Here is a 57,448-nt window from a genome sequence, read left to right as displayed (position 1 = left end):
CGACATGCTGATCCTGATACTGGCTGCGATCCTGACCGTGTATCTGGTGCTGGGCATGCTGTATGAAAGCCTGATCCATCCGGTGACGATCCTCTCCACGCTGCCCGCGGCCGGTGTGGGTGCGCTGCTGGCCCTGTTCGGCACCGGTACCGAACTGTCGGTCATTTCGATGATCGCGCTGGTGCTGCTGATCGGCATCGTCAAGAAGAATGCGATCATGATGATCGACTTCGCCCTGGTGGCGCAGCGCGAGCATGGGCTGGCGCCGCGTGAGGCGGCGCGTGAGGCCAGCATCGTGCGGTTCCGCCCGATCATGATGACCACGATGGTGGCGATCCTGGCGGCGGTCCCGCTGGCGATCGGCCTGGGTGAGGGTTCCGAGCTGCGTCGGCCGCTGGGCATCGCGATGATCGGCGGCCTGTTGTTCTCGCAGAGCCTGACCCTGCTGAGCACCCCGGCGCTGTACGTGATCTTCTCGTGCCTGGCCGAACGCTGGCGCGCCCGCCGTGCGCGCCGCCGCGAGGCGAAACTGCTGAAGCGCGCGCAGCGCGCGTGATGGGAGATGCCGGCCAGCGGCCGGCACTACCGCGGAACGCCATCCACGCATGGCGTGGATCTACCGGTAGAGCCGGCCGCCGTTCTGACGCGCCGTCCGGTAGAGCCGGCCGCTGGCCGGCTGCCCGAAGCTCCGGGTTTGACGCGCCGTAACGAAAGGAGAACAATTCCCATCCAGCCATGGTCCTGCGCCGCCTCCCCCAAGCGGCGCCCCGCTGCCGGTTCCCGGCATGCCTGCGTGATCCCAGCCATCGACCCTTCCCTTCCGCCACCGCGGACGGTCGTGTGCTGTCCGCGAAGGATCCCTCACCGATGCTGTCCACCCCTTCCCCGCGCCTGGCCGTGCTGGTCATCGCCCTGTCCGCCGCATGCGCCGCCCATGCCGGGGCCCCGGCCGACACCCGCAGTGCCACCGACCTGGATGCAATCAAGGTCACCGCCGAACGCACCCATACCGAAGCCGGCGCCCTCGGTGACCGCGCCCTGCGCGACACTCCGTTTGCCATCACCGCCGTCGGCCGTGAACAGATCGAGCAGCGCCAGGTCGTTTCGCTGGGCGAAGCGTTCCTGTTCGATCCGTCGGTCACCACCCAGGTCAGCGCCTACGCAAGCGGCTGGAGCTCGCCGATCCGCAACCGTGGCATCGACCTGAGCTACGACAGTTACCGGGTCAATGGCCTGCAGGTCTCCTCCTGGGGCACCGAATGGCCGCTGGAAGTGATGGAGCAGGTGGATCTGCTGAAGGGCCCCGGCGGCTTCCTGTACGGCTTCGGCGCGCCGGGCGGCATCGTCAACTACATCACCAAGAAGCCGACCGATACGCCCACACTGTCCGCACAGCTGGGCTGGCGCGAGCAGGGCATCGTCAGCGGCGGCGTCGACATCGGCGGCCGCTTCGGCAACGAACAGATGTTCGGCTATCGCTTCAACGCATACCAGGAGAAGGGCGAAACCTTCAACGGTGGCCACGTCGACCGCAAGGTCGGTGCGCTGTCGCTGGACGCGCGTCTGAGCGATGCGCTCACCTGGACCTTCGATGGCGTGTTCCAGTCGCGCGACCTGAGTGAGGAGTCGCCGCAGTACTACTTCATCGGCCTGACCTCGCTGCCGCGCCCGATTGCCGGTGATGTCGACAACAGCGTTCCGGGCACCTACTACGACACCCGTTCCAGCCTGCTGTCGACCGCACTGAACTGGCAGATCAACAGTGACTGGAAGGCCAGCCTGAGCTACGGCCTGACCACCTCATGGAACGACGTCAACAAGATCTTCGCCTACATCGACGATGTGAACGGCGATTACGACGTGAACGTCTACGAGCTGGGCGGCAAGAGCGAGTGGAAGCTGGCCCAGGCACTGGTGCAGGGCAGCTTCCAGACTGGACCGCTGCGGCACCAGCTGGTGGCCGGGGTCAGCCACCAGACCGGGCTGGGCTGGGACCGCCCCTACGAGTGGAACACCATCGGCCGCGCCAACCTGTACCAGCGCTCGGCCATCGTCCACGACGCAGTGGGATCGCGCGTCCTGGCCCGCGGCGACGAGACCGTACAGCAGGCGGTGTTCGCCAGCGATACCGTTGACCTCGGCGGCGGCTGGTCGGTGCTGGCTGGCTGGCGCTACAACGATTTCGAGACCAAGGGCAGCTACCACACCTACCCGGTCACCCCGACCTACGCGGTGATGTACAAGCCCAGCGAAGCGGTGACCCTGTATGCCAGCTACATCGAATCGCTGGAAGCCGGTGGCCGCGTGGGCAGCACGTACATCAATGCCGGCACCGTGCTCGACCCGACCATCAGCAAGCAGTATGAGATCGGCGCAAAGGTGGAAGCGCCGCGCTGGAACGCGAACGTGGCCGCATTCCGCCTGGAACGCGGTGCCAACATCGACCTGCTCACCGACGCCGGCAAGTACCTGGTGCAGGATGGCATCACCCTGTACGAAGGCGTGGAAGCCAGCGCCGACCTGCACCTGGGCGATGCCCTGACCGTCGGCGGCGGCGTGACCTGGCTGGACCCGACCTACGACAAGCTGTCCCCGGACAGCGCGTCGCAGGAAGGCAACCGTACCGCTGGCGCGGCCCGCTGGAGCGGCGTGCTGCACGCCAACTACCAGCTGCCGTGGGTGGACGGGCTGGAAGCCTACGCCGCCGTGCGCTACTACGGCGATGTCTGGTACGACGCCGACAACACGCTGAAGCTCCCCGACTACACCTTGGTCAATGCCGGCATCGGCTACCACCTGGTCGCTTCGGGCCACCCGGTCATCCTGCGCGCCAGCGTGGAGAACCTGGGCAACCGCAGATACTGGTCCAACGCAGGCGTCGGCCTGCCGCGCACCTTCGCGCTGAGCGTGCGCTGGGAGATGTAACCCGGCTGCGGTGGGTGCGGTCCACCTCGGTGGGTGCGGACCGTTGGTCCGCACATCGCCTGCTGAAGGTGGGTGGGTGCGGACCGTTGGTCCGCACATCCAGTGCCCCATTTCACGCAAGGCCCGCAATAATGGGGGGCATCCCGCCCCCCGAGCCTGCATGTCCGCCCACGAATCCCGCCTCAGCCGCCTGTGGGCCCACGAGAAGGCCAGCTATGGCCTGCGCGTCTTCATCGCCCTGACCACTGCACTGGGTGTGTGCTGGCACTTGGATGCGCTGCCGGCCCTGCCCGGCGTGTTCCTGGGCATCATCGCAAGCGCCATCGCCGAGACCGATGACAACTGGTGGGGCCGGACCAAGGCGGTGCTGCTGTCGCTGCTGTGCTTCTGCATCGCCGCCGCCTCGGTCATCTGGCTGTTCCCGCTGCCATGGGTGTTCATCGGCGCGCTGGCGCTGTCCACGTTCTGCCTGACCCTGCTGGGTGCGCTGGGCGAGCGCTACGCCTCCATCGCCCAGGCCACGGTGACGCTGGCCATCTACACCATGATCGGGATGGAACAGCATGGCGGCGCCGGCGACCTCGCACGCGCTCTCGATGCGGTCAGCCACCTGCTGGCCGGTGCGGTCTGGTACGGCCTGCTGTCGATCCTGTGGACGGCCCTGTTCGCCAACCGTCCGGTACGCGAGCGGGTTGCGCGCCTTTACGTGGAACTGGGCCGCTACCTGCAGCTCAAGGCCACCCTGTTTGAACCGGTGCGTGAAGCCGACCTGCAGCGCCGCCAGCTGGATCTGGCCGAACAGAACCGGCGCGTGGTCGGTGCCCTCAACGAAGCCAAGGCCGCGATCCTGGCCCGCTTCGGCCGCTCCGGGCGGCCGGGCGTCAATTCCGGACTGTACCTGCGCCTGTACTACATGGCGCAGGATTTCCACGAGCGCGCCAGCTCCTCGCACTACCCCTACGGCGCGCTGGTCGACGCGTTCTTCCACAGTGACGTGCTGTACCGCTGCCAACGCCTGCTCGATCTGCAGGGCCAGGCCTGTGCGCGTCTGGGTGAGGCGATCCGCCTGCGCCGCCCCTTCGTGTACGGCGAAAGCAACCAGCAGGCCGGACGCGATCTGGCCGACGCACTGGCCTACCTGCGTGAACAGCAGCGCCCGCAGTGGCAGCGCCTGCTCGGTTCGCTGGATCTGCTGGTGCACAACCTGCGCAGCATCGAACGCCGCCTGCTCGACGCAGAGCGCTCGGATGCCAGCCTGGACAACGTCGATACGCGCCTGCGCGACAGCAACCCGCACACCCTGCGCGAAATGGGCGTGCGCATCCGCCAGCAGCTCACGCCCGGCTCGGTGCTGTTCCGCCATGGCCTGCGCATGGCCGTGGCACTGGTCGCCGGTTTCATGGCCATCCGCCTGTTCAACGCACAGAACGGCTCGTGGGTGCTGCTGACCATCGTGTTCGTGTGCCGCCCCAATTTCGGCGCCACCCGCCAACGCCTGGCCCAGCGCATCGCCGGCACGCTGGCCGGCCTGGTGTTCACCTGGGCGCTGCTGCAGCTGTTCCCACAGCTGCACGTACAATTGCTGATCGCCCTGCTGTCGGCGCTGGTGTTCTTCTACAACCGTACTGATCGCTACCTGGTCGCCTCAGCGGCCATCACGGTGATGGCGCTGACCTGCTTCAACCTGATCGGCGACGGCTTCGTGCTGATCGTCCCGCGCATGGTCGATACGGTGCTGGGCTGTGCGATTGCCGCCGCCGCCGCATTCCTGATCCTGCCGGACTGGCAGGGCCGGCAGCTGCACCTCGTGCTGGCACGCGTGCTGGATACCGCCGCACGTTACCTCGATTCGGTACTGGGCCAGTACCGCAGCGGCATGCGTGACGACCTCGCCTACCGCATCGCCCGCCGCGACATGCACAACGCCGATGCCGCGCTGTCCACGGCGCTGTCGAACATGCTGCGCGAGCCCGGCCATGTGCGCCGCAATCTGGATGCGGGCTTCCATTTCCTGGCATTGTCCAACACCCTGCTCGGCCATCTGTCGGCGCTGGGCGCGCACCGCGACCAGGTGGACAGCTACGCCGGTGATCCGCTGGCATTGGCGGCCGGTGAACGCGTGCGCAAGGCGCTGCAGCAGCTGGCCACGGCCCTGGCCGCACGCCAGCCGGTCGCGGAAGATGACAACGACGCTGATCGTGCGGTGGCCGCCGAGCTGGAACAGATCGAAGATGCCATGCCGCCGAAGCTGCAGCTGATCCGCACGCAGATGGCGCTGGTGCTGCGGTTGCTGCCGAAGGTGCGCGCGGCGGCGAATGAGGCGGTGCGTACGCTCACCTGACAACGTGCCGCCGGGCATGGCCCGGCGCTACCGGTGCTGCATCCACGCATGGGGCGGATCTACTGCGCCGTGCGCAACAGCGCGTTTCGCCTGGCGCTGCACCCCGATCACGCGGCTGCGCGGATACTGGGTGTTCCCCTGCTCACGGACTCCTCCATGAAGATCGAACTCGCCGGCCACACCGCGCTGGTCACTGCTTCCACCGCCGGCATCGGGCTGGCCATCGCGCAGGGCCTGGCCGAAGCCGGTGCGCGGGTAATCCTCAACGGCCGCAGCACCGGGAGTATCGAACGCGCACGCCAGCGCCTGCTGGCTGCAGTTCCGGGTGCCGACGTGACCGGCGTCGCCGCCGACCTCTCCGATGCAGCCGGCGTCGATACCCTGCTGGCCGGCCTGCCCCAGGTCGACATCCTGGTCAACAACGCCGGCATCTTCGGCCCCGAGGACTTCTTCGAGACTGAAGACGCGACCTGGGAGCGCTACTGGCAGACCAACGTGATGTCCGGCGTACGCCTGTCGCGTGCGCTGCTGCCGGCGATGGTGGCAGCCGGTTGGGGCCGCGTGTTGTTCATTTCCTCCGAATCGGCACGCAACATTCCGGCCGACATGATCCATTACGGCGTCAGCAAGACCGCGCAGCTGTCGCTGTCGCGCGGCTTGGCCAAGCGCGTGGCCGGCAGCGGTGTCACCGTCAATGCGGTGCTGCCTGGCCCGACCCTGTCCGACGGCTTCGCGGCGATGTTCGAAGAGGAACGCCAGCGCAGCGGCAAGCCGCTGGAGCAGATCGGCCGCGAGTTCGTGATGGCACACCGGCCGTCTTCTGTGATCCAGCGCACCGCCACGGTCGAGGAAGTGGCCAACATGGTGGTCTATCTGGCCTCGCCGCAGGCCTCGGCGACCTCCGGCGCGGCACTGCGCGTGGATGGCGGCGTGGTGGACGATATCGTCTGAAGTTCTGCAGGTGTGCGGACCAACGGTCCGCACCCATAGCCGCAGGTCCAGGTAGATCCACGCCACGCGTGGATGCACCTGGCCGCCGTCCCGACACACGGGCAGGAATGCTAGGCTGCGGCGGTCAAGGAGGCTCCATGTCCAGTCACAACCAGTTCGCCCTGCTGCGCCAGCGCCGTTTCCTGCCGTTCTTCATCGTGCAGTCGCTGGGCGCCTTCAACGACAACGTGTACCGGCAGGCGATCATCGGCCTGCTGTTCTACCTGGGGGTGTCAGAGGCCGAACGCTCGCTGTACACCAACCTGGCACCGGCCATCTTCATCCTGCCCTACTTCCTGTTCTCCGCGCTGGCCGGGCAGATTGCCGACAAGCTGGAGAAATCGCGGCTGATCGTGATCACCACCACCATGGAGATCGTGATCATGTCGCTGGCCGGCATCGGCTTCTTCACCCAGCACATGGGCGTGCTGCTGGTGGCGCTGTTCTGCACCGGCCTGCAGTCGACCCTGTTCGGGCCGGTGAAGTATTCGGTGCTGCCCTCGGTGCTGCGCCCCGAGGAACTGACCGGCGGCAACGGCCTGGTGGAAATGGGCACTTCGCTGTCCATCCTCACCGGCATGATCTTCGGTGGCCTCATCTTCACCCTGGCCGGCAGCCACGGCCCCACCGTGGCCGCAACCGCCGTGGTGATCCTGGCGGTCTGCGGCAACGTGGCCGCGCGCATGATCCCGCGCGTTGATGCCGGCGCACCGGACCTGAAGATCAACTGGAACCCGCTGCCCGAATCGCTGGCCGTGCTGCGCATGGCGCGCAAGCAGAAAGCCGTGCGCAACGCCATCCTCGGCGTGTCCTGGTTCTGGTTCGTCGGCACCATCCTCACCTCGCAGCTGCCCAGCTACGCGGTGGTCAACCTCGGCGGCGAACCGACGCTGTACATCTTTGCCCTGGCCCTGTTCTCGGTCGGCACCGGCGTCGGCTCGCTGCTGTGCGAGAAGCTGTCGGCGCGCACCGTGGAAATCGGCCTGGTGCCGCTGGGTGCGTTCGGCATGACCGCCTTCCTGCTTGATCTGTACTTTGCCCGTGCCGGCGTGGCCACCGCGCAGGGACTGTCGCTGCCGCAGTTCGTGCACGCGCCGGGAAGCATCCGCATCATCATCGATCTTGTCGGTATCGGCCTGTTCACCGGCTTCTTCGTGGTGCCTCTGTTCGCGCTCATCCAGAGCCGTACACCGAGGGCTGAAATGTCCCGCGTGTTCGCCGCGCTGAACATCCAGAACTCCGGTTTCATCGTGGCTGCGGCGTTGATCGGCCTGGCCGCCAGCAAGCTGGGCGTCACCATTCCGCAGCTGTTCCTGGCCCTGGCCATCGCCAATGCCATCGTGGCGATCTACATCTTCACCATCGTCCCCGAATTCCTGATGCGGTTCCTCAGCTGGGTGATGGTGCGCACCCTGTACCGGCTGCGCCCGCACGGCATCGAGGCCAACGTGCCCGATGAAGGCGCCGCACTGCTGGTCTGCAACCACGTCAGCTACATGGACGCGCTGATCCTGTCGGCGACGATCCCGCGCCCGGTGCGCTTCGTCATGTACTACAAAATCTTCAACATCCCGGTGATGCGCTGGATCTTCCGCACCGCCAAGGCGATCCCCATCGCCGGTGCGCGCGAGGACCCGGCGCTGATGCAGCGCGCGTTCGATGAGATAGATGCGGCGCTGGCCGAGGGTGAACTGGTCTGCATCTTCCCGGAAGGCGCGCTGACCAAGGATGGCGCGATGGCACCGTTCAAGTCCGGCGTCGAAAAGATCCTGGAACGACGGCCGGTGCCGGTGGTGCCGATGGCGCTGCGCGGCATGTGGTCGAGCATGTGGAGCCGGCGCGACAGCCGCCTGGGTCGCATGCGCGTGCCGCGGCGTTTCCGCGCGACGGTGCAGGTGGTGGCGGCGCCGGCGGTGGATGGTCATCACACCGACGCCCCGGCGCTGGAGGCCCAGGTGCGGCTCCTGCGCGGCGAACATCCGTGACACGCTTGCGCCGCTTCGGTGGCTGGACATAGACTCGATGCTCGCCGCAGACGCGGCAGCGCATCGACGACACGGAAGATCACAATGCAGTTCAGAACGGAGTTCACCCGGGACATCGAGCGGCACTTGGCCGTTCCGGGCGGCAGTCTCGGCGGATGTATCGGCCTGCTGCGGCAGGCGGACCTGATCCAATGGCTGCGCGGTTGTATCCTTGAGGAACTGTCCGACTGCGGCCAACCCAGCCAGGAGGCGTTCGCCGTCACCTTGGCGCAGGGGCCGAGCTGGCAGCTGAAGGTGGTCCAGCAGTCGATCAACACGCGCTTCCTGTATACGCAGCCGTTCGAGCTGATCGTGATGCCGTTGAACGGCACGCTGCAGGTGAACACCTATCAGCTCGATGCGCCTGCAACAGTCGCCGAAGGCAGCCGGATCCACCTTCTCGACAGCAGCGTGCTTGAAGTCGGCAGCGCGTTGCTATGCGGTAGCACGGGCACTGTGCATGACCTGCGCATCCAGCGCCCCACCCTTGTGGCCAAGCTGATCGGGGCGGTGCGCCAGCCGTTGCAATGGATGATCGATCGCGAGCGCGGCGAGGTCATCCAGGCCATTTCCTCCAGCCCGATCCATTCCGAACTGGAAATCATGGCGCGCACGCTGGGCGCCCTGCGCGATGGTGGCAGCGATACGCTGTCCCGTCTCGCCGCCCATGAAAGCCACTTCGTGCGCTGGGCCGCGATCCAGGCCATGGGCCGCATCGACCCGACGCAGGCGCTGCAGCTGCTGGAAGGCGCGCGCAATGATGCACACGCGCAGATCCGCCAGAGTGCGGCCAACGTACTGGCCCGTTACACAGGAGCCCGCAACTGATGGCGATCACGCCGACACTCTCCGGGCACACCCAGCCGCTGGACCTGGACGGATTCATGGCCCTGGCGCGCGCGCAGGTGGACGTGAACGAGCCGGAAAGCGCGCTGCAGCTCGCCGATGCGCTGGCCGGCCTGGCCCAGCACCCGCACCTGATCCGCGATGCGATCCAGAAGCAGGCCGACGCCTTCCTGCAGGGCAACCGGCAGGTCAGCTACACCCCGCAGTCGATCATCCTGGCCGGCAGCGAAAGCTTCTACGTGCGTGCCAACATTTGGACGCCGCCCCGCTTGTCCGGCGCCATCCGCGAACAGGAAGAACGGATCTTCTCCTACAACCTGGCGCACGACCACAATTTCGCCTTCCTCACCGCCGGTTGCTTCGGTTCCGGCTACAGGACCGAGATCTTCGAGTACGACCCCAGCCAGGTGGTGGGCTATGTCGGCGAACCGGTCGAACTGACCGCGCTGGAAGAAACCACCCTGCCGCAGGGCAAGGTGATGTTCTACCGCGAGCGGCGTGACATCCACATCCAGCACGCGCCGACCGAGCTGTCGATCTCACTGAACCTGATGCTGCTGTCACCGCGCAGCCAGGACACCGAGCAGTACTTCTTCGATACCCACAAGGGCGTGATCTCCGGCATTCCCGAAGCGGCTTACGTGTACCGCAAGGCTTCACTGGCTGCGCTGCTCGGCATGATCGGTGACGGGGACGCGCTGCCCACCCTGCACGCACTGCTGGACGGGCAGCCGAACCGGCGTATCAGGGTCTCGGCGATGCAGGCCATCCACTCCCTGCAGACACGCCTGGAGCAGCACAGCTATATCAGCCGGCGCTTCGTCGACGATGCCGACCCGCTGATGGCGATGGCTGCGCGCAGCCTGCACGACGGCGGCCGACTGGACGCCGGCCTGGACCTGGCCAGCGCCGCCGATCTGTACAAGCGCGACTGACCGGTACGAACACAGGTGCCGATGCCTCTCGGCGGCACCTGCTTCCATCACGAGAGGCTTTTCATCCAAAAGGACTGCGAGCATGAACAACGAAGTGATGCTGGAAATTGAAGACCTGCCCACCAATGTTGCCCCGACCGGCGTTTCCGACGGCGTGATCGGTCTGTTCCAGATCCTGCTGCTGTGGCCGCAGGAAGCAAACTGATCCAACGCCGTGGCGTCCCTGGGGCGCCACGGCACCGCAACTGCACTGGACGAACGGTCGCTCCGATGTCAAGATGACGGCCGCCCCTCGTCAAGGAATGATTCATGAGCACCCCGCAGCCGCCGCAGCTCGCAGCCGGCGCCCCGCAGACCTATCTGGTTCCGTCCATCATCGGCACGGTTGCATCGTTCATCGTCTGCTGCCTTTCATGTTTCAGCCTGCCTGGCATCGCCACCGGTATCGTCGCCATCGTCTACGGCAACAAGGTCAGCAAGCTGCTGGCAGCCGGTGATGTGGTGGGCGCCGTCACTGCCTCGCGCACCGCGAAGATCTGGATGTGGGTCACCTTCGGCATCATCGCGCTGGGCGTGGTGGTCTTCGTCGTTTCGCTGCTCACCATGGGCGGCATCGACGGCTACATGGCGCGCATGCAGGAAATCCGCGGGCAGCTGGGCCAGTGATGAGCCAGGTCCAGCTCCCGCGCTGGACTTGGTTCGCGGCGCCACCGGCCCTGGCGGCCGCCTCCGCCGCCGCTTGGCTGCTGTACCGCGTCGATCCCAGCAGCGCCGCCAGCCCTTTCCCACCCTGCGCATTCCGTGCGCTCACCGGCCTTTACTGCGTGGGCTGTGGTGGCACCCGTTGCGCGCATGCGTTGCTGCATGGCGACGTTACCACGGCACTGGCGATGAATCCCCTGCTGGTCATCAGCCAGCCCTTCCTGCTGCTGATGCTTCTGAACATCGCCGGCATCCGCCCGCGCGTGCTGGATCCGCTGATGCGGGTGCTGGCCAACCCCACGTTCTGGCTCTGGCTGCTGCCCGGCTACGCGCTGCTGCGCAATCTGCCGTGGGCACCGTTCACGGCGCTGGCGCCGGTCTAGGTTTCCAGCCAACGGCGCAGCCCCCTCGTGGTCGGTGGCGGTATCTGAAGGTCGCCCGGCCACCGACAGTTTCCGTGCGCGTCCACCACGGAAACGAAAGAGAAGATCAAAAACGAGAGCGGATCGCTTCGCTGCGCTTGCTCGGAGCCGAGCATGGCTCGGCTCTACAAGACATCCGTCCCCAGGAAATTGTCGGGGGCACCTGTTGCTGTTGCTCCGGACGTTGCCTCTGCAGGTGCAAGGCTGCAAGCCCTGCAAAAAACACCTACGTCACCCAGCCTGCAATCACCAGCAGCGCCAGCACCGCCAGCCACAGCAGCAGCATCCGCCACACCAGGCTCATCGCATCGCGCAGGTCCGGCAGCCGCTGCCACACCGGCAACAGGCCCACTTCGGTGTAGTCATGCGCTTCTTCGCGCAGCTCGGCATTCACACTCGCCCGCGCCACCGCGCCCAGGAACCCGATGTTGCCTGCCAGGCGCTCACCGTGGGCCTGCCGCCAGGCCTTCCATGCCGTGTCGAAGTTGCCGACCAGCGCCATCGAGAACGCCATCAGCTGTGCCACCGGCCATTCGATCCAGGCCAGCAGGCGCTGTGCCAGCGCCAGCGGCTCCACCGGCACCCGCGCACGCATCGGGCTTTCGGCCATCAGCGCCAGCAGGCGGTAGCCCAGCGCACCCACCGGCCCCAGCAGCAGGAACCAGAACAGCACCGCAAACCAGCGCCGCAGCGCATTCAACACGGTGGCCTCGACCAGCGAGGGCACGTCTTCGCGCAGGCTGCCACCGGCCGCCTGCAGGTTGCGCACCGCCGCTTGGCGGCTTGCCGCATCGTCGGCGTCGATGATGGCCTCGATATCCCGGTCCAGGTCTCGCGGGCCCCAGCACCAGGCCAGCACCGCCACGCCCAGCAGCAGGCCGGGCAGCCCGAACAGCACCCCGTGCAGCAACCAGGCCAGCAGGGCCATCAGCAGCAGCGGTGGCATGATCGCCAGCGCCACGCCGGCCGCCCCCTGCCACGCCCGCCCGCCATGCGCGTCCAACCAGCCCAGCCAGCGCCGGAAGCCGTCGAAGCGGCGCAGCGACGCGGCAGCAGCCGGGGCAACGTGGCCCAGAGCCAGCGCCACCAACACGGCGACCAGGGTGGTGAACATGGCAGGTCTCCCTACGAACAAGCGTTCTGCGCCGCTACCTTACCTGTCGCAGCGGCGCGTTCAGCGGTGAACGTTACTGTAACCCGGCGCGTGTTCAGGTGGCGGCAATGCTGCCACCGGCACGCCCCGGCAAGGCAGCGGCGATCACCCCTGCTGCTGCCGGTACCAGTGCTCGATCAACCCGCGCGAGATTGAAATCGGCGGCGACAGGCGGATGCCTTCGCCATCGTCCTCTACGTCCCGTGCCAGCGCGGCCCCCACCTCTTCAGCAGTGAACCAGCGAGCATCTTCCAGCTCGCCATCGACGGTCGGCACGTCGTCCTGCGCCTGCGCGCGGAAGCCCACCATCAGCGCGCCGGGGAACGGCCACGGCTGCGAACCGAGGTACTGGCAGGCGGTCACCCGCACCTTGCTCTCTTCGTGGACTTCGCGCACCACGGTCTGCTCGAAGGTTTCGCCGGGCTCGACGAAGCCGGCCAGCACCGAATAGCGGCGCGGGGCCCAGTTGGACTGGCGGCCCAGCAGCAACCGGCCCTGGTTTTCCACCGCCACGATCACCGCCGGGTCGACCCGCGGGTAATGCTCGGTGGAACACTGCGGGCAGCGACCGACGAAACCGCCGCGGGCGAACACCACCGCGCCACCGCATACCCCGCAGAAGCGCGTGCGCGAATGCCAGTAGGACATGCCGCGGGCGTAGCTGAAGGCGGTGGCGTCTGCCACGCTCCACAGCAGCGCCGCCTGGCGCAGGTCGAGCCGGCGCGGTGCGGTCTGGGTGATGTTGGCCGCTTCGACGGAGAACCAGGCCTGCCCGCCGCGCAGGCCAAGGAAGATGGCCGCACCGGGGCCACCGCCGATGTCGGCGCCGGTCAGCGCGATCGGCTGGTCGTCTTCAGCGGTGAAGGCGGTGCCGTCCCGGTCCAGGACAAGAATGCGCGCATCCGGCCACAGGCGTGCGAGTGCTTCGGCATCGTCGCGCAGGGCATCGGCGCGCTCCAGCGGCTCGGCCACGAAGGCGAAACCGGAAAGCGGCGAAGGAGAAGTAAGCATCCGGCAAGCCTGCCGCCAATTGCCGCAGGTGGCAAGTTCGACAGTGTGCGCAGTGTGCTGGTGCTGTCCGCCGGACAGGCACATCCACGCATGGCGTGGATCTACATGCTGAAGCTGCTGCCGCACCCGCAGGTGGTCTTCGCGTTCGGATTGCGGATCACGAACTGCGCACCGGTCAGGCTCTCGGTGTAGTCGACCTCGGCGCCCATCAGGTACTGCAGGCTCAGCGGATCGACCAGCAGGGTAACCCCGCTGGTCTGCACCGCCAGGTCATCCTCGGCGCGGTTCTCGTCGAACTCGAAGCCGTACTGGAAGCCGGAACAGCCACCGCCCTCGATGTACACGCGCAATGCCAGATCGGGGTTGCCCTCGTCCTGGATCAGTTCCTTCACCTTGGCCGCAGCCGATTCGGTGAAGTTCAGCGGCCGCTCCAGCGACTGGTAGTCGGGAGCGGCGGCCGGCGTGGCGCCGGGCAGGGAAACTAGCGTGCTCATGGCCCCAGCATGGGGGCGCCGGGGACGGCTTTCAAGCCATCGCCTCGGCCAGCTTGCGACGCGCGGCGGTACCGCCCTTGCCCTCGGCTGCTTCACCTTCCGGTGCGGGCAGGGCCGCAACCGGACTGCTGGCATGGATCAGCCGGCCATTCAGCTGGGCGCCCGCATTCATTTCCACCACCTGGTAATGGACATTGCCGTTGACCCGCGCACTCGGGGTCAGCTCGACCTTCTCGCTGGCATGCACGTCACCGTCCAAGCGGCCGCTGATGACCACCACCTGGGCACGGATCTCGCCTTCGATGACGCCATGCTCGGCGACCGTCAGGGTCGCGCCACTGGCGCCTTCGGCGGCGATCACCTTGCCGTGGATGCGGCCTTCCACATAAAGCCCGCCACTGAATTCCACATCGCCGCGGATCACCACCTGGCTGCCGATCAGGGCATCCACCACCAGTTGGCTTTCACGGTTGGATTTGCTGCTTCCGAACATCTGCCTACTCCCCTTTGCTGGCCGGCGCGCCGGCCTGTTTCCAGTCAAATACCTGCGTGGTGCCCCCTGCACCACTGCCCAGTGTCACCCGCACCCGTTGCGGGGTGAAGTCTGCCGGCAGCATCACGCTGCCAGTGAGCTGCTGGAAGTACCGGAAGGAGTAATCCTGTCCCGGCACCTTGCTGCGCTGGTGCAGCTCATCCCAGCTGATCGTGGCCAGTTTGCCGTTCTTCACGCCTTCGACGGTAAAGCGCATCTGCCCTTGGCTGATGGCCCCGCGGTTGAGGTTCTGGGTCAGCACCACGGCGTACTGCCAGGTGCCGGCCGATTCGGGGCTGAACTCGATCGAGTGGGTGTTCAGGCCCTTGCGCTGGCTGGTCGAACCGACCAGGCGCTCGTAGAAGGCCACGTCGGCACGCAGGCCGGCGATCTCTTCGTCGCGCTCGGCCAGCGAGGACTGCACCTCGGTGTTGGCCGCGCGGCTGATGCGGTCGGAGGCTTCCAGCGTGGCCTGCTTCTGGCGCAGCTCAGTCAGCTGCGCCTGCAGGGTGTCGGCGTGCTTTTCGGCCGCCTGCAGGCGCTGGCCCTGCGCGTCGCGCGGCGCGCCCAGCCAGCAGCCTCCCAGCACCGCCAGCACCAGGCTGAGCAGCCAGATGCCGGCAATGACCAGCAGGCGACGGCGGTCGACCGGCGGCGGGTTCGCGCCGGGCAGGCGGACCTGCACGCGCATGGGTGGGCGGTTGTTCATGGGAAGTCTCCGTGGACTCGCAATGGCGACACCAGCACGGCCCCTGTAGCAAGCGACGGGCTAGTGTATGACAGGAACGGTGGCATTCCCCGACGGCGGCCGGCACCCGGCGGTGGTGTTCAGCGACGTCATCGCCGATAGTGTGGCACCCCGCACAGTTCCGTCGCCGGAGCCCGCCATGACCGAAGCCCACCTGTTCGTGATCGGCATCCTGCTGGCCTGGCTGGCCGGCATCCGCGTGTACCTCACCGTGTTCGGCGTCGGTCTGGCCGGCCTGCTCGGCTGGGTCGACCTGCCGCCGGCCCTGCAGGCCACCGAATCCTGGTGGGTGCTGGGCACCTCGGCGGTGCTGGCCGTTGCCGAATTCTTCGCCGACAAGATTCCCGGCGTCGATTCCATCTGGGACCTCGTCCAGACCCTGGCCCGGGTACCGGCCGGTGCGTTCCTTGCCGCCGCCACGCTGTCGCCGGATGGCCAGCTGGGCACCGGCAGCCTGCTGGCCGGCGCCGGCGTCGCCCTGGCCAGCCACGGCCTGAAGGCCGGCACCCGCGCCCTTCTCAACACCTCGCCCGAACCGGCCAGCAACTGGGTCGCCTCTGCAGCGGAAGACACCGTGGTGATCGGCGGCCTGGCCCTGGCACTGGCCCATCCGTGGATCGCGTTGGGGGTGGTGCTGGCCTGCAGCCTGGCCGGCGCCCTGCTGGTATGGCTGGTCTGGCGCACCCTGTGGAAGGGCGTGCGCTGGCTGGCCCGCGCCGGCAGCGCTGCCACACCCGGCCAACCGCGTACCGGCTGAACGCCGGGCTTGGCGCATAATGGTCGTGGACACCAGGAGCACCGATGGCCGCAAACGAATTCCCCGCGGGCGCCCGCCCGGGACGCGCTGAAACCCCTCCGGCCGACCACTGGCAGCGCTGGGCCAGCGCGCCGGGCGCCACCGATCACCCGCCCTTGCCCGTCGTATCGGCCATGGCGTCCAGCAGCCTGACGCCGCCGCTGCCGCTGCCGCTGCCGCTGCCGCTGCCGCCTGCAGCGGACGATGCGGGCAACAGCAGCGACGCGCCAGCCGCCGCCGACTCTTCCTACCGCGTGCTGATCGTCGAAGACGACCGTGCACAGGCCCTGTTCGCGCAGAGCGTGCTGCACGGTGCGGGCATGCAGGCCGTGGTGCTGTCCGATGCCGATGGCGTGCAACAGGCCATCCGCGAGCAGCGCCCCGACCTGATCCTGATGGACCTGCACCTGCCGGGTCTGGATGGCATGCGCCTGACCGCGATGATCCGCCAGCAGCCCGGCATGCAGCTGCTGCCGATCGTCTTCCTCAGTGGCGACCCGGACCCGGAGCGCCAGTTCGAGGTGCTCGACAGCGGCGCCGACGATTACCTGAGCAAGCCGATCCGCCCGCGCCACCTGATCGCGGCCGTGGCCAACCGCATCCGCCGCGCCCGCGCGCAGGCCGCCACCCTGCCCGGCGCCAACGGTGTACCGGCCAGCAGCAACCCGGAAACCGGACTGCCCACCCGCCACCATGTGCTGCAGCAGCTCAACACCGCGCTGGCGCACCGCGACCGCGGCGGTGTGTTCTTCGTGGAGATCTCCAGCGCGCTGGGCCTGCGCGAGCGCTACGGCTATGCCGCCTTCGAGCGGCTGATGGTGCAGGCCGGCCAGCGCCTGGCCGAAGCCGGCCATCCGCACCTGCTGGCGCGCCTGAACGACAACAGCTTCCTGCTGCTGGCCCGCGATGCCGACGAGCAGGGCCTGGACGCCATCGCGGCGTCCCTGCGCGAACAGCTGTCCGCACGCGCCTTCATCATCCGCGACGACGAATCAGTGCATCTGCGCGGGGTGGTCGGCTATGCGCCGCTGTCACCGGGCTTCGACGATGCCAGCAGCGCGCTGGAGGCCATCGAGCGCACCACCCTGCAGGCGCGCCTGCTCAGTGCAGGCGTGGCCAGCCACGTACACCGCCAGGCAGCTACCGAGCAGGAACACCTGGCGCTGCTGGAAGGCCAGCTGGAACTGGCCTACCAGCCGATCGTCGCCGTGGCCGGCGGCGACACCGCGCAGTACCAGTTGCTGCTGCGCCTTCGCCAGGCCGATGGCACCGTGCTCACCGCCGGCCAGGTCATCCCGGCCGCCGAGGCGGCCGGGCGCATCGCCGACCTCGACCAGCAGGTGCTGGAACATGCGATGGGCCTGCTCGACCTGTACCGCCACGCGACCCAGCCGCTGAACCTGTTCGTCTCGCAGTCGCTGCGCACGCTGCAGCGCGATGCGTTCGCCGATTGGCTGCTGGAATCGCTGCAGCAGCGCGACCTGCCCGGCAGCGCGCTGGTGATCGACGTGCGCCTGCCCGACGCGCTCATCCACACCGTGCCGCTGCAGCAGTTCTGCCAGCGCATGGCTGCGGCCGGCGTGCGCTTCTGCCTCAGCCAGTTCGAACCCAGCAGCGAAGCCGATGCCCTGCTCACCCACCTGCCGCTGTCGTTCGTGCGCACGGCGGCACGCTTCTCCAGCAGCCATTCCAACCCCGGTACGCGCGAGGAACTGCGACGGGTGATCGAACGGGCACATGCCGCAGGCCTGCAGATCATCGGCCAGCAGATCGAAGACCCGCAGGCGGCGGCCGCGATGTGGGTCGGCGGCGTGGACTTCATCCAGGGGAACATGGTGCAGTCGGCCGGCAGTGACCTGAACTTCGACTTCCACAACACGGTGCTCTGAGTGCCGCTGACGGTCGCGCTGCTGGCGGCGGTGGTGCTGGCCGCCGGCGTGGCGCTGGCCCTCGGCCTGCGCCTGCGCCAACGCGGCCAGGCGCTGGCGGCACTGCAGCGCGAACGCACCCTTCTGGCCAACGAGCGCGACCAGCTGCGCCGCACCACCGAACGCCAGGGCCAGCTGGAACAGCAGTTGCTGCAGGCCAAGCAGGCCGCCGAGGCGGCCGCGCTGGCCAAGGGTGAATTCCTGGCCACCATGAGCCACGAGATCCGCACCCCGCTCAACGGCATCCTGCCGATGCTGGAGCTGATCGCACGCGGGCCGCTGGGCGATGACCAGCGGCAGATGCTGGCCACCGCCTCGGCCAGTTCGCAGCAGCTGCTGCGCATCGTCGACGACATCCTCGACTACTCGCGGCTGGAAGCACAGGCACTGGAACTGGAAATCACCAGCTTCAACCTGCGCGAGCTGCTGGACGGCGTGGTGCAGCTGCTGCAGCGCGCGGCCGAAGCCAAGGGCCTGCATCTGGCCCTGCAGCTGGACCCGGCCGTGCGCCTGCCGGTGCGCGGCGACCCGGTGCGCCTGCGCCAGGTGCTGACCAACCTGCTGGCCAATGCCATCAAGTTCACCGCGCGCGGCCAGGTGCAGCTGCGCCTGCAGCGCCTTGGCGAAAGCCCGGCCCAGCACCAGCTGCGCTTTGAAGTCATCGACACCGGTATCGGCATCGACGCCCCGCTGCAGTCACGGCTGTTCCAGTCCTTCAGCCAGGCCGATGCATCGACCACCCGCCTGTACGGTGGCACCGGGCTGGGCTTGGCCATCTGCAAGCGCATCATCGACCTGATGAAAGGCCAGATCGGCGTGCAGTCAAGGCCCGGCCAGGGAGCCACGTTCTGGTTCGAGATTCCGCTGCTGAAGATTCCCGGCGACCTGCAGGCGCAACCTCGCGATCCCGCGCCACTGCTGCTGCACAGCACCGATGTGGCGCTGCAGGCACGCGTGGAGCGCGTTGCCGCCCACCATGGGCTGCCGGTGCAGGTGGTGCCCGAGCGCGATGCCCTGCTGGAGCGCCTGCGTGCGGTGCCACGCCCGGGCCAGCCGATGCCGGCCTGGCTGCTGGTGGATGCGCGCCACCGCCGTGGCGGTGAAGCCACGCTGCAGCGGACGCTGGCCGAGCGCGGCGCGGAAGACACGCTGCAGGTGCTTTGGCTGCAGGATGCCCCCTCCCCCGTGCAGCCGCACCAGCAACGTCTGCCCGCCGATTTCAGCGACGCCACCCTGCATGCCCTGCTGGCCACGCCGGCCCTCAGCGCGCGGCCGGCCGCGCTGCTGGCTGCGACCGAAGCGGGCCAAGCCCCCCCAGCACTGCCGCCGTTGCGGCTGCGCGTGCTGCTGGTGGAAGACAACGCGACCAACCGCATGGTGGCCGAACAGCTGCTGCGGGTGTTCCAGTGCCAGGTACAGCTGGCCGACGACGGCGAGCAGGCCCTGCGGGCACTGCGACAGGGCGGCATCGAGGTAGTACTGATGGATTGCCAGATGCCCGTGCTTGATGGCTATGCCGCCACCCGCCAATGGCGCAGCGAGGAGGCCACCACGGGCCGCGCACGCCTGCCGATCATCGCCATGACCGCCAACGCCATGGCCGGTGACCGCGAGCGCTGCCTGCAGGCGGGAATGGATGATTACCTGTCCAAACCGATCAACCGCGAAACCCTGCATGCGCTGCTGCAGCGCTGGGGCGCAGCGCCCGCAGCCGTAGCGTCGAGCTTTCTCGACTGTTCTCGGTATGAGGACAGTCGAGAAAGCTCGACGCTACCTCCTGCGCCCGACACGGACACTTCGCCACAGCCGGTGCTCGACCGCAGCGTACTTGAAGAACTGCAGGGCGTGATCGGTCCGGCCGCACTGCAGATCGTGGCCGTGTTCCTGGAAGATGCACCCACCCTGGTGCAGGCCCTGCAGCAGGCCGCGCAGGGCAACGACATCGAGCGCCTGCAGGCGCTGTCGCACAGTCTCAAATCGTCCAGCGCCAACGTCGGCGCCCTGTCGCTGTCGGCCGTGGCCCGACGCATCGAGCATGAAGCCCGCGCCGGCAGTCTGCAGCGCCCCGCCGTGGCGGTCGCGCTGCTGGTGGCCGAGTTCGCCCGCGCACGCGTGGCCTTGACCGGCTACCTGGCGCAGGAACGGTAGCGTCGAGCTTGCTCGACTACCGCTTTTGTAGAGTCGAGCCATGCTCGACTGCTGTGGGAAAGGCAGTCGAGCATGGCTCGACTCTACATGCGAACACGTGCGGCGCAGCGCGGTTGAATCAGTCTTCCAGCTTGCTCAGCACGTACTTCGGCTCACCGATGCGCTCGACCAGATCCAGCTGGGTTTCCAGCCAGTCGATGTGCTCTTCCTCGGCATCCAGGATGCTGGTGAACAACGAGCGGCTCACGTAGTCACCCACCGAATCGGCGTACGCCACGGCGTTGCGCAGCACCACCACGCCATCCTGCTCCAGCGACAGATCACACTGCAGCATCTCCGGCGGGTTCTCGCCGATGCGCAGCTTGCCCAGCGCCTGGAAGTTCGGCAGGCCTTCAAGGAACAGGATGCGGTCGGACAGCGCGTCGGCGCGCTTCATCGCATGGATCGATTCCTTGTACTCGTACTCGGCCAGTTCCTTGATGCCCCAGTTCTTGAACATCTTGGCGTGCAGGAAGTACTGGTTGATCGCGGTCAGCTCGTTGAAGAGGACCTTGTTGAGGAATTCGATGACCTTGGCGTCGCCTTTCATGGCTGGCTCCCGTGCGTGTTGACGGGCGCACTCTACCGGCTTTGGCCGGCCCGTGAAGGAACGCGAATCGTGTTCATTGGCCTGTACGGCCGCCCCGGTTGCGGCAGGTTCCGCGTGGGCGTGCCTCAGGCCGCCTGCAGGCCAAGCACCGGCAGCGGCAGGTCGTGGGTGGCCATGGCCTTGGCCAGCAGATCGCCGGCCATGTCCAGGCAGGAACCGCAGGTAGCGCCGCAACCGGTGCGCATGGTCAGCTCGCCCACCGTGGTGACGCCAGTGCTGGCCGCCTCGCGGATCTGGTGGTCGGTGACTCCGTTGCAGATGCAGACGTACACAGGCGGGAACCAAGCTGACAGGCCAGAAGCGGCCTGATGCCCATTCCAATCGAAACGAGAATGGTTGTCAATCAGAGACCTGAACCATTCTCGCTAGCGTTCATCCCCTCAGCTGGAGGGCGTGTCGCCCTGCGCCTTGCGCGGCCAATAGCCGCGGCTACGCGGACGCTTGCGCGGGCGGTCGTGGCCGGCCGTATGGCCGGGCATCCAAGCTTCGGCTGCGCTCTTGGGCATGGCCGTCACACCCTGCCCGGCCACCCCGCGTGCCAGCGGTGCCAGATGGCGCAACGCGCGCGCATAGACCCCGCGCTTGAACATCACCACATGTTCGACCGGATACCAGAAATCAACCCAGCGCCAGTTGTCGAACTCGGGCGAGTCGGTATGGTCCAGCCGCACATGCGATTCATCGCCGGTGAGACGTAGCAGGAACCAGACCTGCTTCTGGCCGATGCAGACCTGCCGCTCGTTACGGCGGATGGCGCGGGCCGGCAGCTTGTAGCGCAGCCAGCCCGGTGTCGCCCCGAGCACTTCTACGTGCTCGGGCAGCAGGCCGGTCTCTTCCTGCAGTTCACGATACATGGCCTCGACCGGGGTCTCGTCGGTGTTCATCCCACCCTGCGGGAACTGCCAGCCATCCCGGCGCACGCGTCGTGCCCAGAACACCTGCCCGTCCTGCCGCTTCAGCACGATGCCGACGTTCGGTCGATAGCCGTCCGGATCGATCACGATGCGGACTCCCAAGAAAATCTACTGGTCAGGACTATCCCATGCCGTCTGTCGGCCCACAAGCTCGGCACAAAAGTGTTGACAGCCCCGATACATATGAGCAGAATAGCGGGCTCACCAAGGCTATGTAGCTCAGCCGGTTAGAGCACAGCACTCATAATGCTGGGGTCGGTGGTTCGAGTCCACCCATAGCCACCATGTTGAAGTTGTTTTTCAGCGTGAAAAGTGAGAAAATAGTTACACGTTACATTGCCCCGTCGCCAAGCGGTAAGGCACCTGACTCTGACTCAGGCATTCGGTGGTTCGAATCCATCCGGGGCAGCCAAATTAAAAACAAAAAAGCCAGATCGAAAGATCTGGCTTTTTTGTTTTTGATCTGGTCGCACCAACGGTAGTGCCGGCCGCTGGCCGGCAACCCGTAGACGCATGATCCCAGAACGACAAAAGCCCGGCCGAAGCCGGGCTTTTGCGTTTCCAACCAGCGGGCTCCCGAAGGAGCCCAACCAGGCGTGGTAAATCAGCGCTTGGAGAACTGGGTGGCGCGACGGGCCTTGTGCAGACCGACCTTCTTACGCTCGACTTCACGGGCGTCACGGGTCATGAAGCCAGCCTTGCGCAGCTCGGACTTCAGGGTTTCGTCGTACTCGACCAGTGCACGGGCGATGCCCAGACGGATCGCACCGGCCTGGCCGGTGGTGCCGCCGCCAGCGGCGGTGACCAGGATGTCGAAGCTTTCGGTGTTCTTGGTCAGCTCGAGCGGCTGGCGCACGATCATGCGCGCAGTCTCACGACCGAAGAACTCGTCCAGCGGACGGCCATTGACGGTGATGTTGCCCGAACCAGTTCAGGCCCGGCCAGATGCCGGTCAGCGAGGACACCACCGGCAGTGCTTCGTCAGGGGCAAAGCAGCGCAGGTGCAACATCAGGTTGTGCTGGTAGGAGCGCAGCTGGGCGACCACGGCGAAACGCTGGGTCGGCATGTGCTGCGGGCTCGCGCCGTCGGCACCGTTTTCCTCGGTGGGGAACTCGCCCCACGCGAAACGGCCCTGGGCCTTGCCTTCGACGCCACGGCTGAAGCCCTGCGAGGACACATCAGCGGTGTCCCATTCGTCGGAGCCATAGCCAAGGTAGTCGACGCCGCAGAGATCCACGGCCTGCTCGAAACCAAACTCGTCACGCAGCGCCAGCGCGGTGGCATGCCACTCGGCGGCAGGCACCTCCAGCGTCACTTCGCCGCGGGGTTCGACCACGATGACCTTCGCACCAGCGAAACGTGCGGACAGTCGGTCGATGAAGGATGCTTGCTCTGCCATGGGGGCTTGGCGCGCTCTTGTAGTGTGGAAGGGTCAGCGGGCGATGGTCTGTGTACGCCAGATCTTCTTCTGCAGCTGCAGGATCCCGTACACCAGCGCCTCGGCGGTCGGCGGGCAGCCGGGGACGTAGACGTCCACGGGCACCACGCGATCACAGCCGCGCACGACAGAATAGGAGTAATGGTAGTAGCCGCCGCCGTTGGCGCAGCTGCCCATCGAGATGACCCACTTCGGATCCGGCATCTGGTCGTAGACCTTGCGAAGCGCCGGGGCCATCTTGTTGACCAGGGTGCCGGCCACGATCATCACGTCGGACTGACGCGGTGACGGGCGGAACACCACACCGTAGCGGTCAAGGTCCAGGCGCGCGGCGCCAGCGTGCATCATCTCCACCGCACAGCAGGCCAGGCCGAAGGTCATCGGCCACATGGAACCGGTGCGCGCCCAGTTCAGCAGTGCGTCGACGCTGGTGGTGACAAAACCCTTTTCCAGCAGCGGGTTGTCGCCTTCCGGCCGCAGGATGTCATCAACCCGCCCTTCCGGGACCGGGTTGTTCATGAGGCCATCGAGAGTCTGAATCACTCCCATTCCAGCGCTCCCTTCTTCCAGACGTAAATGAAACCGAGGAACAGCATGCCGACGAACAGGCCCATGGTGACGAGCGAACGGGCGCCCAGTTCCATGAAGACCTGGGTCCACGGCACGATGAAGATGATTTCCAGGTCGAAGACGATGAACTGGATCGCGATCAGGTAGTAGCGCACGTCGAACTTCATGCGCGCGTCTTCGAAGGCCTCGAAGCCGCACTCGTACGGCGAGAGCTTTTCCAGATCGGGGCGGCGGGGACCGAGGAATCGACCAACCAGCATCAGCGTGATGCCGATACCGGTGGCAACGATCAGAAACAGCAGAGACGGCAAATATTCGGCCAGCACAGCGATTCTCTCTTGCCTCTGCCGCTGCGCCTGCAGGCGCTTTGGCATGGGGGAGTGGACGGGAATCCATCTGGCGCCTTGCGCGCCAAGCGAACCCGCTTTACTTACAAATGGTGCCCAAGAGGGGACTCGAACCCCTACGACCTAAGTCGCTACCACCTCAAGGTAGTGCGTCTACCAATTCCGCCACCTGGGCAAACGATCACATCAGTCATACCACCCGATGCGCCGCATATTGTAACCGTCTTCAGTCTTTCTGGGAGCCTTCCGACGGCTTTTCTTCACCAGAAACCGAAGATTCCGCCTGAGCCGGCACAGTCGCAGCCGGAACCGGGGCTGCCGGGACCGCATCGGCCTTCGGAACGGCCGGGAGTTCACCTGCCGGAGCGGCCGGAACGCTGGCCGCCGGGGCGGACATCAGGCCCAGGTCCTGGTCGGCCGCCGGGCGGCTGCCGTGGCCGGCATACCAGGCCATGAAGAGGCTGATGCCGAAGAACACGACGGCCAACCACTTGGTCGACTTGGACAGGAAGTTGGACGCGCCACGCGCGCCGAACACGGTGCCCGAGGCGCCAGCGCCGAAGCCCGAACCAGCCGCCGCACCCGAACCACGCTGCATCAGGATGAGCGCGATCATGGACACGGCCACGAGCACGTAGACGACATTGAGGATCAACATCAGCATTGGGAATCCGCCCTCGGACAATACTTCTAGGATTGGTTCGCGACCGCCGCCTGCGCGATGGCCAGGAAGTCCGCGGCCACCAGGGAGGCGCCACCGACCAGCCCACCATCGACATCCGGCTGCGCGAACAGTTCCCCGGCATTGTCGGGCTTCACGCTGCCGCCGTAAAGAATGGGCAGTGAATCAGCGATTCTAGCATCGATGCGCGCCACTTCGCCACGGATGAACGCGTGGACCTGCTGGGCCTGTTCCTTGCTGGCGGTCCTGCCGGTGCCGATGGCCCAGACCGGCTCGTAGGCGACCACGGCATTGGTGAAGCCGGCGGCACCGACCAGGGCCAGCACCGGGGCCAGCTGGCTGGCGATGACCGCCTCGGTCTGCCCCGCCTCGCGCTGCTCAAGGGTCTCGCCCACGCACAGCACCGGCACCAGGCCGGCGTGCATGGCCGCAGCGAACTTGCGGGCGACCAGTTCACTGCTTTCATTATGGTACTGGCGGCGCTCGGAGTGGCCGACCAGGCCGTAACGGGCACCGACCTCGTGCAGCATGGCCGCACAGACCTCGCCGGTGTAGGCGCCCTTCTCGTTGCTGCTGACGTCCTGGGCGCCGAACAGCAACCCGGTCTCGCCGAAATCTTCGACCAGCTCGCCCAGGTACGGCAGCGGCGGCAGGATCACCAGGTCCACCCCGTCCAGCGGCAGGCCGGCGGCCACCTGCCCCAACAGGTCAGTGGCGAATTGACGGCTGCCATGCAGCTTCCAGTTTCCGGCGACGATCTTGCGGCGCATGAGCGGGTGGCTCCTGTGTGAAATCAGCCGCCCATGATACCCGTTACGGCAAAAACCCGTTTCCTTGTAAGCGGTTACATGGATTTTCAGCCAACGGCGCAGCCCCTCGTGGCGGGGTTTGGGGTTGGTCGCGGAGAGCCCGGTGGGATTTGTGGGATTGGCCGGGCGGGTGGGACTGGCGAGGGACGCCGTGAACCCGTCCATGGGGGCTTGGCCGCGGCATCCATGCCGCGGATACCCTCGCCAGCCCCACCCGCCCGGCCCCTGACACATTCCGACGGTTCCGCCCGCCACGGAAAGAAAAAAGAAGATCAAAAGCAAGAGCAGAAACAGAGCCCCTCCCCCGCTTCGAGACCTGACAGATCCCATCCACACATGGCATGGATAGATCGTGTCGACCAAAGTCGACACCTACCAACAGCCGCGGGAAATTGTCGGGGGTGGGGCGGCGTAGGCTGGCAGGACCGTTGGCGCCATGGATGGCGCCATCGAGCCCCCAGGGATGGGTTTACGGCGTGTCCTGCCAGCCCACACCGCCCCGCCCAACACGCAGAAACCCACAGCCGCTTTGGCTTTGGCCTCTGCGGGTGCAGGGCGCAGCCCTGCCGAACACCCTCCGCTGCGCTCGCCGGGCACGGCCCGGCGCTACCCGTAATGAGAAAGCCGCCTTTCGGCGGCTTTCTCATTACTTCAGCTTGATCTCGCGCAGGCGTTCCTCGAGGAAGCCATGGGCGGTGATCGGCTCCGGGTACCGGCTCGGGTTGTCCGGGGTGATGCACGAGGGCAGCACGTCGATCAGGAAATCCGGGTTCGGGTGCAGGAAGAACGGCACCGAGTAGCGCGGCTGGCGGGCCAGTTCGCCCGGGGGGTTGACCACGCGGTGGATGGTCGACGGATACACGTGGTTGGTCAGGCGCTGCAGCATGTCGCCGATGTTGACCACGATGGTGTCGGCGTCGGAGGTGAACGGCACCCACTGGCCATCATGCGACTGCACTTCCAGGCCTGCGGCGCTGGCGCCGACCAGCAGGGTGATGAAATTGATGTCGCCATGGGCACCGGCACGCACGTTCGGAATGTCGTCGGTGGTGATCGGCGGGTAGTGGATCGGGCGCAGGATCGAATTGCCGAAGTTGGTCTTGTCGGCGAAGAAGTCTTCCGGCAGGCCGATATGCAGGGCCAGCGCCGACAGCACGCGCGAACCCAGGTTGTCCAGCGCCTGGTAAAGGCCGTAGCCGCGCTCGCGGAAACCTTCGACCTCGGTCGGCCACAGGTTCGGTGCCATCACGTCACGGTACTTGGAGTCATCGGCGATCTCACGGCCGATGTGCCAGAACTCCTTCAGATCGAAGTGCTTGGAGCCCTTGGCGGTTTCCACGCCGAACGGGGTGTAGCCGCGCGCGCCACCGCTGCCGGCCACGTGGTACTTGCGCTTGACCTCATCGGGCAGGGCGAAGAAGGCTTTGAAGGCATCGTAGGCCGCGTCGATGTCGGCCTGCGGGATGCCGTGGTTGCGGATGCCCGCGAATCCCCATTGGCGATAGGCCGCGCCCAACTCGGCCACAAAGGCCTCGCGGTCGCTGTCAAAACGGGTGATGTCGAGGGTCGGGATCTGGCTCACAGCGGTTCCTGGCTTGTCGGTGGGTCAAAGGGTCGGCAGCAGTCTGCCGGCCAGCCTGAACATTGTGACATATCGACCCGGACACGCCGCCGATACAATGAAACAAACCGATACACTGCGCCACCCGCGCGCGCAGGCGGCCCATCCGGGCGCCTATGCAGCGCGCGCCCTGCACCACTCCCTGCACCCCCTGCCCCCAGCACCATGTCCACCGTTCTGCCGGTTTCCACCCCTGCCGCGCGTTCCGCAACCGATCCCCGCTGGCACCGGCTGGCGTGGTGGTCGCTGTTTGTGGCGGCCAACGCGGTCCTGGCCCTGTTGATCACGCTGGGCAATGTGCCGCTGCACGACAACCCCGGCGGCGGGCTCGGCCTGGCCTATCTGGCCATCGCCCTGCCCGGCCACCTGCTGGCCCTGGGCGCCCTGGCCGGCGCACTGCCGCTGGCCATCGGTGTGTGGCCGCGGAGTACGCGCACATTGACGCTTTCAGCCATCACGCTGCAGGCCCTGTGGCTGTGCCTGCTGCTGGTCGATGCCAAGGTCTTTGCTCTGTACCGGTTCCACCTCAATGCGATGGTCGCCAACATGGTGTTCGGTGGCGCGTTGCAGGACCAGGTCAGCCTGTCGTGGAAAACCTGGCTGCAGGCGGCCGGCCTGGTCGCCGCCATCTTCACCGCGCAGGCGCTGCTGGCCTGGGCCTGCTGGAAAGTGCTGGCACCGGCTGCGCACCGCCGCCGCGTGCTGCGGGCGTGGACCGCCATCGCCCTGCTGATGGGCGGCGGCCAGGTCGCCACCGCCTACTACGATGCACGCGGCGAGCGCGCCGTGATCGGCCAGTGGAACTACCTGCCCTGGGCACAGCCGATCACCGCCAAGAGCTTCATGCGCCGGCTGGGTGTGCGCAGCCAGCCCCAGGCCGGCCTGCCCGACCCGCGCCACGCCCAGCTGCAGTACCCGCTGCAGCCGCTGCGCTGCCAGAGCCATCGCCGCCCGAACGTGCTGATGGTGGTGCTCGAATCGCTGCGCCACGATGCCCTGACGCCTGCCTTGATGCCCAACACCTCGGCGCTGGCAGGCTCTGCCCGCGTGTATGACCACCACTTCAGCACCGGCAACGCCACCCGCTACGGGCTGTTCGGCCTGCTGTACGGCCTGCCCGGTGGCTACTGGCCGAGCATGCTCGATGAACAGCGAGGCTCGCAGCTGTTCAAGGTGCTGCAGCAGCAGGGCTACGACCTGCATCTGTACGGCAGCGCACCGCTGTACAGCCCCGAGTTCGACCGCACCGTCTTCGCCGACGTACGCGACCAGCTGCACCAGGGGCCGGCGGAGCTGGATGCATCCGGTCGTGACCAGAGCATCGTCGCCTCGCTGCAGCAGGACATCAGCCGCAGCCATGCCGCGCAGCGCCCGTGGTTTGGTTTCGTGTTCCTCGATTCCACCCACGCGCCGTACCACATGCCGGCCGGCTACCCGCCGGTGGCCACGCCGATGGCCGCCGACATCGACTTCCTCAAGTTCGGCCCGGACCATGACCCGGCGCCGGAACTCAACCGCTACCACACCGCCGTGCACTACGCCGACAGCCTGGTCGGCCAGCTGCTTGAACAGCTGCGTGCGCAGGGCCTGGAGCAGGACACCATCGTGCTGGTGACCGGCGACCACGCCGAGGAATTCAACGACCTCAAGCTCAACTACTGGGGCCACAACGGCAACTTCTCCAACTACCAGCTGCAGGTGCCGTTCGTGCTGCGCTGGCCGGGTGAAGCTGCTGGCCACGACAGCCGCACCAGCTCGCATGAGGACTGGGTGCCGACGCTGATGCGGCACGCGCTGGGCTGCGAGAACGCGCTGGGCGACTTCAGCACCGGCCAGGACCTGCTGGCCGTGCCGCAGGGTCTGCGCTCGCTGGTCGTTGAGAGCTGGTCGCAGCGCGCGGTCCGCCACGGCGAAGCGATCTACGTGTTCGACAAGTTCGGCAACGCCACCGCACTGGACCAGAACTACCTGCCTCTTCCGCAGCAGGCGCCCGACCCGGCGAGCCTGCGTACCGCATGGGACGCGCTTACCCGCTTCCGCAACCGTTGAATTCCAGGACCGATTCACCATGAACCGCCCGTTGCGCATTCTCCACACCGAAGCCGCCAAAGGAATGGGCGGCCAGGAGATCTACATCCTTCGCCACATGCAGGTGATGCGTGCACGCGGCCACGAGGTCGCGCTGCTGTGCCAGCCCGATGCGCGGCTGGGCACGCTGGCCCGCGATGATGGCTTCACCGTGCACACCCTGCGCATGGGTGGCATGGTGCGGCTGCTGCGCGGCATCTGGGCGGTGTCCAGGTTGGTGCGCCGCGAGCGCTACGACGTGGTCAATACCACCAGCCGCCGCGACACGCTGATCGCCGCGGCCGGTGCGCGCCTGGCCGGCACCCCGCTGGTGGTGCGCTCGCGGCACCTGATGAGCCCGGTCAACTCGCTGCTGACCTACACCGGGCTGCCGCACCGGGTGATCACCGTCAGCCGCTTCGTCAAGCAGATGCTGGCCGAGCGCGGCATCGCCAGCGACACCATCGGCATCGTGCCGCCCATCGCGGTACCGCCGCGCTGGACCGACATCCGCAAGGAAGATCCCTGGCAGTGCCTGCAGGACGTGCGAGCCGAGGTACGGGCAGAACTGGGATTCAATGACGAGGACATCGTGGTCGGCTGCGTGGCGGTGCTGCGCGAGCCGAAGGGCCATGCCGAGCTGCTGCGCGCGATCGCGCCGCTGTGCACGGCCAACCCACGCCTGCACCTGGTGGTGGTCGGCGACGGCGATGCGATGATGCAGCGCCTGCTGGCGATGCGCGAGGAGCATGGCCTGCAGCGGCAGGTGCACCTGCTTGGTTACCGCGACGGCGCCTGCCGGCTGATGACCGGCTTTGACATCTTTGCGCTGGCCTCGCACAAGGAGGCCGCCGGTACGGTGTTCCTGGAGGCCGCGTACGTGGCGGTGCCGATCGTCGCCACCCGGGTTGGCGGCGTGCCTGAAATGGTGGTCGAAGGCAGCAATGCCATCCTCACCCGGCTGGGCGACAATGGTGCACTGACCGCCGCCCTGCGCCTGCTGGTGGAGGACCCGCAGCGCCGGCAGATGATGGGCCGTGCCGGCTGGGACTGGATGCGCAATGCGCACGTCTTCAGCCCGGCCGGGCATGGCGAAACCACCGAACACTATTACCGCCAGTGGCTGAAGGAGCTGGGACATGGCTGATGCGCGAACCGTTCCGGTGCTGATGCACCATCACGTCAGCCCCTCGCCGGGGATGATCACCGTCTCGCCGGAAAACTTCGAAAGCCAGATCGCATGGCTGGCGAACAACGGCTGGACCTCGCTGACCCTGGACCAGTACGCCGGCTTCCTGGCCGGCAAGCCGGTGCCGCGCAGGTCCATCGTCATCACCTTCGATGATGGCTACCTGGACAACTGGGTGTACGCGCATCCGATCCTGCAGAAGTACGGCATGCATGCGGTGGTGTTCGTGGTCACCGGCTGGATGGGCGAAGGTGAGGTGCGCCCGCACGCGGGCATCGCCGGAGCCGCGCTGCCGACAACACCCGACCATCGCGGCTGCGAAGCGGCGATCTTCGAGAACGACCGCAGCGACGATGTGATGATGCGCTGGAGTGAGGCGCGCGCAGCAATCGCCGCGGGCACGTTCGAGGTGCATTGCCACACCCATACCCATACCCGCTGGCTGCGCAGGGACGATCTGGATCGTGCACAGCGCCGCGCCGGCATCAGCCAGGACCTGGCCCTGTCGCGGCAAGTGCTGCAGGACAAGCTGGGTGAAGTCTCCGATACCCTGTGCTGGCCCTACGGCGATTTCGACGAAGACCATGTCGAGGTTGCCCGCGAGCACGGCTTCCGCTACCTGCATACCACCCATCCATTCGGCCGCAACGTGGTCGGCGGCGATCCTGAGCGGATCTACCGGTTCGCGATCCGCAACCGCCCGGCCCGCTGGCTGCGCAAGCGCATCGCGCAGAGTTACAACCCGCTGATCGCGCCGTTCTTCAACGGCTTCAAGGCCCGCCAGAAGAAGATGGTGCCGGGGCCCTGATCACGCGCCCCTTGCTGCGGAAAACAAGAACGCCCCGGTCTCCCGGGGCGTTTTACGTCCAGACCCGGCGCAGCCACCTCAGGCGGAGGCTGCCGCCTTCACTGCAGCCGACAGGCGATCCAGCGTGTCCTGCATCAGCACGGCCTCGTCGGCTTCGACCGTGACCCGCACCACCGGCTCCGTGCCGGACGGGCGCAGGAACGCGCGACCGCGCCCCACCACCGCCTGCTGTGCGGCGGCCAGCGCCGATTGCACGCTGTCGGCCTGCACCGTGGCTTTGGCCGAGACATCCGCAAGGCGCACGTTGACCGTTTTCTGCGGCACTTTCGCCAACGGCTGCAGGGCCTGGCGCAGGGTCTGGCCGGTGTCGCGCAGCGCCACCAGCACCTGCAGGGCACTGACGATGCCATCGCCGGTAGTGGCCCGGTCCAGGCACAGCAGATGGCCGGACGCTTCGCCACCGAGCACGCCACCGCCTTCAACCAGCGCCTGGTGCACGTAACGGTCGCCGACATTGCTGCGCACGAACGGAATCTGCAGCTCGCCCAAGGCCTTTTCCAGGCCGAAGTTGCTCATCAGCGTGCCGACCACCGGACCGCGCAGGCGTCCATCTGCCTGCCATGCGCGCGCCAGGATGTAGAGCAGATCATCGCCGTCGACGGGGTTGCCCTGGTCGTCGGCCATCAGCACGCGGTCGCCATCGCCATCGAAGGCAATGCCCAGATGGGCGCCGGTTTCGCGCACCTTGGCCGCCAGGTTGTCGATGTGGGTCGAACCCACGCCGTCGTTGATGTTGACGCCGTTGGGCTCGGCACCGATGCCGATCACCTCGGCACCCAGCTCACGGAACAGCAGCGGCGCGATCTGGTAGGTCGCACCGTGGGCACAGTCCAGCACCACGCGCACGCCACGCAGGTCGAAGGTGCGCGGCACGCTGGCCTTGCAGAACTCGATGTAGCGGCCGACCGCTTCGCGCGCGCGCGCGGCCTTGCCCAGCTTCTCCGATTCGGCCGTGGTGAACGGCACGTCCAGCGCCGCTTCCAGCGCCAGCTCGGTGGCATCGTCAAGCTTCTCGCCCTGGGCGGAGAAGAACTTGATGCCGTTGTCGTAGTGCGGATTGTGCGAGGCGCTGATGACAATGCCGGCATCCACCCCCAGGCTGCGGGTCAGGAAGGCCACCGCCGGGGTCGGCATCGGACCCAGCAGCTGCACATCGGCACCGGCGGCCACCAGCCCGGCTTCCAATGCTGCTTCGAACATGTAGCCGGAAATGCGGGTGTCCTTGCCGATCACCACGATCGGCCGGCGTCCGTCGTGGCCGCGCTGGTCGACCAGCACGCGGCCCAGTGCATTGCCCAGGCGCAGCACGAAGTCGGCCGAGATCGGACTCTGCCCGACCCGGCCACGGATGCCGTCAGTACCGAAGTACCTGCGGCCTGCCATCACGCCACCTCCGGCGCCGGCTGGCGGCCGAGCAGGGCCAGCAGGTCGGACAGGCGGGCACGCATTTCACGACGGTCGCAGATCTGGTCGATGGCACCGTGTTCCAGCAGGAACTCGGAACGCTGGAAACCTTCGGGCAGCTTCTCGCGCACGGTCTGCTCGATCACGCGCGGGCCAGCGAAGCCGATCAGCGCCTGTGGTTCGGCGATGTTGATGTCGCCCAGCATCGCGAACGAGGCCGACACGCCACCAGTGGTCGGGTGGGTCAGCACCGAGATGTACGGCAGGCCTGCTTCGCGCAGCTTGCCCAGCGCCGCCGAGGTCTTGGCCATCTGCATCAGCGAGAACAGGCCTTCCTGCATGCGCGCGCCGCCGCTGGCGGAGAAGCATACATAGGGCGCACCGATCTCGACGGCGGTTTCAGCCGCCAGGGCGAACCGCTCGCCGACGACCGAGCCCATCGAGCCGCCCATGAAGGCGAAATCGAAGGACGATGCCACCAGCGGGCGCCCCTTGAGCAGGCCGCGCATGGCGATCAGCGCGTCGTACTCGCCGGTGTTCTTCTGCGCGATCTTGATACGCTCGCTGTACTTCTTCTGGTCCTTGAACTTGAGCAGGTCGGTCGGGCCGAGGCGGGCACCGATCTCGGTGGTGCTGTCGGCGTCGAACAGTGCCGCCAGGCGCGCGCGGGCACGGATCGCCATGTGGTGACCACACTTCGGGCAGACCTCCAGGTTCTCTTCCAGCTCGGGGCCGTACAGCGCGCTGCCGCAGTTGCTGCACTTTTCCCAGAGGCCCTCGGGGACGCTGCGCTTCTTGCTGGGGGTGTTGTCGGTGCGGATGCCGGACGGCATCAACTTGCTGAGCCAACTCATGCGGGAGGACACTTCCGTTCAGGGCGGCCCGGGGGCCGCAAAGGCGGACAGTCTAGCTCTGCTGCCCCCGCCCGTGCACCCCTTGCAGGGCGCGGGCCAGCAGGAAAAAACCATGCTGGGACGTACGTTTAGCGCGGCAACGCCGTGCGGGCAGCGCATATGCCGGCCAGCGGCCGGCACTACCCTCAGGCGTCCGGGGCCCCGTCGGTAGTGCCGGCCGCTGGCCGGCAGCCCGTGGCGCATGCGTGGGTCAGGCGTCCAGCGCCTGCCGCAGCGGAGCCAGGAAGGCGCCGGCCCGCTGGGCAGCCTCGTCGGCCGAGCCTGCGTCGGCCAGGGCCGCCACCAGCGCACTGCCGACCACCACGCCGTCGGCCTGACGGGCCATCGCGGCGGCACTGGCCGCATCCTTGATGCCGAAGCCGGCCACCACCGGCACGCTGGCGCGCGCGCGCAACGCCTGCAGCCGCGCACTGGCGGCATCGCTGTCCAGCCGTTCGGAGGCACCGGTGACACCGGCGAAGCTGACGTAGTAGAGGTAGCCACGGGCCAGCGCCAGCAGCTTGTCAGCGCGCGCCTGGCTGGTGGTCGGTGAGGCCAGCAGGACCAGCGCCAGACCGGCTGCGTCGAAGGCCTGCTGCGCTTCACCGGCTTCTTCCGGCGGCAGATCCACCAGCAGTACGCCGTCCACGCCGGCCGCCACCGCAGCCCCGGCAAAGGCCACGTAACCATGGATCTCCACCGGGTTGAGGTAGCCCATCAGCACCACCGGCGTCTGCGCATCGCGCTGACGGAACTGCGCCACCGCCTGCAGCACGTAGCGGCTGCCGGCACCGCGGGCCAGCGCGCGCTCGGAACTGCGCTGGATGGTCGGGCCATCGGCCATCGGATCGGAGAACGGCACGCCCAGTTCAATCACATCGGCACCGGCCTCCACCAGTGCATGCATGACCGGCACGGTGGCCTCCAGCGACGGATCGCCAGCGGTGATGAACGGGATCAGCGCCTTGCGCTGCTGCTCGCGCAGACGCTGGAAGCAGGCTTCGAGTCGGGATAGGGACATGTCAGGTACATCCTTCGATCAGGTCAACGGCGCCGCTGGCGCCCCAGTACATTCGGGAAACAGTGCCGTCGACGATCTCCACGCGGATCGCCAGGTCGGAACCGGGGTCCTGCCAGAGCAGGCTCTCGCCGGCCCCGGCGTCTTCGCCGTAGGGCCGCGCGATGGCGCCCCGTGGCAGCAGTTGCAGGGCCTGCGCGCGCGGCATGTCCAGGCGCAGGCCGAATGGCCCGGGCTGGACCACCACCTGGCCCGAGTCGTCGATGGGGGCCAGGTCGAAGCGCACCACGTCGCCGTCCTGCACCATCATCGCCACGCCTTCAGGCAGCGTGCCACGCTCGTAATACTCACAGCGCCCGGCGGTGGCCTCGCCCAGCCCGGCCGAGTGCCACTGCGCTTCGTCCTTCAGCTCGCTGAAGGGTTGGCCGATCAACACATCGCCGGCATGGTCCAGCGCGACCGAGACCACCGCCGGGGCGGTTTCGTCGTCGGCGTCGTTGTCAGCTGCGGGCGCCGGTACATCCTCGATGGGGCGATGTGCTGCGTCATCGTCGTTGCTGGCCACCTGGCGCGCCGGGGCAATCGCTGCGGGAGATGCCGGCGCAGGGGCCAGCACCGGCGGATCAGGCGGCGTGCAGCCGCCCAGCCCCACCGCCAGCACCAGCGCGCCACCGTGGCGCAGCACGTAATTCACAGCACCAGGCCTTCGCGCGCGGCGATGGTGTGCACGTCCTTGTCGCCACGGCCGGACAGGTTGCACAGCACGATCTGGTCGCGCGGGCGTTCGCGTGCCAGCTTGATGGCCTGGGCCAGCGCGTGGCTGGATTCCAGTGCCGGCAGGATGCCTTCGGTGTGCGCCAGCAGGTGGAAGGCCTGCAGTGCTTCCTCATCGGTGATGCCGAGGTAGCGTGCGCGGCCGCTGTCGGCCAGGAAGGCGTGCTCGGGGCCGACGCCGGGGTAATCCAGGCCGGCCGAGACCGAATGGGTTTCGATGATCTGGCCATCGTCATCGCACAGCACGTAGGTGCGGTTGCCATGCAGCACGCCGGCGCGGCCGGCGGCAATCGAAGCAGCGTGGCGACCGGTATGGATGCCGTCACCGGCCGCTTCGGCGCCGAAGATCTCGACCTGGCGGTCGTTGAGGAAAGCATGGAACAGGCCGATGGCGTTGCTGCCACCGCCGACGCAGGCGGTGATGGCATCGGGCAGGCGACCGTACTCGGCCAGCATCTGTTCGCGCGCTTCGCGACCGACGATGGCATTGAAGTCACGCACCATGCGCGGGTACGGGTCCGGGCCTGCCACGGTACCGATGATGTAGAAGGTGTCCTGTACGTTGGTCACCCAGTCGCGCATGGCTTCGTTCAGCGCGTCCTTCAGGGTGGCCGAGCCGGAGGTGACCGGCACCACCGTCGCGCCCAGCAGCTTCATGCGGTAGACGTTGATCTTCTGCCGCTCGATGTCGGTGGCGCCCATGTACACCACGCATTCCAGGCCCAGGCGCGCGGCGACGGTGGCACTGGCCACGCCGTGCTGGCCGGCACCGGTCTCGGCGATGATGCGCTTCTTGCCCATGCGCGCGGCAAGCAGGGCCTGGCCGATGGTGTTGTTGATCTTGTGCGCGCCGGTGTGGTTCAGATCCTCGCGCTTGAGCAGGATCTGTGCGCCGCCGACGTGGTCGCTCAGGCGCTGGGCGTGGTAGATCGGGCTGGGCCGGCCCACGTAGTGCGCCAGATCACGGTCGTAGGCGGCCTGGAATTCCGGGTCCTGGCGGGCCTGGTCATAGGCCTGGGCCAGTTCCTGCAGCGGGCCGACCAGGGTTTCGGCGACGAAACTGCCGCCGTAGCGGCCGAAGTGGCCCTGGGCGTCCGGGAAGGCGTGGTAGTCGGCAATGGGGGAGGCAGACATGGAAGCGACCGCTGGTTCGAGACAGGTGGATACTCTAGCGCACGGATCCTGACCGGAATATCGATATTATCTGGCGCATATCGTCAGGAAATCTCACATGAGTACCTCCCTGCTACCGCCACTGAATGCCCTGCGTGCCTTCGAGGCCACTGCCCGGCTGGGCGGCGTGGGTCGCGCCGCACAGGGCCTGCACGTCACCCACGGCGCGGTGAGCCGGCAGCTGAAGCTGCTGGAGGACCACCTCGGGCTGCCGTTGTTCCAGCGCGCCGGGCGCGGCCTGCGTCTGACCGAGGCCGGCCAGCGCCTGCACGCAGCCTGCGGCGAGGCGTTTGCCGGCATCGAGGCCTGCGTGCGCGACCTGCGCCAGCCCGCACGCTCACCGGTACTGGTACTGGGCTGCAGCGGCAGCGTGCTGGCGCGCTGGATGATTCCTCGACTGCCTGCGCTGCAGGCGGCCCTGCCCGGCGTGAACCTGCAATGGTCGGCGCTGGATGGGGCCTTCACCGAGGCGCAGGCGGCGCTGGATGCGGTCCTGCTGCTGGCGCAGGCGCCGTGGCCTCGCGGCTGGCAGATACGCGAGCTGGCCCCGGAACGGGTGGGCGTGGTAGTGGCGCCCTCGCATCCTGCCGCGCAGCGGTTGCGCCATGCGCCGCCCGCCGCGCTGCTGGAGGAGACCCTGCTGCACACCAGCTCGCGCCCGCAGGCATGGCCGGCCTGGGCGCAGGCGCACGGGCTGGACCCGGCCCTGTTGCAGATGGGCACCGGCTTCGAGCATCTGTATTACCTGCTGGAAGCCGCGGTGGCGGGGCTGGGGCCGGCGATCGCACCGGAGCCGCTGGTGGCGGAGGATCTGGCCGCCGGGCGCCTGATTGCCCCATGGGGCTTCGCCGCGACCGGCGGATTCTGGGTACTGGCGCGCCCGGACGGCCCGGCCGACCCGCGCGTGGATGCACTGGGCGACTGGGCCGTGGCGCAACTATGAAAAAAGGGACGGAGGGGATTAAGTCGTTTGTGAAAAAACGACTTAATCCCCTCCGTCCCCTTTTTCAGGGCGTGGTGGGGGCGGCCAGCCGTTGCTGCAGGTCCTCGCGCAGGCGCGACAGTTCCACTTCCGCCTGCTGGCGCTGCTGCATGCCTTCGCGGTGGATGCTGCGCACTTCCTCCACCGTGGCGATCAGCTGGTCGTGCACGTGGCGCAGCGTGGCCACGTCTATCACGCCGCGCTGGTTGCTGCGCGCGGTGTCCACCGAGGCCTGGCGCAGCAGGTCGGCATTGCGGCGCATCAGCTCGTTGGTGGCATCGTCGATGGCCGTGGATAGTTCCACCGCAGACTTCTGCTCGCCCAGCGAGAGCTGGATGGCGAACTGGCGCTTCCACGACGGGATGGTGATCTCGCGCACCGTGTTGAACTTCTCGATCAGCTGCAGCGCGTTGGCCTGGATCAGGCGGATCATCGGCAGCGACTGGTCGGCCGCATGCTGCATCAGCTGCAGGTCGGAGACGCGCTTTTCAATCAGGCGGATCGCGTTGTCGACTTCGCTCTGGCGGATGCGCTGCTGCGGGTCATCGCTGCCCTGGCCGGCCAATTGCTCTGCCTGCAGTCCGGCCAGGCGCTGCTTGCCGGCGGCGGCATACAGGCCCAGCGCGTGGCGTTCCTCGCGGACGATCTCGTGCATGCGGTCGAACTCGCCCACACGCTTGCCCATCAACGCCTGCTGCACGCCCACGTCGCCCAGCAACTGCTCGATCTGTGCATTGGTGTCGCTGAACTTCTGCACCAGCTCGCCCTTGGACACGCGCAGGCGATCGATCAGGCCGCCGATCACCGGCACCTTCGAACGCTGGGCGAAGCCATCCAGTTTCAGGCTGCGCGCAATGCGCACGACTTCGCCCAGCTTCTCGCCGCTGTCATCAAGATCACGGTTGCGCACCTGGTCCAGCAGCTGGCTTGAAAACGCCGCAGTGCGCGACGCTGCTTCGCGGCCGAACACCTGCAGGTTGCCCGGGCGCAGGTCGTCCAGTTCCTTGCCGATCTCGGCGATGCGGGGAAGGTCCTCGCGGACCAGCCCCAAGGCCTGCAGCGCGCCGTCGTCGAGCACGGCGGCGGTGGTCATGGCAGGTACGAGCGTACCGGGGTGCTGGCTGTCCTGGGTCATCGGGCAGTCTCCTTGCAGTTGGGTAGGCGGCAGCGGCGGCCGGCTCAGCGCAGTCTAGCCTGAGCCGCCGCGACCTCGTCGGCGATCTGTTGGTGCAGCGTGGCCACCTGGGCGGCGTGCACCGCGCCACTGGCGGTGTGTGTGGCCACGGCGGCCTGCCGCCATGCCGGAAGCAGGACATCATGGATGCGGGCGAAGCGCTGCAGCAGCATCGCGTCCTGTTCCTGCAGCAGCTGCCATTGGCCAGCTTCGATACGGCGCAGAGCGGCCAGCCGCTGCAGATGGTCGATGCGCGGCGACAGCGCCGCCTGCCCGTCAGCGTGCAGACCCGGCAACCACGCGGCCGCCGCGTCCGCCCAGACCTGCAGCGCGTCTGCCGCATGCTGGGCCGCGCTGATGGCCGTGGCCCGCAGCGCGCCGTGCTGCTGCAGCTGCTGCGCCTGTTCGCGTGCCTGCAGCGCGAGGACACCCAGCTGCGACTGCAGTCGGCGGCCTTCGGCCTGGCGTTCGACATCGCGACCGAGCAGGCGCCCCCACCAGCTTTCCTGCCGACGCAGGCGTGCCGGGTCGGCGGCCTGCAGGGCCAGCGCAATACGCGCCAGCGCCCCCACGAGTCCTTCACCGGCCACGGCCGGCAGCGCAACCTCGCGTGCGGCCAGCGCCTGCAGCAACGGCGTGCCGTAGTCGGCCAACCGTGCGACATCGGCGGTGTCCGGCCGCTGCGGCACCGGCAGGGGCGACGCGTCGGTCATGGCAGCGGCGGCGGCATGGGGGTGCCGTCAGCGGCATCCACCGGCAGCGACTCACCGTAGAAGTGGCGCATCAGCGCTTCATCCAGTGCGCGCTCCTCCGGTGTACTGGCCCGCCTGACCCGCGGCCTGCGCACGGCGGCAGCACTGCTGCCACCGGCGCCTTCGACCTGCTGGCGTGCCCACCCGGCAAATGCGGCCAGGGTCTGCGACACCTGTTCCTGCTGTGCCTGCGAAGCGAGCAGCAACTGTACCAGCGGCGCCAGCCCGGCCTGCAGATCCTCGGCGAGCGGCGTTGCCGGTGCGGTGGGCGCGGCGAGCGCCGCAGTCTCCGCTGCCTGCGTCGGTACGGCCGGTGTCGGGCGTGCTTCGGCCAGGCGCTGCAGGGCCTCCAGCAAGGCCGGCCACGGTGCCGGATCGGCCGCCACCACCGGCGCAGCCGGCGGCGGCAGCTGCAGTGCGCTGGCAATGTCAGCCAGCTGCGCGACCACCCGCCCACCGACATCGCTGTCGTCGGCGCCCATGGCCTTGTTGCGCAGGAAATCACGCTTGATCTGCGCCCAACGCTGCGCCTGCACTTCGTCCGGCACGCCGCGTAGTTCGGCCAGCTTCAGCAGGTTCTCCTCGGCACCGGTGGTCAACAGCTGTGCCTCGCCCAGGTAATGGTCGGAGATCAGCTGCTGCAGCTCTTCTTCGTTCATCACCGGCGAGATCTTCTCGGCCAGCTTGTTCATGTTGCGGTAGCTGCCCTGCAGCCGGAACGGCGGCTCGGTGCGATAGCGGTCATCCTGCGCGGCGCTGGCGATGTACTGCTGGTTGACCCGATAGACCACATCGCGCACGCGCAGCATGCGCTGCAGCGTGGCGGTGATCTCGTTGACCTCCGCGGCGCTGTACGCATGGCTGAGCCCGTTGGTCGACACGTCCTTGCCCATCGCGCGATCGACCAGCAGGTACAGGTCGGCCATGTCACGGGTGGCCAGCGGTGCCAGCACGGGATTGGAGGTCAGGCTGTTTTCGATGTAGCTGAGGGTGAAGGCCGCTTCCATGCCGCCCAGGACATCGCCAAGGTTGTAGATGTCGGCACGGTTGGCCAGCATGTCGGGAATCTTGAACACCTCGCCCGATTCGGTATATGGGTTGCCGGCCATGACCACGCAGAACTTCTTGCCGCGCATGTCGTAGGTGCGCGTACGGCCCCGCCATACGCCTTCGATGCGGCGGGTGCCATCGCACAGCGAAATGAACTTCTGCAGGAACTCGGGATGGGTGTGCTGGATGTCATCGACATACAGCATGGTGTTGTTGCCCATCTCCAGGGCCAGGTTGAGCTTTTCCAGTTCCTGCCGCGAGGTCGCGTCCGGCGCCTGCGCCGGGTCCAGCGAGCGCACCTCGTGGCCCAGCGCCGGGCCGTTGATCTTCATGAAGACCAGGCCCAGGCGGTGCGCCACGTATTCCATCAACGTGGTCTTGCCGTAGCCCGGCGGCGAAATCATCATCAGCAGGCCCATCAGGTCGCTGCGCTTGTTCTCGCCGACCGTGCCCATCTGCTTGGCCAGGTTGTCACCGATGACACCCAGGTAGACATCGTTGATGAGCTTGTTGCGCACGAACGAGGACAGCGGCCGCGCCTTGAACTCGGACAGGCGCAGGGTCTGCCGCTCGCGGTTGATGATGCCCTGGCGTACGGCCTGGTAAGCATGGAAGTCGGGCACGAAGTGCTTCAGGTGGTGCTGCAGCCGCGCCAGGAAATCGTCCAGCGACACTGACAGCGTGCCGCCCTGGATACGCGGGTGCTCGCCGAGAAGGCCGGTGACCTCGACCCGCAGTGGCGCGTCGTTGCCGCGCGTGCGCAACTGGCGTTGCACCAGCAGCAGCGCCGCCGCTTCGTCGGCATAGCCGGCGTGTGCTGCCTGCGCGGGCAGGCCGGCCAGGGCGCGCAGCCACTGTCCGGCCAATGCCCAGCGCGCCGCCAACGGATCCTGCGTCCGGTGCAGGGCGCGTTCCAGCGCTTCGCGCTGCCCGGCCTGTTCCAGCTGCTGGGCCAGCGCCTCCAGCAATGCCTGCGCATGCTTGCTGGTACTGAACACGGGCTCGCCGTTGATCAGTTCTTCGCCCAGGTAGGCGGCAGCGGCGTCGGCGGCTTCATCGTCGAACGGCAACGCTTCGGCCTTCGCGAACGCGGCGATGGCCGTGGCCATTTCCGCACGCAGGGCGCTGCGCCCTTCATCGGAGCCGAACAGGCGCGCCAGGGTCTCCGCACCGGCCTGGCGGCTGGGCCACTGCTTGACCGTCTCTTCCTGCTGTCGTGCGGCCCAGAACAACAGGGCCAGCGCGCGTACGCGTGGCGCATGGCGCAGCGCACCGGCTGACTGCTGCAGCGGCAGCAGGGCGCGCAGGATCAGCGCGGCGTCATGGTCGTGGATGCCGCGCTCGTAGCCTTCGCGGTAACGCGGCGCGGCGAATGCGCGCACGCGCTGGTCCAGCGCTTCGGGGTCGGCCACGTCGTGCTGCAGCTGGGCCAGGTCCAGGCCATCACTGCCCGCCTGCGCGGCCAGCAGCACGCTGCCGGCCAGGTATTCGCCGCGATAGAGTTCGGCAGATTCCGAATCCAGGGTCACCGGCCAGAACGGCTTGAGCGCATCCAGTTCGGGATCGTGCAGGGTTTCCAGGAAATCGGTGCCGGTCAGGTGGATGGCCAGCGTGTCGCCGCGGGGCAGCAGGGTCAGGTCGAGCGCCTGGGTGTTGACGCTGAAGCGGTGGCGCGGCCCGAGCCGGACCACGTTGCCACCGGCTTCGTACAGGTCGCTGCGGTCGCGCAGCTGGCGCACGGCCTGGTCACGCACGCTCTTCAGGCGCGCTTCGATGTCATCGGCCTTGACGTTGTCGCGCAGTGCACGCAGGCGTTCGGCCAGTTCGCGCAGCTTGAGGATCAGCGGATCGCCGGCGAAGAACGCATTGAGTTCATCGGCTGTGGCGAAGCGCTCGGTGCGTTTGGCCAGTCCGTCCAGGATGCGGTCGGCCGCATCGAGCACCGAACGGGCCTTGCGCTGGCGGTCGTCCAGCAGCGCCTGCTTGTGCGTTTCGAAGGCCTCGACCAGTTCCTCGCGCTTGCTGAGGATGTCGCCGAGGAACTGCTCGTGCTCGCCGAACTGGCTTTCCAGTTCCTCCAGCTGCACCAGTAGGCGCGACAGCTGCTCGTCGGCCTTTTCCGGGTCGCTGGCCATCGCCAGCGCACTGGTGATGGACTGCGAGAACAACGCGAACTGCGCGGCGAACTGGGCCACGGCCTCGGCCGAACCGAGGGTGCGGCGACGCTGCTCCGCGCGCGTGCGCGCCTGGTTCAGGCGCGCGTACAGCGCGGATATCGATTCGACCACGCGGGTGCGCGCGGTGGCATCGTCCACCTTCAGGCCGGCCATCAGTTCGGACAGCATGTCCAGGTCGGCGGCCATGCCGCGCATGCGGTCCAACTGCTCGTCCAGCTGGCGCGCACTGGCTGCCTGATGGGCGGCTTCGTCCAGCAGTTGCAGGCGACTGCCCAGCGGTGCCAGCGCGGCATCGCCGGCGAGGAATTCACCGGTGGCGGCGCCGACGCGGTCCTGCGCCTGCACCAGTTCGGCAGCCATCGCTTCGATGCGCGCGGTGTCGATGTAGCGCAGCTCGCGCAGGGTCAGCAGCCGCCCACGCAGCGCGGTGATCTCGTTCAGTGCCTCGACGAAGGCCTGCACCTCGTTCCAGTTCTGCGGCTGCAGCCGACCCAGCAACGCCTTGTAGGCGGCCTCCGCCTCAACCATCGCCTGCGCCGACTGCTCGCGGATGGACTGGACCTTTTCGTATTCGTCCAGCACCGATTCGCCGGTGGCGCTGATCTGCCGCAGCAGCGCCTCAGCACCGTCGCAGGCCTCGTCGCCCAGCCAGTGGTGGGCGTCGAACAGGCGGCGGGTGTCGGCTACCAGGCGCTGGTAGCGCTGCACCGAGACATCCTGGCCGTCGATCTCGCGGGCCAGGTTGAACAGGTTGGAGATCCCGCGCACCAGTTCGGCATTGCCGATGCGGCCCATGAACGTGTTGCCGGGCGGGCGGCTGGCAGCGAATTCGTCGCTGCTGAACGGTGTCTGCCAGACCTGCATGGGATGGATGCGGGTCGGTTCGCTGCCTTCGGCGTGGAACAGCACCATGCGCCCATCCTGCATGAAGGCATAGCCGTGGCCAAACACCGGGTTCTGCAGCATGCGCTGGATGGTGTTGTAGACGAACAGCGCCGAGCGCCCGCCTTCGCGCTCGTAGAAGATGTACAGCACGTCCTCGCCATTGGGCGAACGGATGCTGCGCTTGAACTGCATGCCGGCCATCGAGGCATCGAAGGCCTTGTGCTCGCCGCCCTGCAGGTAATAGCCGCCGGGGAAGATCACGCCGTGGTCTTCGGGCAGCTGCACGCAGGCCTGGACGATGGCATCGTTGCGCACGATGTCGCCGGTGAGGGTGTTGTAGATCAGCCCGCGCCAGACCGTCTCGCGGTAGGGCAGCACTTTCAGCAGCAGCAGCGAACCGACACGGGCGAACTCGAACTGGGCGTCGTCCAGCGACTGCGTGCTGTCCTCCACCGGCTCGCTGTAGATGCCCTGCCCGGTTTCGGTGTTGTTCTCGACCTTGATGGTCAGGTCGCCACCGGTGGTTTCCACGAACAGAGTGTCGAGGATGTTCAGGTGCGAGTGGCGGCCGTTGACCGCGAGGTCGCGGGTGGCCTTGGTCCACTCAAAATCGAAGGGGGGCGGCAGCGCGATATCGCGTTCGCCACGCGCGTCGAGGTAGGTCAGTTCACCGTCGCGCGACCGGGCCCAGCGGAACACGCGCACGTCGCTGCTGCGCTCGCCGATCTGGAACGCGGCCAGCAGCTTGTCGCCCACCACGATCAGCTGCAGCAGGCGCGCGTGCTTGTAGTAGGCGTACAGTTCGTTGAAGTCGTGCACGAAGCCGGGCTGGTCGAGGAAGCTGCCCTTCAGCTCCAGCGAGGCGACGTCGTAGCCATCGCTGCCCTGCACCAGCCGGTACAGGCCGAACACATCCTCGATGCGGGTGTGGGTCTTGAGCCCGATGAACACGTTGTAGCCGAACAGCAGGCGGTCGGGCCCGACCTGGACGATGTCGCGGCCGACGCAGTTGTTCTCGCTGCGGATGCGGAACCGGCCCACCACTTCCAGGCGGCTGTCGCCGAATTCGGCCAGGCGCTGGCGGTTGAGGGTCTCGGCCAGGGCCTGCAGGCGCTGGCCCTGCTCGCTGAGGCGGCGGCGCAGGACTTCATAGGCACCGCCCTGGGCGACGGCCTGGTCGACGGTGGTGCCGCCGGCCTCCGGCGCAGGGGATTCGGCGGTCGGTTGGGTTTCGGACATCAGCAGGCTTCCGGCTCACGGACGGCCGGCCGTGGTTGCGGCCGGCGCGGGCGGGCGATGGCCACGGTGGCCACCGCCCGATGCATCAACGGGCGCTTTCGACCACGCTGGCCGATACGGTCGGCACCGCTTCGGCATCCTCGGCGATCTGCCGCGGAGCCGGTTCGGCCACGGCCACGCCCAGGTAACGCTGCATCAGCTCCTGCACGATCGGGCTCTTGCCGGCGAAGCCTTCGATCGACTTGCCCAGCGACACTGCCTTGACCAGGTTCTCGAACATGCCACCGTCGCCGCCGACCAGATCGATGTCGGCATTGCGCAGCGCGCTGGCGATGACGTTGGCGTTCTCGCGCGAGACTTCCTTGCCCGCTTCGATCGAGGCCAGCGCCTGCTTCAGGCTGTTGTCCAGCATCATGCGGAACTCTTCGTGGCCACGCGCCTGGTCGCTCAGCGAGGCGATGGCTTCGAACTTGCGCACCAGGCCCTCGGCTTCGGCCAGCAGCTTCTTCTGCACCACGCCGGCTTCGGCGTTGCCCAGCGATTCGGTGGCGGTGGCGCGGGCCAGGCCCATCTTCTCTTCGCCCTGGGCCTGGGCCTGCAGGGTCTGCGCCAGCACCTGGGCCTCGTTGCTGCCCTGCTTCAGGCTGGCCTCGGCCTTGGCTTCGATCACGCGGGCTTCGGCAATGCCGACCTTCTCGATGGCCAGCGCCGAGGCTTCACGGACCTGCGCTTCGGCCAGGCCCGGCGCCGCCTGTTCGGCGCGCAGTGCGTCGGCCAGCAGGCGCTTGGCTTCGGCCTGCTTGCCGGCCGCCTCATGCTCGGCCTGGGCCAGCGTGGTCAGTTCCACGGCGCGGTGCTTGGAGGCGGTTTCGCGTGCCTGCGCTTCCTTCACCTCGCGCACCAGCAATTCCTGCGCCTTGGCTTCGGCTTCCAGGATCATCACCTGCTTCTGGCGGTCGGCCTCGGACACCTCGCGCACTTCCTTGATGCGCTCTTCTTCCTGGACCACGGTCTTGTCGATGGAGATGCGCTCGCGGGTGATGTTGGCCACATCCATCTTGCCCTGCTCGACCACCTTGTCACGCTCCACGCCCTGCAGCTGCACTTCGCGGTCGGTGGTGACCTGCTCCAGCTGGCGTGCGCGCTCCACGCGCTCGGCTTCGATGGTCACCGCACGCTGGCGGTTCTGTTCGGCCACTTCCACTTCGCGCAGGCGGTTCTGGTCGCGGATCTCGATCAGCTGCTGGGCTTCGATGCGCGCGTTCTCCGACAGCTGGCGCTGCTCTTCCTGCACCTTGGCGGTCTCGGCTTCCTCGCGCGCGCGGATGGTCTCGATCTCGCGCTTCTGCCGTGCTTCTGCCTCGGCCTGCTGGCGTTCCAGCGCCAGCAGCGCCTCACGCGCTTCCACGTTCTTCTTGGTGATGGCGAGCTTCTCGTTCTGCTCCAGCTCGTTGGTCACCACGTTCTGCGCGGCGGTCAGCTCGGTGATCTTGCGGATGCCCTGCGCGTCAAGGATGTTGAACTGGTCCAGCAGCGATTTCGGGGTCTGCTCGAGATAGTCGATGGCCACGTCTTCCAGCACGTAGCCATTCAGATCGTTACCGATGACGGCGATGATCCCGTCGCGGAATTCCTGGCGCTTCTCGAACAGTTCGGTGAAGTCGAACTTCTTGCCGACGGTCTTCAGTGCCTCGGAGAACTTGGCGTTGAACAGCTCATCGACCGCGTGCTTGTCCGAGGCACGGTCGGCGCCGATGGCCTTGGCCACGCGCAGCACGTCGGCCTGGGTCTCGTTGACCCGCAGGTAGAACGCCACGGCGATGTCGGCACGCATGTTGTCGCGGCAGATCAGGCCTTCCTTGCCGCGGCGGTCGATCTGCAGGGTGATCAGGCTGATCCGCATCAGCTCGGCGCGGTACAGCACCGGGATGATCAGCGCACCGGTGAAGTGCACCTTCGGCGTGGCGCTCATGTCGTTGACGATCAGGGCCACGCCCTGGTCGACCTTGCGGTAGAACGCCTTGAACAGTCCTGCCAGGCCCAGCAGCAGGCCTACGACGACGATGATCCCGATCAGGAAGGGGGCCGCGCCAGCGAAACTCATCAGTGATTCTCCTTGTTGCCCGGAAGCAGGTTGTCCTGGAAATCGAGGGCGACCGCGTCGGCGCGGACCACCCGGTAACAGTGCTGTTCGGCCACGTGCTCGACCAGCACGATGCGCTCGCCACGCTGCAGTTCGATGTCGCTGCGCACCTGCAGGATCAGCCCGGCGCCACCGTCATCCACGTTAGCGTGGCCGCTGCGTGCATCCACCCGCGGTGAGGCAACCACGCCCACCCGGCCCAGCAGCGAGGCCTGCGGTACCGGCTGCAGGCGCAGCAGGAAGCTGCGGATCGGCCGCAGCAGGAGCGCGGTGACCGGTACCGCCGGCAGCGGCGCGAGCACGGCCACGACGGTGCCCAGGCACCAGCGCAGCAGGTCCGGCAGCGGCAGCAGCACGAACAGATGGATGAAGTAGGTCAAGGCCCAGCCGAAGAACCCCAGCAGGGTGACCACGACCATGACCGGCACGCCGCCCAGGCCGAAGCGCTGCAGCAGGGCCGACAGGCCGCTGAGATCGGTACCGCCATCCAGCGCACCGTCGGCGCCGAGATCGCCGAAACCGTCATCGACCAGGCCAAAAGCGGCAAGCCCCCAATACACCAGCGATACCGCCAGCACAATGCTGTACGGCAGGGTCGGGTAGCCGAAAACGACAGTAAAGAACTCCTGCATCGCTTGCCTTCCAAGGCTGAGGGGCGCGTGGCACCTGTTCGGAACCGCCCTCGAAGAGCGTCTCCGTGCATCCGGCGGCAGCCTTCATGGCCGCAGCGTTGCTTTCATCCTATGTGAAGAGTGTGTACAGGGACAAATGTGAAGGTGTGGGCCGCCCGCAGACGGCCCCCTGCCTGGCCCCTGCCAGGCTCATTCCAGCACGGTGCAGTCCGCGCTGCGCACTTCCTCGACGAATGTGCGCATCTTGTAGCCGTCCTTGATGCCCGGCTCGACCTCGATGCCACTGGACACATCCACGCCCCATGGCAGGGTCGCGAGGATGGCGTCCTTCACGTTTTCCGGATGCAACCCGCCGGCCAGCAGGAACGGGCGGTGCAGGCCGGTGGGGATGCGTGCCCAGTCAAAAGCCACGCCAGTGCCGCCACCGCCACCCGGGGCGTGGCTGTCGAACAGGAAGCCGGCCGCGCTGGGATAGCGCAGCTGCAGGGTGCGTGCGTTGACGTCTTCGCGCCCGCCCATGGCAATGGCCTTCAGGTAGGGCATGTTGAAGCTGCGGCAGAAGCTCTCATCTTCCTCGCCGTGGAACTGCAGCAGGGTCGGACGCACCGTGCGCAGCACCTCGCGTACCTCTTCCTTGCTGTTGTTGCGGAACAGCGCCACCACGTCGACCATCGGTGCGATCGCTTGGCGCATTGCGCGGGCTTCGGCCGGGGCAACCCGCCGGCTGCTTTCCCGGGCGAAGATGAAACCCACCGCGTCCACGCCCAGTTCGCCGGCCAGGCGCACATCGCCGGCGCGGGTCATGCCACAGAACTTGATGCGGGTACGGTAGTAGGAGCGGCTCATAAGGTGACCTCGGCAGGCAGATGCCAGTTGTCGGGGTACAGCGGCCCCAGGAACACCAGTCCCTGCGGGGGGGCAGTGGGACCGGCAACGGTGCGATCACGACCGGCCAGCAGCTCGGCGATCCATTCCACCGGTTTCTCGCCGCTGCCGACCAGGATCAGCGAACCGACGATATTGCGGACCATGTGATGAAGGAATGCATTACCGCGCACCGCCACCTCGATGACCTCGCCCTGGCGGCTGACCTGCAGCGACTGCAGCTCGCGCCGTGCATGCAGGGCCTGGCACTGGACCGAGCGGAACGCACTGAAATCATTCTCGCCGAGCAGGGCCTGGCCGGCCGCGTGCATCAGGGTCTCGTCCAGTGCGCGCCGTTCCCAGCTCAGGGTCTGCCGGTCCAGCGCCGGGCGCACCTCGCGGTTGAGCAGGCGGTAACGGTAGCGGCGGGCACGCGCCGAGAAACGGGCATGGAAATCGTCGGCCACCGGCACGCACCAGCGCACCGCGATCGAGCGCGGCAGGCGGGTGGTGGTCCCCAGCATCCAGGCGCGCGGATCGCGCACCACGTCGGTATCGAAGTGCACGACCTGGCACTGGCCGTGCACGCCGGCATCGGTGCGGCCGGCGCAGACCACCTGCAGCGGCGCATCGGCCACCGAGGACAGGGCTTTCTCCAGGCTGGCCTGGACGCTGGGCCCGCCCTCGCCCAGATTCTGCCAGCCCCTGAAATCGCTGCCGTCGTACTCGACGCCGAGCGCGTAACGCATGTGCTGCTACCTCGATGTTGCGGGTGGGGCGGCGCTCAGGCCGGGTCGCGTTCGGACCAGACCGCCAGTTCGTTGCCACCGGGCTCGACGAACTGGAAGCGGCTGCCACCGGGGAAGGAGAAAACCGGGCGGACGATCTGCCCACCGGCGGCGCGTACGGCCGCTTCGACCGGCGCCAGCAGGTCGGCATGCAGCACCAGCAGGGGTGCACCCGCCTCCGCACGCTGCGGCTGGCCGCGGAAGAAGCCGCCCTGCAGGCGGCCATCGTCGAAGGCGGTGTAGTCCTCACCGTAATCGACGAACGACCAGCCGAACACGGCCTCGAAGAAGGCACGGCTGGCGGCCGGGTCGGCCGAGGCGAACTCGACGTAGTCGATGCGGTTGTCACGGGTCATGGGCGGCCATTGGGTCCAGTGGTCAGTCCAAGCGAGCGAGCAGTTCGCGCGCCTGCGCCTGGCAGTGCATGTCGCCATCAGCGGCGACCTCTTCCAGCAGGGTGCGTGCGGTCTGCGCGTCGCCCAGATCGAGGTAGGCGATGGCCAGTTCCAGCCGCTCCTGGCCCACGCGCGGGGCCCAGTCGTAGCCGTTGGATTCATTGACCGTTGCCGCATCTTCGCCGGCGGCTTCGACGGGCAGCGAAGGCTCATCGTGAGCAGCCTGTTCGGCCGGCAGATCGAACACGCCGCGGAATTCCGGCTGCTGCTCGGCCTGCAGCGCGTAGTCGGGCACACCGATCCCATCGGCTGGCTCAGGGCCCTGATCGCTCTGCTCCGGCGGCACGACTTCGGGCTCGTCCCAACGCGGGGCGTCGCTGACTGCCGGCGGCAGTGCGTCGCCCTCATCGGTCACCAGCGCCCCCACCTGCCAGGAGGCTTCGACATCGGCCGTCGGCGGCGTCAGCGTGTGGTCGTCGGCTGCGAGCGGCAGGGGCTGCTCGTCGTGGGCAGGCTGCTGGGCCACATGATCCTCTTCCAGCGCCCAGGCCGGCATCGAAGGCTCCTGGCGGCCCCCTTCCGCCTCGCCGGACGTCCACGAGGACTGTTCGGCCAGCGCATCCAGCGCGGCACCGGCGGGTACTGCTGCGGCCAGGGCTGCCGCATCGCCTTCCTCACGCAGCGGCGGCAGCGGCGAGGGCTTGCGCCGGCGCAGCAGCCACGCGGCACCGGCCACCAACAGCAGCAGCGGCAGGCCCAGCCAGTACCACGGCGTGCCGCTGGCCGGCGCACCGGGCGCCTGCGCCAGGCGCTGCTGTGCGGCGGCCAGGTCGTTGTCCTTCATCGCGATCAGCGACTGCTGCTGGTCCTTCAGTTTTTCCAGCTCGGCCACACGCTGTTTAAGCTCACCGATCTCGGCATCACGGGTGGCGACGTCTTCCCTGGCCTGCCGCAGTTGTTCGTTGCCCAGCATGTCACCCTCGCTGCCGGCACCGGTGCCGGTGGTTGTGCCCGCGTGCGCGGCGTCGGACGCCAGCGCCGGAGCGATCTCAAGACGTGCCCCGGCAGTGGCAGCCGACGGAGCAGCAGCAACGGCGGGCGCGGCAGCGGGTGCGGGTGCCCCGGCCGGCTGTGGCACTGTGCGCGCCTGCCGCCATTGTGCGGCGTGCTCGCGGACCAGCGCGGCGGCTTCGTTGCCGTCGATCGCAGCCAGCGCATCGCTGCCGGGAACGCGCAGCACCGCGCCCTGCCTGAGCAGGTTCACGTTGCCGCGGATGAAGGCCTCGGGGTTGGCGCGCAGCAGGGCGATCATCGCCCGGTCGCGGCTGATCTGGTTGCCACGGGCCAGCGCACCGGCAATCTGCGACAGGGTCTGGCCCTGCTGCACGGTGATGCTGCCGTCGGTGGCGGCCGGGGCCACCGGCGCGGACGCACGGGGGCCTGGCGTTGCCGTCGGTTGGGATGCCGGGCGGGCCGCATCGGCCGCTGCCGACGGCGCGGTGGGCACCGGCGTATCGCGGGCGATGGTATTGGTCAGCACCCCGGCGGGGGCAACGATTTCCGGCTCGGCCACGGCCAGCGCACTGGCCGGTGCATCGACCAGCGCGGAATACTCGCGGACCAGACGGCCCTGGCCCCAGTCGGCCTCGACCAGGAAGCTCAGCGACGGAGTTTCCACCGGTGCCTGCGAGGTCACCCGCACCACTGCCCTGCCCTGGCTGTCGGTGGTCAGCTCGAACTGCAGTTCGCTGACCAGACCGATGGGACGCTGCAGGCCGACACGTTCAAAGGTGACCGGCGAAGCCAGCGCCACCCGCAGGTGTTCAAGCTCGGAAGGATCGGCGGACACCACCGGGATTTCGGCCAGCAGAGGCTGGCCGGGCCGCGACAGTACGCGGATGTCACCCAGGCCCAGGGCCATGGCCGAACTGCTGGCCAGGGCCAGCAGCGCGGCGGAAAGATAGGTGAGCGGGCGCGCTGCGCCCCTGGCCCGTTTATTCATGGGCGACACTATAAAGCGTGGGGACCACGGTCCGCACCCATCGCGGGCCACGCCGGTAGTGCCGGCCGCTGGCCGGCAGACACGCACTCCGCATACGGCAATGCCGGCCAGCGGCCGGCACTACCGGTAAAGCAACCGCAATGATCAGCGCGGTTCGGCGGCCACCAGTTCGGCCAGCTGCACCGCGTTCAACGCCGCGCCCTTGCGCACGTTGTCCGACACGATCCACAGGTTCAGGCCGCGCGGGTGCGAGAGGTCTTCACGGATACGGCCGACGTACACCGCATCGGTGCCCGAGGCGTGGGTAACCGGGGTCGGGTAGCCACCGGCTTCATGGCGGTCCACCACTTCCACGCCCGGCGACTGCTCCAGCAGCGCGCGCGCTTCTGCCACGGTCACCTTGTCGCGGGTTTCGATCGCTACCGATTCGGAGTGGCCGTAGAACACCGGCACGCGCACCGCGGTCGGGTTCACCAGGATGCTGTCATCGCCGAGGATCTTGCGGGTCTCCCAGACCAGCTTCATTTCTTCCTTGGTGAAGCCGTTGTCCTGGAAGTCGTCGATGTGCGGAATGAGATTGAAGGCGATCTGCACCGGGAAGCGCTGCGGATCGATGTCCTGGAAGCTCAGCAGCTGGCCGGTCTGCTTGCCCAGCTCTTCCATCGCCGAACGGCCACCGCCGGACACCGACTGGTAGGTGGACACGTTGATGCGCTCGATGCCGTACTTCCGGTGCAGCGGCGCCAGCGCCACCAGCATCTGCATGGTCGAGCAGTTCGGGTTGGCGATGATGCCACGCGGACGGTTGCCGACCTGGTCCGGGTTGACCTCGGACACCACCAGCGGCACGTCATCGTCGTAACGGAAGGCCGAGGAGTTGTCGATCACCACCGCACCGGCGGCGGCGAACTTCGGCGCGTACTCCTTGGACACGCTGCCACCGGCCGAGAACAGGGCGATCTCCACGCCGCTGGGGTCGAAGGTGGCCAGGTCCTGGATCTTCACCTTCTGGCCTTCGAACTCGACTTCGCCGCCGGCCGAGCGCTCGGAGGCGAGCAGGCTCAGGGTCCCGACCGGGAAGTTGCGCTCGGCCAGGATGGCCAGCATGGTTTCGCCGACGGCGCCGGTGGCGCCGACGATGGCGACGTGGAAGCTGCGTTGTGCATTGCTCATGGGGGAACTCTCACGAAAACGGGAAGGGGAAAAACTCACGCACGACAGCTGGGTTCGGGGAACCTCCTCAGGCGGGGCGCGCAGAGGTTCCCTATCGTTTCCCGGTTTTTTTGCCCAGCGAGGCGCGCGCGGCGAGGGCCGCGTCGGCATTGATCGCGCTCGGCATGCGCGCTGCTTCGCCGGCCAGGCCGAGGCCGGCCAGCAGGTTGTCCACGGCCAGCTGCACCATGGCTGTACGCGTGGCCAGCGAGGCGCTGCCGATGTGCGGGGTCAGCACCACGTTGCGCAGCGCCAGCAGTTCCGGGCGCACCTTCGGTTCGCCTTCGTAGACATCCAGGCCGGCGGCGGCCAGGCGGCCATGGGCCAGCGCATCGGCCAGGGCCAGCTCGTCGACGATGCCGCCGCGGGCGATGTTCACCAGGGTGGCCGAGGACTTCATCTTCGCCAGCGCGGCTGCATCGATGATGTGGTGCGAGGCCGGGGTGTACGGCAGCACGGTGACCAGGTGATCGGACTGGGCCAGCAGCGTGTCCAGGCCCACATAGGTGGCGCCGAGCGCGGCTTCGGTCTCGGCCGGCAGGCGCGAACGGTTGTGGTACAGCACCTTCATGCCGAACCCGTGTGCGCCCCGGCGGGCCACGCCCTGGCCGATGCGGCCCATGCCAAGGATGCCCAGCGTGCTGCCGTGGATGTCGGCGCCGAGCATGGTCTGGAACGACCACTGGCCCCACTGCCCTTCGCGCAGCCAGCGTTCGGATTCGGTGATGCGGCGCGCGGCGGCCATCAGCAGGGCAAAGCCCATGTCGGCCGTGGTTTCGGTCAGCACATCGGGGGTGTTGCTGGCCAGGATGCCGGCCGCGCTCAGCGCGTCGACATCCAGGTTGTTGTAGCCGACGCCGACGTTGGCGATCACCTGCAGCTGCGCGGCATCGGCCAGCTGGGCCGCGCCGATGCGCTCGTTGAGGGTGATGATGGCGCCGTCGACCGAGGCCAGCTGTTCGGCGATCTGCTGCGGCGTCCAGGCGGTGACGGTTTCGGTGGACAGCAGCCGCACGCGATCGCGCAGCGGCGCGATGGCCGCGTCGATCAGCGGCTGGCTCACCCATACCGTCGGCCGCGTATCAGCCATCGATCTGCCCGGGAATGCGCGGGGTGATGGTACCGACGTCGCCACACTGGGCGCGGTGGCGCAGTGCCTGGTCCATCAGTACCAGGGCCATCATCGCCTCGGCGATGGGCGTGGCACGGATGCCGACGCAGGGATCGTGTCGGCCGGTGGTGACCACTTCGACCACGTTGCCTTCGGTATCCAGCGACGGGCCCGGCAGGCGCAGGCTGGAAGTGGGCTTCAGGACGATGGAGGCGACCACCGGCTGGCCGGTGGAAATGCCGCCGAGGATACCGCCGGCATGGTTGCTGGCAAAGCCCTGCGGGGTCAGCAGGTCACGGTGTTCGGTGCCCTTCTGCGCGGCGCTGGCAAAGCCGTCGCCGATCTCCACGCCCTTCACTGCGTTGATGCTCATCAGCGCGGCGGCGAGGTCGCCATCGAGCTTGCCGTAGATCGGCTCGCCCCAGCCCGGCGGCACGTTGTCGGCCACCACGTCCACGCGCGCGCCGACCGAATCACCGGACTTGCGCAGCGCATCCATGTACGCCTCCAGCTCGGGCACCTGTTCGGCGTGCGGCCAGAAGAACGGATTGTCTTCCACCGCCGACCAGTCGAAACCGGCCGGGCGGATTTCGCCCAGCTGCGACAGGTAGCCGCGCACGGTGACGCCGAAGCGCTCGGCCAGCCACTTCTTGGCGACCACGCCGGCGGCCACGCGCATGGTGGTTTCACGCGCAGAGGAACGACCGCCACCGCGCGGGTCGCGGATGCCGTACTTGTGCCAGTAGCTGTAGTCGGCATGACCCGGCCGGAACTGCTGGCCGATGTTGGCGTAATCCTTGCTGCGCTGGTCGGTGTTGCGGATCAGCAGCGCGATCGGGGTGCCGGTGGTCAGGCCCTCGTACACGCCGGACAGGATCTCGACCTCGTCGGCCTCGCGGCGCGCCGAGGTGTGCCGGCTCTTGCCGGTGGCGCGACGCTGCAGGTCGTGGGCGAATTCGGACGCATCCAGCGCCAGCCCCGGCGGGCACCCATCGATCACGCAGCCGATGGCCGGCCCGTGCGATTCGCCGAACGTGGTGACGGTGAACAGCTTGCCGAATGCATTGGAACTCACGGGCGCTGCGCCGCCAGTTCGGTGATGCGCGCACTGTGGGCGATCAGTTCGCGGCATTCGACCGCGAAGATGCCCATCTGGCCGACCTTGAATTCGATCCAGGCGAAGTCGACTTCCGGCAGCAGCTTGATCAGGTGCTGCTCGGATTCACCCACTTCGCAGATCAGCAGGCCATCCTCGCTCAGGTGCAGCGGGGCGTCGCGCAGGATCTTCAGCACCAGGTCCAGGCCATCGTCGCCAGCACGCAGGCCCATTTCCGGCTCGTAGGAATATTCCTGCGGCAGGGCGTCGGTCTCGTCGTTGGTGACGTACGGCGGGTTGGTGACGATCAGGTCGTAGTGGCGCCCGGTCAGGCCGTTGAACAGGTCCGACTTCAGCAGGGTGACGTTGTGCGCCTGCAGGCGTTCCTTGTTCTCTTCGGCCAGCGACAGCGCGTGGTCGCTCAGGTCGACGCCGTCCACGTCCCAGTTCGGGTAGTAGTGGCCCATGGCGATGGCAATGCAGCCCGAGCCGGTGCACAGGTCCAGCGCGCGGCTGACATCGCGACCGGCCAGCCACGGCTCGAAACCGCACTCGATCAGCTCGGCGATGGGCGAGCGCGGCACCAGGGCGCGGCTGTCACTCTTGAAGCTGAGGCCGGCAAACCAGGCTTCACCGGTCAGGTAGGCGGCCGGGACGCGCTCGTCGATGCGGCGCTGGAACAGCTCCAGCACTCGGACCTTCTCGGCCTGCAGCAGGCGCGCCTGGCCGTAGGCCGGGCCGAGGTCGTGCGGCAGGTGCAGGCTGTGCAGCACCAGCTGGGTGGCCTCGTCCAGGGCGTTGTCATAGCTGTGCCCGAAGGTCAGCCCGGCTTCGTTGAAACGGCTGGTGCCGTAGCGGATCAGGTCGATGATCGTGTGGAGTTCGGCGGCCGTTTCAGCGGTCATGGCGGTACTGCGGGCAAAGTGGCCCCCGATTATAGGGGCTGGCGCCCGCGGCGGCATCCGTTGCGACGGAAACGATCCGGCTGCAGCCGGTATGATGGGGATTACTTCCTGCGGGGGCTCCCATGTTCAATCGCAACGTCGGCATCATCCTGCTGATCGCCCTGGCGGCGGGCCTGGGCCTGCTGGCCGCGCGGCAGGTGTTCGCGCCGAAGCCGCCGGCCAACCAGCCGGCCACCGAAGCGATCACCCTGTACCCGCATGCCCGCGCGCTGCCCGATTTCAACCTGGCCCAGTCCGACGGCACCCGGCTGATCCCGGGCGAGCTGAAGGGCCACTGGACCCTGGTGTTCCTCGGCTTCACCTTCTGCCCGGATGTGTGCCCGACCACTTTGGCCGAGCTGGCCGGCGCGCAGAACCAGTGGGAAGCCCTGCCCGACACCCTGCGCCCGCGCGTGCTGTTCGTTTCGGTGGACCCGGACCGTGACAACGCCATCCGCCTGGGCGAGTACGTGCATGGCTTCCACAAGGACACCCTGGCCGCCACCGCCGACATTCCCTCGCTGGAGCGCTTCGCAACCTCGCTGGGCTTCGTGTTCCAGAAGGTGCCGGGCAAGCACTTCGACGAGAATCCCGAGGATTACACCGTCGAGCACTCGGCCAGCCTGGCCGTGCTCGACCCGCAGGGCCGGCTTGCCGGCCTGGTGCGGCCCCCGTTCAACGCGCCGGCCACCCAACTGGCGGTACACGCGATGCACGCGGCCGGCACGAACCGTGACCACGCAACACGAACCTGCATGCCAATTACTGCAATCATCAATGAATACAGATACTTGCAAACCCCAAGGTGGAGGCGGACGTCATCGGTGACGCCGCCGGCACCCTGGCCCGGGCTGCCATCCCGGTTACCCACCCCGTCGCGCGCGGCAATGATCTGGACACTGGCACTGCGACGATCACCTGTTGACGGGAGGCATCAGGCGGCCCTGCCCTGACCCACGCCAGGCCCTCTGATCGTCGAGGAGGCGCCCGAGAACCCGCAATTGCAGCGCGTGCCGAAGCCGGGCTATAATCTCCGGGATGTCCTGCCGCCCTGTGCGCGGAACACCGTCCACGTCGCACGTCATCGGCGAATCCACACCTGCTGCCCCCATCCGTGCCGGGGTGCTCCGAAAAGAGTTCGGCCACGGAGGCAACAGGGAAGCCCAACCCCGGAACCCTCAGCGCTTCCACGCCTCCCGCATACCTGTCCCGCGGGCGGAAACGCCGGTTCCCCATCAGGAGTATTGCAATGCCCCAGGTCACCATGCGTCAGATGCTGGAAGCCGGCGTCCACTTCGGCCACCAGACCCGCTACTGGAACCCCAAGATGGCTCCGTACATCTTCGGCGCCCGCGGCAAGATCCACATCATCAACCTGGAAAAGACCGTCCCGCTGTTCAACGATGCGATGAACTTCATCTCGTCGGTGGCCCAGAAGCGCGGCACCGTCCTGTTCCTGGGCACCAAGCGCAGCGCCCGCGAAACCATCCGCGAAGAAGCCGAGCGTTGCGGCATGCCGTTCATGAACCAGCGCTAAGGTCAGCACCAAGCTGGAACTGCTGGCCAATCTGGTGGGCAAGGTCGACCAGC

General features: G+C 67.5%; 48 protein-coding genes, 3 tRNA genes and 4 pseudogenes (1 of these 55 cut by a window edge). 21 read left to right on the top strand and 34 right to left on the bottom strand.

From position 1 onward, the window contains the following. The 10 genes from ACQKDV_RS01010 to ACQKDV_RS00965 all read left to right on the top strand — a co-directional run. On the top strand, positions 1-556 hold the end of the coding sequence (locus tag ACQKDV_RS01010; protein ID WP_427781932.1) for an efflux RND transporter permease subunit. Its footprint begins 2,567 nt before the window's first position; only the last 556 of its 3,123 coding nucleotides appear in the window; the start codon falls outside the window, past its left edge; its stop codon occupies positions 554-556. Between the two features lie 311 nt (positions 557-867). After that, positions 868-2,925 carry a TonB-dependent siderophore receptor gene (locus ACQKDV_RS01005; RefSeq protein ID WP_427781931.1) on the top strand — a complete coding sequence of 686 codons (2,058 nt, stop codon included), beginning with the start codon at positions 868-870 and terminating at the stop codon, positions 2,923-2,925. A gap of 160 nt (positions 2,926-3,085) precedes the next feature. Further along, positions 3,086-5,266, top strand: coding sequence for a YccS family putative transporter (yccS, locus tag ACQKDV_RS01000; RefSeq protein ID WP_427781930.1), 2,181 nt, complete (start codon positions 3,086-3,088; stop codon positions 5,264-5,266). A gap of 156 nt (positions 5,267-5,422) precedes the next feature. Beyond that, entirely contained in the window at positions 5,423-6,217 is a 795-nt protein-coding gene (locus ACQKDV_RS00995; protein WP_427781929.1) for an SDR family NAD(P)-dependent oxidoreductase, read from the top strand. A gap of 137 nt (positions 6,218-6,354) precedes the next feature. Beyond that, positions 6,355-8,241, top strand: coding sequence for an MFS transporter (locus ACQKDV_RS00990; protein ID WP_427781928.1), 1,887 nt, complete (start codon positions 6,355-6,357; stop codon positions 8,239-8,241). Positions 8,242-8,325: 84 nt separating this feature from the next. Next, positions 8,326-9,108 (top strand): HEAT repeat domain-containing protein, encoded by a 783-nt coding sequence (locus ACQKDV_RS00985; RefSeq protein WP_427781927.1) that lies wholly within the window; start codon positions 8,326-8,328, stop codon positions 9,106-9,108. Then, a complete protein-coding gene (locus ACQKDV_RS00980; protein WP_427781926.1) occupies positions 9,108-10,061 on the top strand; it encodes a hypothetical protein in 954 nt (317 codons plus the stop codon). The genes ACQKDV_RS00985 and ACQKDV_RS00980 overlap by 1 nt, the downstream gene beginning before the upstream one ends. An 82-nt stretch (positions 10,062-10,143) precedes the next feature. Further along, positions 10,144-10,266, top strand: coding sequence for a hypothetical protein (locus tag ACQKDV_RS00975; RefSeq protein ID WP_427781925.1), 123 nt, complete (start codon positions 10,144-10,146; stop codon positions 10,264-10,266). Positions 10,267-10,370: 104 nt separating this feature from the next. Next, positions 10,371-10,727, top strand: a complete 357-nt coding sequence (locus ACQKDV_RS00970) for a CD225/dispanin family protein (RefSeq protein WP_427781924.1) — start codon at positions 10,371-10,373, stop codon at positions 10,725-10,727. Continuing rightward, positions 10,727-11,146, top strand: a complete 420-nt coding sequence (locus ACQKDV_RS00965) for a DUF2752 domain-containing protein (protein ID WP_427781923.1) — start codon at positions 10,727-10,729, stop codon at positions 11,144-11,146. The genes ACQKDV_RS00970 and ACQKDV_RS00965 overlap by 1 nt, the downstream gene beginning before the upstream one ends. 265 nt (positions 11,147-11,411) lie before the next feature. On the opposite strand, the gene ampE is transcribed toward ACQKDV_RS00965, so the two are convergent. The 5 genes from ampE to ACQKDV_RS00940 form a co-directional block, all read right to left on the bottom strand. Beyond that, complete coding sequence (gene ampE / locus ACQKDV_RS00960; RefSeq protein WP_427781922.1) at positions 11,412-12,299, bottom strand: regulatory signaling modulator protein AmpE; 888 nt, start codon at positions 12,297-12,299, stop codon at positions 11,412-11,414. Positions 12,300-12,443: 144 nt separating this feature from the next. Continuing rightward, positions 12,444-13,349, bottom strand: a complete 906-nt coding sequence (nudC, locus tag ACQKDV_RS00955; RefSeq protein WP_427781921.1) for an NAD(+) diphosphatase — start codon at positions 13,347-13,349, stop codon at positions 12,444-12,446. A 101-nt stretch (positions 13,350-13,450) separates the two neighbouring features. Continuing rightward, positions 13,451-13,843 carry an iron-sulfur cluster insertion protein ErpA gene (erpA, locus tag ACQKDV_RS00950; RefSeq protein ID WP_108747525.1) on the bottom strand — a complete coding sequence of 131 codons (393 nt, stop codon included), beginning with the start codon at positions 13,841-13,843 and terminating at the stop codon, positions 13,451-13,453. A 31-nt stretch (positions 13,844-13,874) separates the two neighbouring features. Then, positions 13,875-14,336, bottom strand: coding sequence for a bactofilin family protein (locus ACQKDV_RS00945; protein WP_427781920.1), 462 nt, complete (start codon positions 14,334-14,336; stop codon positions 13,875-13,877). Between the two features lie 4 nt (positions 14,337-14,340). Beyond that, positions 14,341-15,084: a DUF6776 family protein gene (locus ACQKDV_RS00940; protein WP_324810877.1), complete on the bottom strand. Its 744-nt coding sequence runs from the start codon at positions 15,082-15,084 to the stop codon at positions 14,341-14,343. Positions 15,085-15,262: 178 nt separating this feature from the next. On the opposite strand from ACQKDV_RS00940, the gene ACQKDV_RS00935 reads away from it, so the two are divergent. From ACQKDV_RS00935 to ACQKDV_RS00925, 3 genes are read left to right on the top strand one after another with little or no spacing between them, the layout of a single operon-like run. Continuing rightward, complete coding sequence (locus tag ACQKDV_RS00935) at positions 15,263-15,880, top strand: DUF4126 domain-containing protein (protein ID WP_427781919.1); 618 nt, start codon at positions 15,263-15,265, stop codon at positions 15,878-15,880. A gap of 44 nt (positions 15,881-15,924) precedes the next feature. Then, positions 15,925-17,808: an EAL domain-containing protein gene (locus ACQKDV_RS00930; RefSeq protein WP_427781918.1), complete on the top strand. Its 1,884-nt coding sequence runs from the start codon at positions 15,925-15,927 to the stop codon at positions 17,806-17,808. Continuing rightward, positions 17,809-19,995, top strand: coding sequence for an ATP-binding protein (locus ACQKDV_RS00925; RefSeq protein WP_427781917.1), 2,187 nt, complete (start codon positions 17,809-17,811; stop codon positions 19,993-19,995). Positions 19,996-20,113: 118 nt separating this feature from the next. Here the strand turns inward: ACQKDV_RS00925 and bfr are convergent, their stop codons facing one another. From bfr to ACQKDV_RS00910, 3 genes are all read right to left on the bottom strand, one after another. Next, positions 20,114-20,584, bottom strand: a complete 471-nt coding sequence (gene bfr / locus ACQKDV_RS00920) for a bacterioferritin (RefSeq protein ID WP_427781916.1) — start codon at positions 20,582-20,584, stop codon at positions 20,114-20,116. 125 nt (positions 20,585-20,709) lie between these two features. Then, complete coding sequence (locus tag ACQKDV_RS00915) at positions 20,710-20,916, bottom strand: (2Fe-2S)-binding protein (protein ID WP_427781915.1); 207 nt, start codon at positions 20,914-20,916, stop codon at positions 20,710-20,712. A gap of 108 nt (positions 20,917-21,024) precedes the next feature. Beyond that, complete coding sequence (locus ACQKDV_RS00910; protein ID WP_427781942.1) at positions 21,025-21,645, bottom strand: RNA pyrophosphohydrolase; 621 nt, start codon at positions 21,643-21,645, stop codon at positions 21,025-21,027. A gap of 121 nt (positions 21,646-21,766) precedes the next feature. Between ACQKDV_RS00910 and ACQKDV_RS00905 the strand changes: the two genes are divergently transcribed. Both ACQKDV_RS00905 and ACQKDV_RS00900 read left to right on the top strand, forming a co-directional pair. After that, a tRNA-Met gene (locus tag ACQKDV_RS00905) sits at positions 21,767-21,843 on the top strand. Positions 21,844-21,895: 52 nt separating this feature from the next. Next, positions 21,896-21,970: transfer RNA gene (locus ACQKDV_RS00900), tRNA-Gln, on the top strand. Between the two features lie 192 nt (positions 21,971-22,162). On the opposite strand, the pseudogene rpsI reads toward ACQKDV_RS00900, so the two are convergent. From rpsI to ACQKDV_RS00860, 8 genes and pseudogenes are all read right to left on the bottom strand, one after another. Next, positions 22,163-22,486 (bottom strand): annotated as a pseudogene (rpsI, locus tag ACQKDV_RS00895) (30S ribosomal protein S9); the annotation flags it as partial. Beyond that, positions 22,482-22,958: pseudogene (locus ACQKDV_RS00890) on the bottom strand (NADH-quinone oxidoreductase subunit C); the annotation flags it as partial. The pseudogenes ACQKDV_RS00890 and rpsI, both read right to left, overlap by 5 nt. A 33-nt stretch (positions 22,959-22,991) precedes the next feature. Beyond that, entirely contained in the window at positions 22,992-23,546 is a 555-nt protein-coding gene (locus ACQKDV_RS00885) for a NuoB/complex I 20 kDa subunit family protein (protein WP_079222612.1), read from the bottom strand. Then, entirely contained in the window at positions 23,537-23,893 is a 357-nt protein-coding gene (locus ACQKDV_RS00880; protein WP_005414075.1) for an NADH-quinone oxidoreductase subunit A, read from the bottom strand. Before ACQKDV_RS00880 ends, ACQKDV_RS00885 begins: the two co-directional genes overlap by 10 nt. 111 nt (positions 23,894-24,004) lie before the next feature. Further along, positions 24,005-24,089 (bottom strand) — tRNA-Leu (locus tag ACQKDV_RS00875). Between the two features lie 51 nt (positions 24,090-24,140). Then, positions 24,141-24,578, bottom strand: coding sequence for a preprotein translocase subunit SecG (gene secG, locus ACQKDV_RS00870; RefSeq protein ID WP_427781914.1), 438 nt, complete (start codon positions 24,576-24,578; stop codon positions 24,141-24,143). A gap of 26 nt (positions 24,579-24,604) precedes the next feature. Continuing rightward, positions 24,605-25,366 carry a triose-phosphate isomerase gene (gene tpiA, locus ACQKDV_RS00865; RefSeq protein ID WP_427781913.1) on the bottom strand — a complete coding sequence of 254 codons (762 nt, stop codon included), beginning with the start codon at positions 25,364-25,366 and terminating at the stop codon, positions 24,605-24,607. A gap of 685 nt (positions 25,367-26,051) precedes the next feature. Next, entirely contained in the window at positions 26,052-26,987 is a 936-nt protein-coding gene (locus ACQKDV_RS00860) for an isopenicillin N synthase family dioxygenase (RefSeq protein ID WP_427781912.1), read from the bottom strand. Positions 26,988-27,191: 204 nt separating this feature from the next. On the opposite strand from ACQKDV_RS00860, the gene ACQKDV_RS00855 reads away from it, so the two are divergent. Genes ACQKDV_RS00855 through ACQKDV_RS00845 form a run of 3 tightly spaced genes read left to right on the top strand, consistent with a single transcriptional unit; the run spans position 27,192 to position 31,090 of the window. Further along, positions 27,192-29,075, top strand: a complete 1,884-nt coding sequence (locus ACQKDV_RS00855; RefSeq protein ID WP_427781911.1) for a DUF3413 domain-containing protein — start codon at positions 27,192-27,194, stop codon at positions 29,073-29,075. A 19-nt stretch (positions 29,076-29,094) separates the two neighbouring features. Then, positions 29,095-30,240: a glycosyltransferase family 4 protein gene (locus tag ACQKDV_RS00850; RefSeq protein WP_427781910.1), complete on the top strand. Its 1,146-nt coding sequence runs from the start codon at positions 29,095-29,097 to the stop codon at positions 30,238-30,240. Then, entirely contained in the window at positions 30,233-31,090 is an 858-nt protein-coding gene (locus ACQKDV_RS00845) for a polysaccharide deacetylase family protein (protein WP_427781909.1), read from the top strand. Before ACQKDV_RS00850 ends, ACQKDV_RS00845 begins: the two co-directional genes overlap by 8 nt. Positions 31,091-31,168: 78 nt before the next feature. Here ACQKDV_RS00845 and glmM read toward each other — a convergent pair whose 3' ends face one another. The 5 genes from glmM to trpB all read right to left on the bottom strand — a co-directional run bounded on the left by glmM (position 31,169) and on the right by trpB (position 36,373). After that, a complete protein-coding gene (gene glmM / locus ACQKDV_RS00840) occupies positions 31,169-32,533 on the bottom strand; it encodes a phosphoglucosamine mutase (protein ID WP_427781908.1) in 1,365 nt (454 codons plus the stop codon). Beyond that, positions 32,533-33,408, bottom strand: coding sequence for an acetyl-CoA carboxylase, carboxyltransferase subunit beta (gene accD, locus ACQKDV_RS00835; RefSeq protein WP_427781907.1), 876 nt, complete (start codon positions 33,406-33,408; stop codon positions 32,533-32,535). The genes glmM and accD overlap by 1 nt, the downstream gene beginning before the upstream one ends. A 250-nt stretch (positions 33,409-33,658) precedes the next feature. Further along, positions 33,659-34,468 (bottom strand): tryptophan synthase subunit alpha, encoded by an 810-nt coding sequence (gene trpA, locus ACQKDV_RS00830; protein WP_427781906.1) that lies wholly within the window; start codon positions 34,466-34,468, stop codon positions 33,659-33,661. Position 34,469: 1 nt separating this feature from the next. Next, positions 34,470-35,159 carry a hypothetical protein gene (locus ACQKDV_RS00825; protein ID WP_427781905.1) on the bottom strand — a complete coding sequence of 230 codons (690 nt, stop codon included), beginning with the start codon at positions 35,157-35,159 and terminating at the stop codon, positions 34,470-34,472. Further along, a complete protein-coding gene (trpB, locus tag ACQKDV_RS00820; protein WP_427781904.1) occupies positions 35,156-36,373 on the bottom strand; it encodes a tryptophan synthase subunit beta in 1,218 nt (405 codons plus the stop codon). Before trpB ends, ACQKDV_RS00825 begins: the two co-directional genes overlap by 4 nt. Positions 36,374-36,470: 97 nt before the next feature. Between trpB and ACQKDV_RS00815 the strand changes: the two genes are divergently transcribed. Continuing rightward, positions 36,471-37,355, top strand: coding sequence for a LysR family transcriptional regulator (locus tag ACQKDV_RS00815; protein ID WP_427781903.1), 885 nt, complete (start codon positions 36,471-36,473; stop codon positions 37,353-37,355). A gap of 64 nt (positions 37,356-37,419) precedes the next feature. Here the strand turns inward: ACQKDV_RS00815 and ACQKDV_RS00810 are convergent, their stop codons facing one another. The 13 genes from ACQKDV_RS00810 to prmB all read right to left on the bottom strand — a co-directional run bounded on the left by ACQKDV_RS00810 (position 37,420) and on the right by prmB (position 55,819). Next, positions 37,420-38,529, bottom strand: coding sequence for a toxic anion resistance protein (locus tag ACQKDV_RS00810; RefSeq protein ID WP_427781902.1), 1,110 nt, complete (start codon positions 38,527-38,529; stop codon positions 37,420-37,422). Positions 38,530-38,573: 44 nt separating this feature from the next. Continuing rightward, positions 38,574-39,281 (bottom strand): hypothetical protein, encoded by a 708-nt coding sequence (locus ACQKDV_RS00805; RefSeq protein WP_427781901.1) that lies wholly within the window; start codon positions 39,279-39,281, stop codon positions 38,574-38,576. Then, on the bottom strand, positions 39,278-44,671 hold the full coding sequence (locus tag ACQKDV_RS00800) for a DNA repair ATPase (protein ID WP_427781900.1): 5,394 nt from the start codon (positions 44,669-44,671) through the stop codon (positions 39,278-39,280). The genes ACQKDV_RS00805 and ACQKDV_RS00800 overlap by 4 nt, the downstream gene beginning before the upstream one ends. Before the next feature lie 85 nt (positions 44,672-44,756). After that, on the bottom strand, positions 44,757-46,775 hold the full coding sequence (locus ACQKDV_RS00795) for a hypothetical protein (protein ID WP_427781899.1): 2,019 nt from the start codon (positions 46,773-46,775) through the stop codon (positions 44,757-44,759). Continuing rightward, complete coding sequence (locus ACQKDV_RS00790; protein WP_427781898.1) at positions 46,775-47,446, bottom strand: hypothetical protein; 672 nt, start codon at positions 47,444-47,446, stop codon at positions 46,775-46,777. Before ACQKDV_RS00790 ends, ACQKDV_RS00795 begins: the two co-directional genes overlap by 1 nt. 189 nt (positions 47,447-47,635) lie before the next feature. After that, positions 47,636-48,292: a phosphoribosylanthranilate isomerase gene (locus ACQKDV_RS00785; RefSeq protein WP_427781897.1), complete on the bottom strand. Its 657-nt coding sequence runs from the start codon at positions 48,290-48,292 to the stop codon at positions 47,636-47,638. Next, complete coding sequence (truA, locus tag ACQKDV_RS00780) at positions 48,289-49,059, bottom strand: tRNA pseudouridine(38-40) synthase TruA (RefSeq protein WP_079222631.1); 771 nt, start codon at positions 49,057-49,059, stop codon at positions 48,289-48,291. Before truA ends, ACQKDV_RS00785 begins: the two co-directional genes overlap by 4 nt. A 35-nt stretch (positions 49,060-49,094) precedes the next feature. Continuing rightward, positions 49,095-49,454 (bottom strand): VOC family protein, encoded by a 360-nt coding sequence (locus tag ACQKDV_RS00775; protein ID WP_427781896.1) that lies wholly within the window; start codon positions 49,452-49,454, stop codon positions 49,095-49,097. A gap of 22 nt (positions 49,455-49,476) precedes the next feature. Beyond that, positions 49,477-51,495: a FimV/HubP family polar landmark protein gene (locus tag ACQKDV_RS00770; protein WP_427781895.1), complete on the bottom strand. Its 2,019-nt coding sequence runs from the start codon at positions 51,493-51,495 to the stop codon at positions 49,477-49,479. Positions 51,496-51,639: 144 nt separating this feature from the next. Further along, positions 51,640-52,668 (bottom strand): aspartate-semialdehyde dehydrogenase, encoded by a 1,029-nt coding sequence (locus ACQKDV_RS00765; protein ID WP_427781894.1) that lies wholly within the window; start codon positions 52,666-52,668, stop codon positions 51,640-51,642. A 91-nt stretch (positions 52,669-52,759) separates the two neighbouring features. Beyond that, positions 52,760-53,797: a 2-hydroxyacid dehydrogenase gene (locus tag ACQKDV_RS00760; RefSeq protein WP_427781893.1), complete on the bottom strand. Its 1,038-nt coding sequence runs from the start codon at positions 53,795-53,797 to the stop codon at positions 52,760-52,762. Further along, positions 53,790-54,893, bottom strand: coding sequence for a chorismate synthase (aroC, locus tag ACQKDV_RS00755; RefSeq protein ID WP_427781892.1), 1,104 nt, complete (start codon positions 54,891-54,893; stop codon positions 53,790-53,792). The genes ACQKDV_RS00760 and aroC overlap by 8 nt, the downstream gene beginning before the upstream one ends. Beyond that, a complete protein-coding gene (prmB, locus tag ACQKDV_RS00750) occupies positions 54,890-55,819 on the bottom strand; it encodes a 50S ribosomal protein L3 N(5)-glutamine methyltransferase (protein WP_427781891.1) in 930 nt (309 codons plus the stop codon). The genes aroC and prmB overlap by 4 nt, the downstream gene beginning before the upstream one ends. 122 nt (positions 55,820-55,941) lie before the next feature. Between prmB and ACQKDV_RS00745 the strand changes: the two are divergent. Then, positions 55,942-56,547: pseudogene (locus tag ACQKDV_RS00745) on the top strand (SCO family protein); the annotation flags it as partial. Positions 56,548-57,107: 560 nt separating this feature from the next. Continuing rightward, a pseudogene (gene rpsB, locus ACQKDV_RS00740) lies at positions 57,108-57,392 on the top strand (30S ribosomal protein S2); the annotation flags it as partial. Positions 57,393-57,448: the final 56 nt, after the last annotated feature.

The organism is Stenotrophomonas sp. NPDC077659 (genome assembly GCF_050268705.1).
GTDB lineage: Bacteria > Pseudomonadota > Gammaproteobacteria > Xanthomonadales > Xanthomonadaceae > Stenotrophomonas.
Note: the sequence above shows the minus strand (reverse complement) of the source record. Positions and strands in the feature narration are given on the sequence as shown.

Bases quoted from the DNA above. Each gene is read 5' to 3' on its own strand.
- ACQKDV_RS01005 (WP_427781931.1), top strand. From the start codon at position 868: ATGCTGTCCACCCCTTCCCCGCGCCTGGCCGTGCTGGTCATCGCCCTG.
- yccS (WP_427781930.1), top strand. From the start codon at position 3,086: ATGTCCGCCCACGAATCCCGCCTCAGCCGCCTGTGGGCCCACGAGAAG.
- ACQKDV_RS00995 (WP_427781929.1), top strand. From the start codon at position 5,423: ATGAAGATCGAACTCGCCGGCCACACCGCGCTGGTCACTGCTTCCACC.
- ACQKDV_RS00990 (WP_427781928.1), top strand. From the start codon at position 6,355: ATGTCCAGTCACAACCAGTTCGCCCTGCTGCGCCAGCGCCGTTTCCTG.
- ACQKDV_RS00985 (WP_427781927.1), top strand. From the start codon at position 8,326: ATGCAGTTCAGAACGGAGTTCACCCGGGACATCGAGCGGCACTTGGCC.
- ACQKDV_RS00980 (WP_427781926.1), top strand. From the start codon at position 9,108: ATGGCGATCACGCCGACACTCTCCGGGCACACCCAGCCGCTGGACCTG.
- ACQKDV_RS00975 (WP_427781925.1), top strand. From the start codon at position 10,144: ATGAACAACGAAGTGATGCTGGAAATTGAAGACCTGCCCACCAATGTT.
- ACQKDV_RS00970 (WP_427781924.1), top strand. From the start codon at position 10,371: ATGAGCACCCCGCAGCCGCCGCAGCTCGCAGCCGGCGCCCCGCAGACC.
- ACQKDV_RS00965 (WP_427781923.1), top strand. From the start codon at position 10,727: ATGAGCCAGGTCCAGCTCCCGCGCTGGACTTGGTTCGCGGCGCCACCG.
- ampE (WP_427781922.1), bottom strand. From the start codon at position 12,299: ATGTTCACCACCCTGGTCGCCGTGTTGGTGGCGCTGGCTCTGGGCCAC.
- nudC (WP_427781921.1), bottom strand. From the start codon at position 13,349: ATGCTTACTTCTCCTTCGCCGCTTTCCGGTTTCGCCTTCGTGGCCGAG.
- erpA (WP_108747525.1), bottom strand. From the start codon at position 13,843: ATGAGCACGCTAGTTTCCCTGCCCGGCGCCACGCCGGCCGCCGCTCCC.
- ACQKDV_RS00945 (WP_427781920.1), bottom strand. From the start codon at position 14,336: ATGTTCGGAAGCAGCAAATCCAACCGTGAAAGCCAACTGGTGGTGGAT.
- ACQKDV_RS00940 (WP_324810877.1), bottom strand. From the start codon at position 15,084: ATGAACAACCGCCCACCCATGCGCGTGCAGGTCCGCCTGCCCGGCGCG.
- ACQKDV_RS00935 (WP_427781919.1), top strand. From the start codon at position 15,263: ATGACCGAAGCCCACCTGTTCGTGATCGGCATCCTGCTGGCCTGGCTG.
- ACQKDV_RS00930 (WP_427781918.1), top strand. From the start codon at position 15,925: ATGGCCGCAAACGAATTCCCCGCGGGCGCCCGCCCGGGACGCGCTGAA.
- bfr (WP_427781916.1), bottom strand. From the start codon at position 20,584: ATGAAAGGCGACGCCAAGGTCATCGAATTCCTCAACAAGGTCCTCTTC.
- ACQKDV_RS00885 (WP_079222612.1), bottom strand. From the start codon at position 23,546: ATGGGAGTGATTCAGACTCTCGATGGCCTCATGAACAACCCGGTCCCG.
- secG (WP_427781914.1), bottom strand. From the start codon at position 24,578: ATGCTGATGTTGATCCTCAATGTCGTCTACGTGCTCGTGGCCGTGTCC.
- tpiA (WP_427781913.1), bottom strand. From the start codon at position 25,366: ATGCGCCGCAAGATCGTCGCCGGAAACTGGAAGCTGCATGGCAGCCGT.
- ACQKDV_RS00855 (WP_427781911.1), top strand. From the start codon at position 27,192: ATGTCCACCGTTCTGCCGGTTTCCACCCCTGCCGCGCGTTCCGCAACC.
- ACQKDV_RS00850 (WP_427781910.1), top strand. From the start codon at position 29,095: ATGAACCGCCCGTTGCGCATTCTCCACACCGAAGCCGCCAAAGGAATG.
- ACQKDV_RS00845 (WP_427781909.1), top strand. From the start codon at position 30,233: ATGGCTGATGCGCGAACCGTTCCGGTGCTGATGCACCATCACGTCAGC.
- glmM (WP_427781908.1), bottom strand. From the start codon at position 32,533: ATGGCAGGCCGCAGGTACTTCGGTACTGACGGCATCCGTGGCCGGGTC.
- accD (WP_427781907.1), bottom strand. From the start codon at position 33,408: ATGAGTTGGCTCAGCAAGTTGATGCCGTCCGGCATCCGCACCGACAAC.
- trpA (WP_427781906.1), bottom strand. From the start codon at position 34,468: ATGTCCCTATCCCGACTCGAAGCCTGCTTCCAGCGTCTGCGCGAGCAG.
- trpB (WP_427781904.1), bottom strand. From the start codon at position 36,373: ATGTCTGCCTCCCCCATTGCCGACTACCACGCCTTCCCGGACGCCCAG.
- ACQKDV_RS00815 (WP_427781903.1), top strand. From the start codon at position 36,471: ATGAGTACCTCCCTGCTACCGCCACTGAATGCCCTGCGTGCCTTCGAG.
- ACQKDV_RS00810 (WP_427781902.1), bottom strand. From the start codon at position 38,529: ATGACCCAGGACAGCCAGCACCCCGGTACGCTCGTACCTGCCATGACC.
- ACQKDV_RS00805 (WP_427781901.1), bottom strand. From the start codon at position 39,281: ATGACCGACGCGTCGCCCCTGCCGGTGCCGCAGCGGCCGGACACCGCC.
- ACQKDV_RS00800 (WP_427781900.1), bottom strand. From the start codon at position 44,671: ATGTCCGAAACCCAACCGACCGCCGAATCCCCTGCGCCGGAGGCCGGC.
- ACQKDV_RS00795 (WP_427781899.1), bottom strand. From the start codon at position 46,775: ATGAGTTTCGCTGGCGCGGCCCCCTTCCTGATCGGGATCATCGTCGTC.
- ACQKDV_RS00790 (WP_427781898.1), bottom strand. From the start codon at position 47,446: ATGCAGGAGTTCTTTACTGTCGTTTTCGGCTACCCGACCCTGCCGTAC.
- ACQKDV_RS00785 (WP_427781897.1), bottom strand. From the start codon at position 48,292: ATGAGCCGCTCCTACTACCGTACCCGCATCAAGTTCTGTGGCATGACC.
- truA (WP_079222631.1), bottom strand. From the start codon at position 49,059: ATGCGTTACGCGCTCGGCGTCGAGTACGACGGCAGCGATTTCAGGGGC.
- ACQKDV_RS00775 (WP_427781896.1), bottom strand. From the start codon at position 49,454: ATGACCCGTGACAACCGCATCGACTACGTCGAGTTCGCCTCGGCCGAC.
- ACQKDV_RS00770 (WP_427781895.1), bottom strand. From the start codon at position 51,495: ATGAATAAACGGGCCAGGGGCGCAGCGCGCCCGCTCACCTATCTTTCC.
- ACQKDV_RS00765 (WP_427781894.1), bottom strand. From the start codon at position 52,668: ATGAGCAATGCACAACGCAGCTTCCACGTCGCCATCGTCGGCGCCACC.
- ACQKDV_RS00760 (WP_427781893.1), bottom strand. From the start codon at position 53,797: ATGGCTGATACGCGGCCGACGGTATGGGTGAGCCAGCCGCTGATCGAC.
- prmB (WP_427781891.1), bottom strand. From the start codon at position 55,819: ATGACCGCTGAAACGGCCGCCGAACTCCACACGATCATCGACCTGATC.